Origin of the sequence: Enterococcus sp. FZMF, assembly GCF_030263915.1 — a bacterium.
In the GTDB taxonomy this organism is placed as follows: Bacteria; Bacillota; Bacilli; order Lactobacillales; family Enterococcaceae; genus Enterococcus_D; species Enterococcus_D casseliflavus.
This window is the reverse complement of the sequence record NZ_CP127160.1, coordinates 3298014-3355684: the sequence shown is the minus strand read 5'-3', so window position 1 is coordinate 3355684 and position 57671 is coordinate 3298014. Positions and strand designations below refer to the sequence as shown.

The window sequence follows — 57671 nt, the reverse complement described above, 5'->3', positions numbered from 1 at the left end:
TGATCGAATTGGTCAGTGAGCAAACGGAAGTGGCGTTTTATGAAGACACGAACTTGTATAAAATGCTGCTGACCCATATCTCAGGAGTGATGACGCGGGCGATTTTAGAAGAAGATCATTTGAACAACCCTATCCTAGAAAAAATCATGAACCAGTATGTCGAGATCGCCAGCGGGATTCGCAATCATCTGCCGCAGGTCTTTTCGCAGCAGCAGTTCTCGGAAGAAGAAATCGCCTATATGGTCCTGCATTTTGCCAATTCGTTGGAAAAAAATCCGAAAGTGTTAGAAGTCAATATTGCAGGGATCTCTCCTAGCGGATTAGCCTCCATCAGTTTATTAGAGATGCAGCTGCGGAAACATTTTCCCTTTATCAATCAAATCACCTTCTTTCGAGTGGGAGATGTCAAACGGGAAAATATCGAGGAGACCTATGACTTGGTGATCTCGACTTCCTTGCTGCCAGGGTATCAAGGAGAGTACAAACTCGTTTCACCGATCCTGCTAGAAGAAGATATTCAAGAGTTGAAGAAGGCCTTCCAAGCCATTAGTCAGAAAAAACGTTCCGCAAAAAAAGCACCCTCTGCTTTGGTCAAAGAGGAATCCTATGAAGCGGTCTTGGCTTTTATCGAAGCCATTAACCAGCTATTGGCGCTGTTTCAAGTGCAAGCCATTGATAACCCAGCAGACTTGGAAGAAACGTTGCAGCTGGTGCTGACGTCTTTTGATGAACATGTTGTTTTGGATCGTGAGAAAGTCGTTGATCGTCTCTTACGGCGCTACTTCCAAGCGCCAGTGGGCATTCCTGACACTCACTTTGCCTTGTTTCACGCGGCGAGCTCGGCGATCCTGCAACCAGTTTTTCGTATTTTCGACTTGAAACAACCTTTGCCTCTTTTAGCGATGGATAAAAAAGAAATCGCTGTTACCCGTTTATTAGTCATGCTTGCGCCGTATCCTATCAATGAAACAAGCTCTCAGATGTTAGGAAAAATCAGTGGTTCGATCATTATGAATGATCTAAATACGGAGATTTTTAATTCGGGCAATGATTCGATTATTTATCAGTTGCTCTCTTCGCTCTTGATTGAAGAAGTAAAACAATAGGAGGGATCAGCGATGTATATTCCACAGGAGCGGATTTTGTTGGATCAACACTTTACCGATGCCACAGAGGCTCTGACAAAAATTGGCGAGTACTTAGTCAACCAGGAGATCGTTTCCTTGCCCTATGTCAAAAGCCTTTTGCGTCGCCATCAAAAAACAGGTGTTTACATCGGTAACTTTGTGGCATTGCCCCATGCGGAAGAAGAAGCCCAGCAATGGATCAAGGAAGAAGGACTCTTTTTGATCCAAGTGCCTGATGGCGTCGACTTCGGCACGAAGGAGCAGCCTAAAATCGCTACGATCCTTTTCGTAGTCGTCCTAAAAGAGCAGCAATTAGCTGTTTTGCAAGAAATCGCCTTTTTTTGTTCTGATATGCAAAATGTTCGGGTGCTTAGTGATGCCGAATCGGTTGAAGAGATCCAACAGATTTTGCTGGCAGAAGAATAAACGATCAGCAGCAGACTGGCTTGCAACAAGAGCAGCGAACGAAATAAATGAATGAGCTGCCTCCGTGTACTTGCTCTTTCTACCTTGTGTAGAAGGAGTGAGTACACGTTTTTTTTTGCGTTTTGGCAAAATCCAAAAAAATGCTCCACGTGAAACATAATAAAAATAAGCGAGTGCAGGGGCTGCTCGCCTTTTTTTTGTTCTATCCGTTTGGCTACAAGTTTTGGCACAGTTTTTTGTGCCAAAGTACGACTTTCGAGCTTTTTGGGAAGCGCCTACAATAAGGTTGTAAGCAGACGAGAGGAGAGAAAAAAATGGAACAGACACAAAAAGCAGCCAAATCATCAGTCAAAGCAAAAGTTCAAAAATTAGGCAGTACGTTGTCGAGTATGGTGATGCCGAATATCGGCGCATTGATTGCATGGGGTGTATTAACGGCATTATTTATTCCAGATGGGTATTTACCAAATGAAGCCTTTGCAACGATGGTCGGTCCAATGCTAACGTATTTGATCCCAATCTTGATCGGGTATACTGGCGGGAAAGTGATTGCTGGTGACCGCGGAGCCGTGGTTGGGGCGATCGCAACGATGGGGGTCATCGTCGGAACGGATATCCCAATGCTATTGGGTGCGATGATCATGGGTCCTTTAGGCGGTTGGGTCATCAAGAAATTTGACGAGATCTTCCAAGACAAAGTTCGCGCTGGCTTTGAAATGTTGGTCAACAACTTTTCATCAGGTTTGATCGGTTTTGCCTTAGCATTACTGGGCTTTGTAGCAATCGGGCCAGTTGTGAACACCTTGACAGAAGCAATGGCAGCAGGGGTCGAAGTGATCGTCAATGCCCACTTGATTCCATTAGCCAATATCTTTATTGAACCAGCAAAAATCTTATTCTTAAACAATGCTATCAACCATGGAATTTTGACGCCACTTGGTACTGAGCAAGTCAGCGAATTTGGGAAATCGATCCTTTACTTATTAGAAGCCAATCCTGGACCTGGTTTAGGAGTCTTGCTAGCCTTCACTTTCTTCGGAAAAGGAGCAGCGAAATCTTCGGCACCTGGAGCGATCATCATTCACTTTATCGGTGGGATCCATGAGATCTACTTCCCATACGTCATGATGAAACCATTGATGTTCTTAGCCGTGATTGCCGGCGGTGTATCAGGAAGCTTTACCTTCCAATTGCTAGGTGCAGGCTTACGGGCACCTGCTTCACCAGGTTCGATCATTGCGATCTTAGCAATGACGCCATTCAACTCGGTGATGAGTGTCGTTTCTGTCTTAGCGGGAATTGCCGTAGGAGCAGGCGTATCCTTTATCGTCGCTGCCGCGATCTTGAAAGCGGATGCGAAGGATACGGTGGATAATTTTGAAGAAAAAGTACAACAAACGCAAGCAGCAAAACTCAGCTCAAAAGGCTTGGCGGCTCAACCAATGACTGGCATCAATCGTATCATCTTCGCATGTGATGCAGGCATGGGCTCCAGTGCTATGGGGGCATCGATCTTACGGAAAAAAGTCAAAGAAGCGGGTCTTCCACAAAATGTTTCTAATTCCGCCATCAACAATTTGACGGACGATGCCAATACGCTGATCGTCACTCAAGAAGAATTGCAAGAACGTGCCAAACAAAAAGCGCCAAATGCGACCTTTGTCGCGGTTGAAAATTTCCTGAACTCTCCACGGTACGATGAAATCGTAGCCACATTGTCAGGGACTAAGACAGCGGGGGAGACAGCAAAAAAGTCTGAAGCAGGCAACCAGATAGATGTTCCTTCCGCCAATGACCTTAAGCAAGTCAGTGAAATCATTTTGGCCCACGATGATCGCAAAGGTTCGGCAACGATGGCTCAGAAAGTTTTCCAAGATCTTTTAGCCAAAGAAGCTCTGACGATGCCAATCAGAAAAAGCCATATCAATGATCTCCATGCCAACGCCTCTTCACTGGTGATCACAAAAGAAGCCCTAACACCGCAAGCGCAAACGTCAGCGCCAGAAGCGATCCACCTATCTGTCAATAATTTGATGGGAACGACGAACTATCAACGGATCGTGGCATCGATCAAAGCAGCGAATTAAGAAAGGATGAGCCGAATGCAAGTATTAGAAAAAGACATGATTGAATTGAACAAACAATTTGCGACCAAAGAAGAAGCCATTCGTTACTGCGGCGAAAAATTGCTGGCGGCAGGTTGTGTGGAAAAAGAATACGTCGATGCCATGCTTGAGCGTGACGAGATGCTCTCAGTCTATATGGGGAACTTTATTGCGATTCCTCACGGCACGGATGAAGCCAAAAAATACGTCAAAAAATCAGGTATCTGTATCGTGCAAGTACCGGATGGCGTGAATTTCGGTACCGCGGACGAAGAAAAAATCGTCACCGTCCTTTTCGGCATTGCGGGCAAAGGGGAGGATCACCTGCAATTGGTCCAACAAATCGCCCTCTTTTGCAGCGATATCGATAACGTTGTCGAATTGGCGGATGCCTTAGATAAAGAAGAAATCGCCCAAAGTTTGACCGTAGCATAAGGATTTAAGGAGGAGACAAGACATGAAGGCAGTTCACTTTGGTGCAGGTAATATTGGTCGTGGCTTTATCGGCGAGATATTGGCTGCCAACAACTTTGAAATCACATTTATTGATGTCAATGAAACGATCATTGACGCCTTAAAAGCAAGACAAGGGTATACCATCGAATTAGCCGATGAGACCCAAGAACAGATCCACATCGAGCATGTGACGGGATTGAACAATGCCAAAGAACCAGAAGCGGTGATCCAAGCGATTGCCGAGGCAGACATCCTTACGACCGCCATTGGTCCCAACATTTTGCCGCATATCGCTGAGCTGATCGCCAAAGGCTTAGAAGCACGTCAGCAATACCCAGACAAGCCAGCCATTGATGTGATCGCCTGTGAGAACATGATCGGCGGATCGACCTTTTTAAAAAGCGAAGTGCAAAAATACGTTGCTGATTGGTCCGCGTTAGAAGCGACGGTTGGTTTTCCAGATGCAGCGGTGGACCGCATCGTACCGCTGCAACACCATGAAGATCCCTTATTCGTTCAAGTAGAACCTTTTTGCGAATGGGTGATCCAAGAGTCAGGGATGAAATCCTCGATCCATCTGCAAGGGGTCCATTATGTGGCGGACCTGGAACCGTACATTGAACGGAAATTATTCAGTGTCAATACGGGTCATGCTACGGTAGCGTACACAGGCGCCCTCCAAGGCTATCAGACGATCGATGAAGCGATGCAGGACCATTTAGTGGTGATCCAATTAAAATCCGTTCTCGAAGAAACTGGGCGGCTTTTAATTGAGAAGTGGGCTTTTGATCCTGAAGAACATGAACGGTATATCGAAAAAATCATCCAACGCTTTAAAAACAAACACATTTCCGATGCTATCACACGGGTGGCACGGACACCTGTCCGCAAATTAGGAACTGAAGAACGCTTTATCCGACCAGTCCTTGAGTTAGAAAAACGCAACATGCAGCCAGATCATCTCTATGAAACGATCGGCATGATCTTCAACTACAAAGACCCTGAAGATGAGCAAAGCCAACAATTGCAAGCACTTTTGGATGAAAAATCACTACCGGAAGTCATTGCAGAAATCACTGGCTTACAAGATGAAGACATGATTGAAACGATCCGACAAAACATTGAAAAATATGCGTATGTTGCCGCATAAAAACGAGTAACACACAGAACAAGCAGATAAATTGCCGCATCCGTAAAAGCTAGCCCAACAAGCGAGCTTTTGCGGATGTGGCAATTTCTTTCAACGCTTGTTCTGTGTTTTTTTGCTCACCGATTGACCTTTGCTGCTAACTTGACGATAATAAGAAAAGAAATGAGGGAGAGCGATGGAACGATGGTTTGAAGAAGCCCAGCTTCAAGTAATTGAGTTGCCGATCGAATGGCAGGAAAACCGCCCCGTCTATCGGGCCTTTATCCGTGAATTGCCGACGATCCAAGCAGAAGGAACTTCGCGGCAAGCTGTTTATCGGCAGTTGGCAGAAGCCTACGCGGCTTACCTTGCCCAACTTCGAGAGGCCAATGAGGCACAGGAAGAAATGACGTCTTCCTTATTATCGACGGAAGAGTTATTGCGCTATTACGATGGCGAGACTTTCGATGGTTTTGAGTTGCCCTCTGACGAGTAACGGGAAACGAGCTATTCACTGAAAACTGAAAAGCTACGCAAGAAAAAACCGCTCAGCTGCAGCTCGATCGATACGAAGGATCGAACGCTGCAATTGGCGGCTTTTTTTCTCTAAGAAACCAAGTCTTATTCGTGGTTAGTTCAATGCCTCGGTAATGGCTTGATTGAAGGCATCTAAGTCATCTGGGTTTCGGCTGGTGATCAACCGATAGGTTTCGTCGATCACGACAGGCTCATCTTTGACGGTGGCACCTGCGTAGGCTAAATCTGGTCGCACAGAATCATAAGCCGTCAAGGTCAAATCTTTTGTCAGTCCTGTTTGGATAAACAGTTGTGGGCCGTGGCAAATGGCAAAGACGGGACGATCAGATGTCAAAAAGTCTTTCGTCAATGACACATAGCGCTCATCGGTCCGTAATTGGTCAGGGGAGAAACCGCCTGGGATCAACAAAGCATCAAAACTTGCAGGATCGATCGTATCAATGGCCGCATCGACGGTAAATGTTCCACCTTGTTTGCCTTCGACGGTCTCGGCGCCTTCATTACTAATAACGACTACTTCATGTCCAGCCGCTTCCAGTGCTTCTTTTGGTGACGTCAACTCAACATCTTCAACTAGATCAGTGACAATAACAGCAACTTTACTCATTCGATCTCCTCCTTATTACTTGATGAACAATTTGTTCACCTGCTATTATTTATGCTAACGAAGATTTTCGCTGTTGACAAATCATCTGTTTGTCCGCAGCTTGAAAAAGAAAGAAGGCAACGCCATGGCAACGATCCAACTATTTATCTCTGATACCCCCCTTTGCTTTGAAAAAGCGGAATTCATTTTTATGGAAGAAAGATTTGTCATCGAGAAACAGCAATTATTTGAAAAAGTTGATGCGGTGATGCATCAGGAGGTATCCTCGGCCTTGGTTTCATTGGTAGAAAAAGCCCTTTTGACGCTAGAAGCGATCGGGGAAGAAGAGGATTATTTCGACCTGCTTTATTTGACCTATGAGAATACCTGCCATTCCCTCAGCGGACAGCAATTACTCGCGCAGCCGTTTCCAGCTGTAGAAGCAGCCTTGCAGCCAGTCTTTGATGAGTTGGCAGAACCGATCGTAGAAAAGTTTTATGAGGAGCTGACCAATCAGCTAGAAGAAGTTGCTGATGATGAACTGTTTAGTTCTTATTATCTGGATGAGGAAGAAGCGGTGATCCAAATCGATGCCCCGATCCAACATGAAGAAGTGATCGCCTTGCCCGCCCTTTTACGGGATTACCATGGCACGTTGCGATTGACCTTTGAAAAGTTTTATGAATACCTTGTGTAGCGGCGGCAACTACCGTCGTTGTTTTTTTTGTGAAAACAGTTACATGTTTAGATTTTTTTAAATCCTGCGGCAGAAGCCTCTGGAATCTTGACCCTTTTGTTAGAAACGATTATAAAGGTAAGAAGAGGCTGAAGGAACCGAGGCTGCCAATGGGCAACATCGGGTAAGAAAAGGATGAGAATCATGCGAAAAGTCCCGCCTATTTTAAAACCAATTGCACTTTTAACGATATCAACGATCATTGCCACTGCCACCGGCGTGGTGAATTCAGGCAGCTACCGCCAACCAAGTCGTGTGACGGAAACGACAGAGACGACAGAAACGACCGAACAAGTACCAAGTGAAAGCACACCCTCTTCGATGACTGAAGACAGTCAAAATCAGACACCTGCTAGCACGGACTCACAACCGACGAACGATGACCAGCAGACAACACCGTCATCCAGCAGTGAACCAGCAACACCAGCAACGACTCCGTCTTCTTCGGTGCCTGCAGAAACGACGCCATCAAGCGATGCCAATGTTTCACCAGCACCATCGGAAAACAATCAGGAAACACCTTCTTCAAGTGAAGAGACCACGCCAGATCCACAAGGGATCATGGATGAGAATCAAGGAAATGAGTAGGTGAGAAAATGACGCTTATTTTAGATTTAATCAACGGCATCCATAAATTTTTGGGCTATCTCGATATCAGTCCTAAATACTTGAACCGTGCCTATACCATCCTCAGTATCATTCCAACGGCGTATATTTTGCGGATCGTCTACGGGATGTTTGCGAACCAAAACTATTTTCAAGCGATCCTTTATACGGTCGGCTTTTTGGTCTTAGTCTACTTCTGGGTACTGAATATCTTCTATTATTTCTTAAACAAAAATATGAAGTTCGATGTCACTCAGGCCTTTGTCAAAGTTTTACCAGACGAAGTCTTCAATATTGAAGGAGAAACCATCAGCACCACCGACATTGATCGTTTGACGACTGAAAAAGCGGTGATCCATTTTGAAGAAGACTATCAGCTGGTATTGGCGAATCATTTGCAGACCTTGATCGCTCAAGAAGAATTGGCGATCAAACCGTCATCCAACGGCTTTACGATCCCGAAAAACACCTTGTATCCTTACTATTTTGTCAAACAGCAAGGGGAAAATGAGTACGCATTGCAGATCGGTACTAGCTACACGGAGATGACGAAAGTCGGCACGATCCAATGGACAGGCAAACAGCCCTTAGAGCCAGTGGGCTTATTTATCACTGGCGGTGATTTTGTCAAAAATGATGTAAAATACCATGAACCATACAGTTTGAAATTGTACGTCAAAAAAGAGATTTCTGAAGAAGAACCACAGACCTCAAGACAGGCGTATCGACGACAAGCACGCAAATAGGAAAAGGCAGTCCCCAAGAGCGTTCTCTGAAGGGACTGCCTTTTTGGTATCTCGGTTATTCGATCGGGATATTTTTTGCGGGTGCGTCTTTGTAGCTGGCTTTTGGTAACGTCAGGGTCAAAACGCCGTCTTCAAACACTGCTTTAATGGACTCGTCATCAATGTCTGTGATGGTGAAGGTCCGTTGATAGGCACTGCTAGAGCGTTCTTTGCGCAAATAATGTCCGAAATCCTCCTCGGTTTCCGTGGTCTCTGTTTGAGCCGCTGAAATCGTCAGCGTGTTGTTGACGTAACTGACGCGGATGTTTTCTTTCTTGATGCCGGGTAAATCTGCTTGAACGAGATACTTGTCTTCGTACTCTTTAATGTCCGTATTCATTTGCCGTTCTTGCCAAAAACTGTTCATTAATTTGCCTAATAGTTCTTCGCCGCCTGCGAAATCTCTTGGAATCAAATTTGCCATGTGGTTCCCCCGCTTTCTTTTATCTATTGAGTTGGTACTTCTATTTTACGAGGAACCAAGCTAAAGGGCAACCAAAATGGCAACAATCATAAAAACAAGAGAAATCACTCAACTATCTTATAAGAATCTGCTATGATAGAACTAAATAACTATCAGATGATTGGATGAATGAAGATGGAGATTATTGAAAAAGCGCCAGCTAAGATCAACCTCGGTCTCGATGTGTTAGAGAAAAGAACAGACGGCTACCATGAGTTGGAAATGGTGATGTCTAGTGTTGATCTAGCCGACCGTCTGATAATGGAAGAGATAGCAGAAGATAAGATCATTATAGAAACCAACAAAGCCTTTTTGCCGATCGACAAACGCAATAATGTCTATCAAGCCGCCAGTATCTTAAAAAAACGCTACGGCATAAAAAAAGGCATCCGTATCCGCATCACCAAGAATATCCCGGTGGCAGCTGGGTTAGGTGGGGGCAGTACGGATTGTGCGGCAGCGCTGCGGGGGATGGTTCGCCTGTGGCATTTAGACCTTTCCATGGCAGAGCTGATCGATATTGGTATGGAAGTCGGCACCGATGTTCCCTATTGTCTTTATGGGACCACTTCCCATATTGCAGGAAAAGGGGAGCTGGTGACGCCGCTGCGGCCGATGCCGCAATGTTGGGTCATCTTGGTTAAACCTCGTTTGAGTGTTTCAACGGGGAAAATCTTTCAAGAAGTCGAGCTAGACCAACTGCACCATCCAGATATCGCAGCATTGTCGGCCGCCGTCTTAGCCGAAGATTATCCAGCAATGATCGCTGCCATGGGCAATAGCCTAGAAGCCATCACGATCCCGAAGTATCCGATCGTCCAACAGATCAAAGATCGCATGATGAAATACGGCGCAGACGTTGCCTTGATGACCGGCAGCGGACCGACTGTCTTTGCTCTTTGTCAAAAATATTCGCGGGCACAGCGGGTCTATAATGCCTTAAAAGGATTCTGCGATGAGGTTTATCTTGTACGTACATTGAAATGAATGAGTCAAGGACACAGGCTGAATTCGCCTGTGTTTTTTTGTATGCCTTCTATTTCAATGGTAAAGAAAAAGGCAGCTGAAGTGGGGAAGGAAGCATCTAGAAGCTGCCCTACACAAAAGTCCCCGACGAAAATAAGGCGTCGGGGTCTGATTCTTTACGTAAAGCAAAGGCTATTCTTTTTGGTGCTGCTTCTTTGCGGATTTTTTCTTTTTGTCTTCTTCATACAATGGTTTGTCGATCGTTTTGCGGATTTCTTCGGTTTGCTGCGATGCAGGATCTTCTGGTAAGACGATTCGAGTCAACAAGTCGCTGTTGTTTACAGTTGGCGGCACAGTTACAAATTCGTTCATCTTCGTTTCCTCCAAGTGCTTTTAGGTTATTATCCTACATACTCTCTAATTTTTCAAGCTGGTACAGCAGGGGCGCATGGCGAATGGCGTAAAATATGGCTAAGTTCCTGAGAGAAGAATCCGCTTCAAATGAACGTTTTCTCCTATGTTTTCCGATTTATCTCGAAATAAAAGTTTTAAATCGTAAAACGTACGATTTGTCTTGACGAACCGGAAATCATTTGATAGAGTAACTTTTGCTAACAAAACGGAGTTGTTCCGTTTTAAAATAAAAAGAAGAGCCAGCAAATGGAAGGGGAAATCCCGATGAAAAAAATCTTACTTACTACAGCACTCCTTTTAGGGGGCGTGCTTCTTGGCGCTTGTGGGCAGCAAGAAGCGACAAGCCAATCGAGTGACACAGAGAAGCTGTCGATCGTCACGACGTTTTATCCAATGTACGAATTTACGAAAGAAGTCGTAGGCGACGCAGCAGAGGTCTCCTTGTTGATCCCTGCAGGAACCGAACCCCATGACTATGAGCCAAGTGCCAAAGATATGACCAAAATCATGGATGCAGATGCCTTTGTCTACAATAGTCCTGAGCTAGAAACTTGGGTCGCTAGTTTGACGGATTCCGTCGATCCTGAGCAAACAGCCGTGATCGAAGCGGCCAAAAACATTCAGTTGGTGGAAGGCACAGAGGAGGAAGATCATGACGCGCATGATCACGAAAGCGGAGACAGCCATGAAGGCCATGATCATACGTACGATCCTCATGTTTGGACCGACCCAGTCTTAGCGATCCAAGAAGTAGAAACGATCCGCGATGACTTGATTGCGAAGTTTCCTGAGCAAAAGGCAACTTTCACGGAAAATGCAGCTGCCTATATCGAAAAGCTTTCTGCTTTAGATGAAGCCTACCAAGCGGCGTTAAAGGATGCGACCCAACGAACCTTCGTTACGCAGCACGCAGCCTTTGGCTATTTGGCACGGCAGTATGATTTAGTCGAAGAATCGATTTCGGGCATTTCACTCGATCAAGAACCAACGCCAAGTCGGTTGGCTGAGCTGAAAGAATATGTAGAAGAAAAACAAGTCAAAGTTATCTATTTTGAAGAAAACGCGTCATCGAAGGTGGCTGAGACCTTAGCGTCTGAAACAGGAGTGGAGCTGGCGGTCTTGAATCCATTAGAAAGCTTGACGCAAGAGCAGATGGATAACGGCGAAACATACCTGTCTGTAATGGAAGACAATTTGGCAGCATTACAAAAAAGTATTCACTAAGGAGGCGCCTGCGTGCGTTATATCGATGTAAAAGATTTGACCTTTTATTATGATGATGAGCCCGTCTTGGAAGACATTTCCTACTTTGTCGAAGACGGCGAATTCGTGATTTTGACTGGCGAAAATGGGGCGGCAAAATCTACTTTGATCAAAGCAACCCTTGGTTTGTTGAAACCTTCTAAAGGAGCAGTCACCTTGGCGACCAAAAATGCTGCTGGTGAAAAATTAAGCATCGGCTACATTCCTCAGCAGATTGCTTCCTTTAACGTCGGGTTCCCCAGCACCGTTTTGGAATTGGTCCAATCGGGCCGCTACCCAAGAGATCGCTGGTTCAAGCGCTTGACGAAACGAGACCATGAACATGTCCGCCGTGCATTAGATGCCGTCGGGATGTGGGACGTGCGTCATAAACGGATCGGCGAGTTGTCCGGTGGCCAAAAGCAGCGGATTAGCTTGGCACGGGTCTTTGCCACGGACCCTGATTTATTTATTTTAGATGAACCGACTACGGGGATGGATGAACAATCCCGCAATCTGTTTTATGAACTGCTACGGCACAATGCTCATGACCACGGCAAGTCGATTTTGATGATCACCCATGATCACGAAGATATCAAAGAATACGCGGACCGTCAGATCCGTTTAGTGCGGAAGGAGGATTCACCATGGCGTTGCTTTCATATGAATTCATGAGAAGAGCTTTTCTTGCGGCGATTTTTATTGCTGGTATCGCACCGATGCTGGGGGTCTTTCTAGTGATTCGGCGACAGTCATTGATGGCTGATACGCTGTCCCATGTCTCTTTAGCAGGGGTGGCACTGGGCTTCTTTCTAAATCTAAATCCGAGTTTGACGACGCTATTGATCGTAGTCATTGCCGCAATCATTTTGGAATACTTGCGAACACTGTACCGCAGTTATTCAGAGATCTCGATCGCCATTTTGATGTCTGGCGGCTTAGCGTTAGCCCTCGTCTTGATGAACCTTAGCGGGGGGAACTCCGCAACGAGTATCCAATCGTATTTGTTTGGGTCGATCGTTACGATCACACAAGAACAAGTCTGGATCTTAGGCTTTTTGTTTTTAGTCGTTTTTGCTTTATTCTTCTTATTCAAACGGCCCATGTACATTTTGACCTTTGATGAAGATACCGCTCATGTTGATGGCTTGCCTGTGCGAGTGATGTCGATGCTCTTTAATGTCTTGACGGGGGTGGCAATCGCCATGATGATCCCGATTGCGGGTGCATTGTTGATCTCTGCGATCATGGTTTTACCAGCTGCCATCAGTATGCGTTTAGGCAAGAGCTTCAATGCCGTGATTTTGATCAGTGTCGTGATCGGCATGATTGGGATGATGTCTGGTTTGACCAGTTCCTTTTATTTGGACACACCACCGGGAGCGACGATCACGCTGGTTTTTATCGCTCTTTTCTTAGTGATCAATTTGATCAAACGCATCGTGATCCTCGTCCAACGAAAACAACGCCTAAAATAAAGGGCTTTATGAAAAAGAAACGAAGAATTTTCGTTTCTTTTTTTTAAACTCTAATCAAAACCGAACAATATAAGCAATATTTTAGATAATGCTCGCATTTATCCCGAAAAAGCCTTATAATAAGGCGAATAAACTAAAGGAGTTGTCCGGTGTGAAAATACGTCGAAGTGAACGACTGATCGATATGACACATTACTTGTTGAATCATCCCCATGAATTGATTTCATTGTCCTTCTTTTCTAAACGATATGCCTCTGCAAAATCATCGATTAGCGAAGATTTATCTATTATCAAAAAGACCTTTAAAGAACGAGGAACAGGCATTCTTGATACCGTGCCAGGCGCTGCTGGCGGTGTTTTTTTTGTGCCTGAAATTTCTGAAGAAGAAGCGTATGCGTACGTCGAAGGGCTGGCAGAACGCTTGTCTGAGCAAGACCGTTTGTTGCCTGGCGGCTATGTTTATCTATCTGACTTATTAGGCGAACCGGAATTGCTGCGCCAAGTCGGCCGCATCATCGCTTCCAAATATTTAGGCGAACAAATCGATGCGGTGATGACCGTTGCTACTAAAGGAGTGCCGATCGCTCAAGCAGTCTCTTACTACTTGAATGTTCCCTTCGTGATCGTGCGTCGTGATTCCAAGATCACTGAAGGCTCGACCGTGAGTGTCAATTATGTCTCTGGTTCTTCAGAGCGCATCGAAAAAATGGAATTATCCAAGCGCAGCTTAAAGCGCGGCTCTAGAGTATTGGTGGTCGATGACTTTATGAAAGGCGGCGGCACGGTCAATGGGATGAAGAGCTTGATTGAAGAATTTGAAGCCGAATTAGTCGGTATTACGGTTTTTGCCGAAACGAAATTCAAAGGCAAGCGGGCCATCAGCGATTACAGTTCTCTGCTGTATGTTGAAGATGTCGATACCCAGACCAAAACGATCTCGGTAGTACCGGGAAATTACTTTGAGAAAAAAGCCTGATTTTTGTGGCTCTTAGACTGGCGCAAGCAGCTGTTTTTTAAACGGCGGCCGCCAGTCTTTTTTTGATTGGTCTAGGTGGGGATTCCTTAAATCGTTGAAATTTACAAGTACTTGGGCTAAACTGTTTATAGGAAATTCAATGAACAAAAATCGTTCAGATTGATAGGAGTGGAATACGTGGACGCACGTTTTGCAATAATTTTAGCGGCTGGAAAAGGCACGCGCATGAAATCGAAGTTATATAAAGTGTTACATCCTGTTTGTGGCAAACCAATGGTGGAGCACATCATGAATCGAGTGGTGGAAACCAATCCTGAAGAGATCGTGACGATCGTCGGTCACGGGGCAGAAATGGTCAAAGAGCAACTGGGGGATCGCACCAACTATGCCTTACAAGCCGAACAATTGGGTACGGGCCATGCCGTCGTTCAAGCCGAATCGTTTTTAAAAGGCAAAAAAGGGACGACCTTAGTGATCAGTGGGGATACACCGTTATTGACGACGGAAACCTTGAATAACTTGTTCGATTACCACCAAGGGAAAAATGCGTCGGCGACGATCTTAACGGCGCAAGCGGCAGACCCAACAGGCTATGGCCGAATCGTGCGGGATCGTGTCGGTATCGTGGAGAAAATCGTTGAGCAAAAAGATGCGTCGATCGAAGAAGCGCTGATCCAAGAAATCAATACAGGGACGTATTGCTTCGACAATGAATTGTTATTTGACGCCTTGGCAAAATTAGATACGGACAATGCCCAAGGGGAGTACTACTTGACTGATATCATCGAGATCTTAAAGGAAGACGGCAAAATCATCGCTGCTTATCAAACCGAAGATTTTCATGAATCATTAGGAGTCAATGACCGCATCGCCTTAGCCGAAGCCAATCGCTTGATGCGTCAGCGGATCAATCGTCAGCACATGCAAAATGGCGTGACCTTGATCGATCCGGCGACGACTTATATCGACGAAGGTGTTGTGATCGGCTCAGATACCCTGATCGAAGCCGGTGTCACCATCAAAGGGAAGACGACGATCGGAGAAGACTGTGTCATTACGGCAGCTTCTGAAATAGAAGACAGCAAGATCGGCAACCAAGTGACGATCAAGGCATCGACGATCGAGGAGAGCATCATTCATGATGGCGCCGATGTCGGTCCCAATGCCCATCTTCGTCCCCATGCGGAAATTTTGGCCCATGCCCATATCGGGAACTTTGTGGAGGTCAAAAATGCGACGATTGGTGAAGGCACCAAAGTCGGACACTTGTCTTATGTTGGCGATGCGACCTTAGGCAAAAACATCAATGTCGGTTGCGGCGTAGTCTTTGTTAATTATGACGGCAAGAGCAAATTCAAAACGACTGTCGGCGACAATTGCTTTATCGGCTCTGGCTCCAATCTAGTTGCGCCATTGACCATCGAAGAGGAAACGATGATCGCTGCTGGCTCAACGATCACCAAAGATATTCCTAAACACAGTATGGCGATTGCCCGCGCCCGTCAGGAAAATAAAGCGGATTACGCGAAAAAGTTGCCTTATCTAAATTAGAAATAGCGAAATGACTTGATTTCTTAAGGAAAAATGACTACTATTTATTAGGAAGAAGATTCTAGTAAAAGGAGTCATTTTTTTCTAGATGAACGCAAAGAAAGTGGAGGTTCTCATGTCAAATCATTATTTTGATCCAAGATTGAAGATTTTTTCTCTGAACTCAAATCGTCCTTTGGCGGAAAAAATCGCAGCTGCAGTAGGTGTTGAATTAGGTAAGTGTTCAGTCAAACAATTTAGCGATGGTGAAATCCAAGTGAATATTGAAGAAAGTATTCGTGGTGCCCACGTCTACGTGATTCAATCAACCAGCAGCCCTGTAAACGATAACTTAATGGAATTGCTGATCATGATCGATGCTTTGAAGCGCGCCAGTGCGAAGACGATCAATGTAGTAATGCCTTATTATGGTTATGCAAGACAAGACCGCAAAGCGCGATCAAGAGAACCAATCACCGCAAAACTTGTAGCAAACATGATCGAAAAAGCCGGTGCGAACCGCATGGTTACACTGGATTTGCATGCCTCACAGATTCAAGGGTTCTTTGATATCCCAGTTGACCACTTGATGGGTGCACCATTGATCGCCAACTACTTCTTGGAAAGAGGCATTCAAGGCGATGACGTCGTCGTCGTTTCACCAGACCACGGGGGCGTGACTCGTGCCCGTAAATTAGCTGAGTTTCTTAAGTCACCAATCGCGATCATCGACAAACGTCGTCCGAAAGCCAACGTAGCAGAAGTCATGAATATCATTGGTCATGTTGAAGGCAAAACTTGTGTCTTGATCGACGATATGATCGATACTGCTGGTACCATCACATTGGCTGCGAATGCGTTGAAACAAGCAGGTGCTAAAAGTGTGTACGCCTCATGTACCCACCCTGTCTTGTCAGGACCTGCCTTGGAACGGATCGAAGATTCTGCCATTGAGCATCTAGTTGTGACAGATTCGATTCACTTGCCAGAAGACCGCAAGTCGAAAAAAATCGATGAGATCAGTGTCGGTGCCTTGATGGGCGAAGCGATCAAACGAATCCATGAGAACAAACCAGTCAGTCCACTGTTTGAATCAAAATTATCAATTTAATCGTGTCTCATATGCATGAGAACAACAGCCAATGGTCGGTCTTTAGCCGCTCATTGGCTGTTTTTTTCTGAGGAGTTTCAGGATGTTTTTAGAAAAAACGATCGCAGTCATGTTTCTTTTCACCAATTTATGGTATTCTTGAAAGTGACTTGCGAAATGCAAGCAAAAAATAAAATAGAATCTAATCACAAAGGGGAGTCTGCAAAGGCTGAGAATGAGAGTACTCTAAACCCTTCGTACCTGTTTCGATCATGCGAACGTAGGAATTGTGACGAGTTGAAGTGTCCAACACTTCTCCTTTGTGAATTGTGATGATTCTAAAGGAGGAGTTTTTTTTGAAACGAAAAATGTCGCTGCAGGTGTGGACGGAAGGAACGATGATCGCTGCAATTGGGGTCGTCTTGTCGTATATCCCGATCCAGACAGCCAATTCCAGTATCGACTTGTCTCTAGGTCTCGTGCCCTTGGTCTTGTATTCGTATCGTCGCGGAGTGCTGCCGGGAATGACAGCTGGATTTATGTGGGGCTTGCTGAATATTTTGATTGGTAGCGCCATGCGTAACTTTATCACCGTTCCACAGATCATCTTTGAATACCCCTTTGCCTTTGCTTTTGGCGGGATGGGCGGCTTGTTTGCTAATAAAATCCAGCAAGCGATCCGTCAAAACAGCAAAACCGTTACGTGGTATGTCGTCTTAGGGGGCATCGTGGCGGTGATCAGCCGTTGGTTTTGGCATTATTGGGCTGGGGTCTTTGTCTGGGGAATGTACGCACCGCCAGGACAAAGTCCGTATCTGTATTCCTTGATCTTTAATGGATCATCGGTCATTATCAATATCGTTTATGTAGGGGTCGTCCTAGGTCTCTTAGTCAAGGCAGCCCCGAAATTATTTGTCCCGAAAGCTTAGTTTTAGAAATGGAACCATCAAAAAATGTCTTGATGCTCTTTGAGAAAGAGAAGCATCAAGACATTTTTTTGTCGATAAAGCCAAACGCTAGATCTTCTTGGTCGATTTCCAACGACCAGCTTTTTTTGCTGGCTGAATAGCGTAAAACAGCGATTTGATCCAGCTCTTTTTGATTGACCAGCGTGTTTTTTAAGCCAGCATCTTCTGACAGATAGATCGGGATCGTATAGGTTCTGTCGATCAATTGTTCTTGTGTCAGACAAAAGACGATGCCTTCTTGCATGATTCCCCGCAATTCTTTCAGCAAATTAAAATCGAGCTTTTCCACCGGCGTTGCTTTTTTAAAAAAAGAGAGGCGATCATTGATTTTTTCTAAGACGATGCGGGTGATCCGATCCGCCAAAATCCGATAATATTCATCTAAATAGCGATAATAAACGCGGGAACGTGCATCTTTTAAGTCAAAGAAAACAAAGTTATTTTGCAGTTTGTAAAAGAAAGGGGAGTGGAGGTGTGTCTTCATGTGGCCAAAATATAACAACTCGGAGATCTCTAAAGGCGTCAATTCTTTGACCATCTCGTAATCATTAAAATCGATCCACTTCATTTCTTCGGCAACACGACCTTTGTTGATCTGCTGAAAAAACAGTTGGACGTCTTCCATTCCGCGTATCACTTTTAAGCCTGTATGACCGTCGAATTCGCCGAAATCACTGGAAGGATCAAGCAAGAGCAAATTCTTGGGCTGATGGACGATGCTCTTGTTAAAATCTTGGGGGGCAAGCCCGCGGGTCAAGACGGCATTGCTGGTTGTATCAATATGTACGTAAATCGTGTTAGACATGCCGATCGATCCCTCCTATATACTAAGTTCATTCTACAACAAAGCGCTGAAAATTGCTTGTATCTTTTCGTTTAAAGTTATATTACAAAATAACAGAAAAAACAATTTTTAAGTTCCCTTTTTCGACAAAAAAAGGCAAATCTTGTCTTTTCGTAAAAAAACTGGCCAAAATTGGCGTCTTTATGAGGATTTTGGTATGATAAAAGAAGAAACTAATGGAGACGAAAACCTATGAGAAAAAAGAAACGCAGACTTTCGAATTGGCTGAGCAATCTCTTTTTGCTTTTGCTGTTATTGATTGGTTTAGCATTGATTTTTAATAATCAAATCAAAAATTATTTTATTAAACAAACAGGTGAAGCATACGCAGTCGGCACCATTGATCGCAGTGATGTGGAAAAAAATATGGAAGCGGAAGCGACCTTTGATTTTGATGCCGTGGAGCCGGCGAGTTCAGAAGCAGTCTTACGGGCGCAGCTGAGCAACAAAGCCTTGCCAGTGATCGGCGGCGTGGTGGTTCCTAGTGTGGGGATCAATCTGCCGATTTTTAAAGGCTTGGCCAACGAGGCCTTGCTGTATGGTGCTGGTACGTTAAGTCCCACCCAAAAAATGGGGGAAGGCAATTACGCACTAGCCAGCCATCGCGCTCAATCGCCAGAGCTTTTGTTTACGCCATTGGATGATGTCGCCATCGGAGCGGCTATCTATGTGACCGATCTGGAAAATATTTACACGTATACCGCGACTTCTTCTGTGCGGGTCGACCCGACCGATGTCTATTTGCTTGACGAAGTGGAAGGCCGTAAAATGATCACGCTGATCACCTGTGGCGAAATGGGCGGTGTCACCCGTCGTGTGATCCAAGGTGATCTGGAATCTGTAACGCCTGTCGACGAAGCAACGGATGAGATGCTGGCGGCATTCAACATGGCACAACGAACATTTTAATCAAAAGAATAGCTCGAGTGGTACGGCAGCTGGCGTGTCATTCGTCTATTCTTTTTTGCTTGAGGAGGCGTCTTGATGAAAGTGAAAAAACTGACTTCGATCGATTTTCTTGCACAAAGGGCAGGATTTCAAGAAAGCCGACTCGTCTTTTCCTTTTTTGAGTCGCATTCAAAAGCGCGACGAGCCTTTCTAGCCGATATAGCGCAGCAGGGCTGGCAGATCGAGAGCCGTTACGGACGTTTTTACCTTGCTGGGCAGTTTGATTTTGACCAAAAGACACTGACTATCACCAATCTGCTGGTGGAAGCAGCCGCCGATTTTACTTGGAAACAACTGCTAGCCGTGACAGAAAGCTTTGCCCGCAGTCGTTTTGTAGCAGCTGTCTCGTGGCAACTTCCTCATCGAACCCCCTTGGCTGAGTGGTTTATCCAGCAAGGGTATCAGGTGATCCCTCAAGGGTATCAAAGAGCGCTAGCTTATCAGACGGCGCTGGTTTTAGGCGGTGGCGGTGCTCACGGGGCGTATCAAATCGGTGTTTGGCAAGCGCTGCAAGAACGGGGCATCACCTTTGAATGGATCACGGGAACTTCCGTCGGTGCCTTGAATGGCGCCTTGATTTTAATGAACGATGTGGAAGCGGCCGTCGATTTATGGGCAAATATCTCTAACGAGCAAGTATTGCACTATCCGCTTGCTTCGGTACGTGCCCAAACACTGCGAGATTTGATGAATCAAGCCAATTCGCTGGTCCGCGAAGCGGTCAAAAGCAACGGTGCCAGTACCGAACCCTTGGCAAAGCTTTTGCAAAAGACCTTTGATCAAGAAAAATTCAGCCAAACTGCTTGTCGTTTGCTGATCTGTACGACTCGTCTGCCCGATTTCAAGGAGACGGTTTATGCCTTTGATCCATCCGCAGTAGAGGAAAATCTGCATTGGTTGTTGGCATCCGCTTCATTTTATCCAGCGATGCAGGCGCAAAAAATTAATGACGCTTATTACATCGATGGCGGCTATCGCAACAACCTGCCCATCGATGTCGCTGTCCAGCAAGGGGCAACGGAATGTATCACCGTGGATGTCCAAGGACCTGGCATCAATAAAAGGACGGTTGTGACGGAAGAAACTGCGCAGCTTTCGTTGGGGTCTCCTTGGTCCTTAGGCAGCTTTTTGGTTTTTGATGCCCAGCGTTCGCTGGATAATATGACCTTAGGCTATTTGGAAACCTTGAAAGTGTTCGGCAAATACCAAGGCCATTGGTATACCTTTGAAAAGACGGTTGATTTTCAGCCGTTATGGCGGGGCTTTTTGAAAGAGCTGCGCCAGACAGACCCGCTGCTTTATCAGGAACTAAAGAAAAAAGAATTTTGGAAAAAAATGCGTAAATTCTATCAACAGGATGTGCCATTTGAGCAGTGGGGGCGTATACTGATAGAGTGTACCGCGAAAGTATTGTATCTAGCGCCTACAGTGATTTATGAGCAGGAAACGATGCTAACGGCTTTAGCTGAAAAAATTGCGCTAAAGGCAGTGGAAGAAGCCGATGCCTGGTCGATCACCGAGTGGCTGAGCTATTATCGCGACCGTTTTTTTGTCTTGTCCGAGCAAAACCGCTTTTTCTTTTTTTATCGGACGCAGCAATTGAATCTGCCCGTCCTTCAGCAGATTCGTCGGCGTTACCCGCTGACTGCTTTAATGGCAGCGTATAGTCACTATCTTTTGAAAGGAGCAGAAAATGGATAAATTTTCGTATGAAATCGTTGAAGAGATCGCCGTGCTTTCGGAAAATCAAAGAGGCTGGCGCAAAGAATTGAATTTGGTGAGCTGGAATGGGCGTCCGCCAAAATTTGATCTGAGAGATTGGGGCCCAGAGCACGAGAAGATGGGCAAAGGCGTGACCTTATCCAATGAAGAATTCGCAGAACTTAAAAAAGCCCTGCTTTCCATGTAAGAAAGCAAAACGGTGAGGAGTGATCAAATGAAAAGTATGACTGGTTTTGGCAAAGGCAGTGCAGAAACGCCAGATGTGCAGATCGAAATTGAGATCAAAAGTGTCAATCAGCGCTTTTTGGACCTGCAGCTGCGAATGCCCAAACAATTGAATCCTCTTGAAGGTGCTTTACGGCAGTCGATCAAGCAGACCCTCCAGCGAGGACGAATCGAATTGTATGTGACGTTAAAAGAAAAAACCACAAATACGAAACAGATCGAGATCCAATGGGACTTGCTGGAACGTTTCATGCAGGAGATCGATACCGAAGCCAAAGACCGTTTTGACCTAGCAGAGCTGCCCAAAGCAGCATTGCTGGAACAATTCCTGCTCCATGAGGCCTTTCTAACGATCTCTGATCAAGAGCCAGAAGAAAGCACCTTGGCCGATGGCGTGATGGAAGCATTAGATCAAGCGCTGGCAGCGATCGATCAAAGCCGCTGGGTGGAAGGGCAAGGTATTTTGCAGATCTTGCAAGAAAACCAGCGACAGCTGCAGGAAAAGCTGACAGAACTCAAACAATTCGTGGGCCTCTATGAGGCGGACTACCAAGAGCGCTTTGAAAAGAAACTGACTGCTTATTTAGGGGAAGAAGTCGATCGCGATCGTTTACTGACAGAGTTGGCGATTTTATTAGAACGCGGCGATATCCACGAAGAACTGGATCGTTTAAGTATCCATTTAACGACGATGACGGAGCTGCTGGCAGCTGAGACACCGATAGGTCGAGAGCTGGATTTCTTGATCCAAGAGATGAACCGAGAAGTCAATACGATTGGCTCAAAATCAAGTCCGATCCAAATCAAAAACAGTGTCGTCCAAATGAAGACGATCATTGAAAAAATCAGAGAACAAGTTCAAAACATCGAGTAGGAGGAATGAACCAATGAAATATTACGATATCACCTTTCACGAACTAAGCGGAAAAAATGTCATCAAGCGCAGTATTCCTTCTGACAAAGAGAATTTCTCTGCGTGGGAAGATGCTTGCGTAGCCATCGAGCCAGATTTTCTCCATCTATTAGTTGATGGCGTAGCTGTTTCTTTAAATCGTCGGTACATCGTACGTATCGATTGCCAAGAAGTGACGGATCCTACTGAAAAAGCGATCACCGCTAAAGACGAATTGGCAGGGGTCATCAATACCTTAAGCAACATGGGCTTTTAAGAAAGCGGCCGAAGTGTAGACTAGCAATTTCATGAAATTCCCATTATAATAAAGTAGTTCTTGAAAGTTGCTGAAAAAAAGTGCAAAATAGACGTTAAGCAAATGTCAGTGAAAGGACGTCATTATGTCAGAGCGAGGATTACTTATAGTTTTATCAGGACCTTCCGGAGTAGGGAAAGGGACCGTGCGCAAAGCAATTTTTGAGAGTGACGACAACGATTTTCAATATTCCGTTTCAATGACCACTCGTCAAAAACGCGAGGGGGAAGTGGAAGGGGTCGATTACTATTTCCGCACGCGTGAAGAATTTGAAGCCTTGATCGAAGCCGGTGAAATGCTGGAATACGCCGAATATGTCGGCAATTATTATGGAACCCCATTATCTTATGTCCAACAGACACTGGATCAAGGAAAAGATGTGTTTTTAGAGATCGAAGTGCAAGGGGCAAAACAAGTAAAAGACAAAGTTCCCGATGGTGTGTTTATTTTTCTGACGCCACCTGATCTGGCAGAATTACGCTCTCGTATTACAGGAAGAGGAACCGACTCTGCCGAAGTGATCGATGAACGGATGCGTGTCGCCCGTGAAGAAATCGAAATGATGGCTTTGTATGATTATGCCGTTGTCAATGATGAAGTACCTAAGGCAGTCCAACGAATTCGCGAAATTATTTCGAGTGAACATTTTCGCGTTGACCGAGTGATCGGAACCTATATCAAAATGTTAGAGGAGCTGTAAGAAATATGATGTTAAAACCTTCAATCGATTCTTTGTTGGATCGTGTCAATTCAAAATATTCATTAGTGATCTTAGCAAGCAAACGGGCGCATGAACTTGATGCCGGTGCGCAAGCAACACTAGAAAACTTTGATTCAGTGAAAAGCGTGGGTCAAGCACTTGAAGAAATCGAAGCGGAATTAGTCGTTAATGATCCGCATCCAGAAATCAAGCGTGCCCGCTTGAAAATGGAACAAGAAGAGCGCAAAGCGCAAAAAGACCAAGAACAAAAAGAATTAGAAGCGCGTATCCGCGACGAACAAAAGCTATAGACAAAAGCAAGCTAGAGCACGCCTGTGTTCTGGCTTTTTCTTTTGAATGATGATGGTTAAATTTTTGTAAGGGGTACAGACAAACCCCCACCCATTTAGTAAAATAGAACCTAAAAGGAGGAGAAGAAATGGCGTACATAGCAGAAGTGATCGTGGATGTTCCCACGATGCAGACCGATCAGCCTTTTACCTATCTGATCCCATCAGAATTACAAGCCGCCATTGAGACAGGGATGCGGGTCGAAGTGCCATTTGGCAAGGGCGACCGCCATATCCAAGGGTTCGTCGTCGGCCTTTCAGAAGTTGCCGAACCGCAGCAGACCTTAAAACCAATCGTTCGTTTGTTGGATTTGTCGCCTGTCGTCAATGAAGAACTTCTCCAATTAGCCGACTACATGAAGGAAACGACCTTTGCCTTTAAGATCACTTGCTTGCAGACGATGCTGCCTAGTGTGATGAAAGCCGAGTACCAAAAGCAGATCGTTTTGCTGGAAGGAAATCATCCCATCAAAGAATATTTTCCCGAAAACGGCATCCTCAGCTGGCAAGACGCCGAAAGTGCAGGGCTGTTGCCGCAGTTGAAGCCTTTGCGGGAAGCCGCAGTAGTTGAATTGCAGTATCTCGTGAAAAATAAAAACAAAGCGAAAATGACCCGTTACATTGAACGCAAGATCGATCCAGCAGAAATCCCCGCCGTCCAGCAACAGCTGCGCAAAGGAGCCAAACGCAAGCTGGAAATCTTACAGATTTTGACAGAGGAAGCCCGCTTGCCGGTTTCCTTTTTTACCGAACAAGGGATTTCCACCGCGGCTTTGAACCAAGCGCAAGAAGCTGGTTGGCTGACCTTTACGGAAGTTGAAGCCTACCGTGATCCTTACAAAGACCGTCAATTTCAAAAAACGGTCCCGCTTGAATTAAATGAAGAACAGGCAGCTGCAGTAGCGCAAATCACTGCTTGTGCGGATAACCAAGAGGCACAGACTTTTTTACTGGAAGGGATCACCGGCAGTGGAAAAACAGAAGTCTACCTGCAAGCGATCGCCCAATTGCTGAAACAAGGCAAAACCGCGATCATGCTCGTGCCAGAGATCGCGTTGACTCCGCAAATGGTCGAACGCTTTAAAAGCCGTCTCGGCGACGCAGTGGCTGTTTTACACAGCGGCTTGTCCCAAGGTGAAAAATACGATGAATGGCGTAAGATCGAACGTGGGGAGGCGCAGGTGGTGGTTGGCGCCCGCTCGGCGATTTTTGCTCCGTTGAAAAACATCGGGGTCATCATCGTCGATGAGGAGCACGAAGCCTCCTACAAGCAAGATGAAGCCCCTCGTTACCATGCGAGAGATTTAGCGATTTGGCGCAGCCAGTACCATCACTGTCCAGTGGTGTTAGGCAGTGCGACGCCGTCATTGGAATCTCGTGCTCGGGCGCAAAAAGAAGTCTACCGCTTATTGAAATTGAATCAGCGGGCAAAAACCAGTGCGCAATTACCGCAGATCGAAGTCGTGGATATGCGTACCGAATTTGCCAACAAAAAGTATCAAACCTTTTCTCGTCCGTTACAGGAAAAAATCACAGACCGCTTGGCCCGCAAAGAACAGATCGTCTTGCTGCTGAATCGGCGCGGCTACTCTTCCTTCGTGATGTGCCGCGATTGTGGGTATGTTTTGCCTTGCCCAAATTGCGACATCTCCTTGACGCTGCATATGGATACCAAAACGATGCGCTGTCATTATTGCGGACATGAAGAACACATCCCCCATCGTTGCCCCAACTGCAATGCAGACAAGATTCGGTATTACGGAACGGGCACGCAAAAAGTGGAAGAAGAGTTGAAAGAACTGTTTCCTGAAGCGCGGGTCTTACGGATGGATGTCGATACCACCCGCAAAAAAGGCGCCCATGAAAAAATCTTGACCTTGTTTGGGGAGAAAAAAGCGGATATTTTGTTAGGGACTCAAATGATCGCCAAAGGCTTGGATTTCCCTGATATCACACTGGTAGGGGTCTTGAATGCCGATACCGCTTTGAATTTGCCAGATTTTCGTTCAAGTGAACGGACGTTCCAGCTGTTGACTCAGGTCAGTGGTCGAGCAGGTCGGGCGGAAAAAACCGGCGAAGTGGTGATCCAAACATTCAACCCTGAGCACTACGCCATCCAATTGGCGCAGTCGCAAGATTACGAAGATTTCTATCAAAAAGAGATGTGGATGCGGCACCAAAGCGGCTATCCACCGTATTATTTCACCGTCAAAATCACCTGCAGTCATCCCGAAGAGCAAGTCGCAGCTCAGAAGATGTTTGCGATCGCGCGGGATCTGCAGCAGGAGCTGTCACCGCAGAGTATTTTGTTGGGGCCGGCACCCAGTGCGATTTTGCGGGTGAAAAACCGTTATTACTACCAATTGATCATTAAATACAAAAATGAACCGCAGCTACCTGCTTTGTTGACCCGTCTGTTGGATCAAAGTCAAATCGATCAGCGCAAAGGATTGTACGTGTCGATTGACCAAGAGCCGTTGAATTTTATTTAGAGGAGAAAATATGCGTTATCCTATTATTATCACCCCCGATGAACGTCTTCGTCGGCAAGCAAAACCCGTCAAAGTAATTACCGATGAGCTCGTTCAGCTACTAGACGACCTTTATGAAACGATGGTCGCTCACGACGGGATCGGTATTGCCGCACCACAAGTCGGCAAAAACCTGCAAGTGGCGATCGTGGAAGTCGAAGAAGACGACCGCTTTGAAATGATCAACCCTGAGATCATCGCTTCTTCTGGTGAATCCCTTGATGTGGAAGGCTGCTTGAGTATTCCCCACACCTTTGGGACCGTCAAACGAGCAGACGAGATCACTGTCCGCTATTTCGACCGAGAAGGAGAGGAAATGGAAGTGGAAGCATTCGGCTACTTGGCGCGTGCGATGCAGCATGAGATCGATCATTTAAATGGCGTGCTGTTTGTCGACAAGCTCGTCGAACGCATTCCTGAAGAAGACTTAGAAAAGTATATGGAGGAACATGAAAATGACTAAAATCGTCTTTATGGGTACCCCGGCGTTTTCCGTCCCAATTTTAGAAGGCTTGCTTGAAGCTGGCTATGAAGTGGCAGCAGTCGTGACCCAGCCGGATCGTCCCGTCGGTCGCAAAAAAACCATCACTCCGACCCCCGTTAAAGAAGCGGCGATGAAGCATGGCTTGTTGGTTTTACAACCAGAAAAAATCAGTGGGTCACCAGAAATGGAGCAGATTCAAGCTTTAGCACCTGACCTGCTGATCACGGCAGCTTTCGGCCAATTTTTACCTAGTGCGTTACTAGAAGTACCAAAGCATGGCGCTATCAACGTTCATGCGTCCCTACTGCCGAAATACCGTGGCGGAGCACCTGTGCATTATGCCATTATGGAAGGGGAGCAAGAAACGGGTGTAACCATCATGGAAATGATCAAAAAAATGGATGCTGGCGGTATTTTTGCTCAAGCTCGTTTGCCGATCACGGCCCAAGATGATGTGGGGACGATGTTTGATAAGTTGAGCCTATTAGGCAAAGACTTGCTGCTGGAAACTGTGCCGAAAATCTTGTCGGGAGAGCTGCAGCCTGTCCCGCAAGAAGAAGCAAAAGTCACCTTTTCACCAAATATCAGCCGTGAACAAGAAGCCATCGACTGGCAGAAAACGGCGGTGCAAATCGATGCCCAAGTCCGAGGCATGCGACCATGGCCGATCGCCTTTACGACACAAAATGGCAACCGCTGGAAACTTTGGCAAGTAACACCGCTGGAGCAAACGACGACAGCCCAGCCAGGAACGATCATTGAACGGACGAAAAAGACGTTGCTGATCGCTTGTGGGGAAGGCACGGTATTGGCTATCGATGAATTGCAGCCAGCTGGAAAAGGCAGACAAGACATTGCTGCATTCTTAAACGGCAGTGGACAACAGATTCAAAAAGGGGATCAGGTAGGTACCTATGAAGCGTAATCTTGGAGACATACAATATACAGTGCGTTTTGTGGCACTAGAAGCGTTGTTGCGAATCGAAAAAGGCGGCGCTTATTCCAATCTACTGCTGCGGGAATTGATGAATCAAGCGCGTTTAAATGACAAAGACGGTCGCTTATTGACTGAATTGGTGTACGGCACCATCAGTCGTCAGCTTTTATTGGATTATTATTTGGATCGGTTTATTAAAAATGCCCGCAAAGTTGACCCGTGGGTCAAAACGCTGCTGCGGCTTTCCTTGTATCAGATGCTGTATCTCGATAAAGTACCCGCCCATGCCATCATTCATGAAGCCGTGGATATTGCGAAAGCCAAAGGCAATCCGGGAACTGGAAAATTCGTCAATGGCGTCCTGCGCACGATCCAACGACAAGGAGTGCCAGACTTGGCATTGATCAAAGACCCAATGGAACGTTTAGCAACGGAAATCAGTTTGCCCCTGTGGCTAACGAAGAAACTAGTCAAACAAATTGGGATCGAAGAAACCAGTGAGCTGGGCTATGCCCTATTTGAACCCAATCATGCCAGTGGTCGTATCGATCTGCAGCGCATCTCGCAAGCAGCAGCGATCGAACGGCTGCAAGAAGAAGGCATCGACGCACGACCAAGTGAGCTTTCCCCCTATGGGGTTGTGGCTGACAAAGGCTTTATGGCGGGCTCGTCCCTTTACAAAGAAGGTTTACTGACGATCCAAGATGAAAGTTCGATGCTGGTTGCCCCCGTTTTACAAGTAGCCCGAGACCATCAAGTACTGGATGCCTGCGCAGCACCAGGAGGCAAAACGACCCATATCGCTGCCTTCTTGTCTGCCGCAGAGGGCGGCAAAGTGACAGCACTGGATATCCATGCCCATAAGGTTAAGCTGATTCAGCAAAATGCCCAACGTTTAGGCGTCGAAGCAGTTGTGGAGACCCGCGTGATGGATGCGCGGGAGACGGCTCAAACCTTTGCACCCGAACAATTTGATCGCATCTTAGTGGATGCCCCTTGTTCTGGATTAGGGTTGATGCGCCGTAAGCCGGACATCAAATACAGCAAGACGGAAGCCGATTTCCAACGCTTGCCGCAGATTCAGCGAGAGATTTTGGAAAGTGCCGCCCCAACCTTGAAAAAATCGGGTATAATGGTCTACAGCACATGCACGATTCTAGAGGAAGAAAATCAACAAGTCGTGGCAGCGTTTCTCGCTGACCATCCTGAATTTGAGCAAATGCCTCTTGCGGTAGGACCGCTGGCAGCCGAAGCGGTTCAAGAGGATATGTTGACGATCTATCCGCAAGATTTTATGACAGATGGCTTTTTTATCAGTTGTCTACGCAAAAAGTAACGAGGTGAAAGAAATTGGAGATTCGTTTTCAAACAGATGTCGGCAAACGTCGCAACACAAACCAAGATTTTGCAGCAACCTATGTAAATAAAGCCAATGTGACATTGGCCTTGCTTGCCGATGGCATGGGGGGCCACCGGGCCGGAGATGTCGCTAGCCGTCAAGCAGTCAGTGAGATCGGCACCGCTTGGGAACAGACAGAGCTGACAGACAGTGAAAAAACTGCCCAATGGCTGATCCAAAAAATCCAAGCGGAAAGCCAAGTGATTTTCCAAAAAGGACAAGAACAAGAAGAACTTAGCGGCATGGGCACCACGATCATTGCTGTGGCCTTATTAGGCGACCAGTTTACGATCGCCAATGTCGGGGACAGCCGTGCCTATCTTTTACGCAATCAAGTGCTGACTCAAATCACAGAGGACCATTCACTGGTCAATGAATTGGTGAAGTCGGGACAAATCACGGCAGAAATGGCCTTGAATCATCCTCGCAAAAACGTTTTGACCCGCTCGATCGGTATGCCAAGCGAAGTCGAAGTCGATGTGGCGATCCACTTTATTGCAGACGGGGATTATTTGCTGCTGTGTTCAGATGGATTGACCAACATGGTCTCAGATGAAGAGATCACAGCAACGATCCAAGAAAACCCTGTGCTGGAAGAAGCAGTGCAATCATTGATCGATCAAGCCAACGAACGCGGTGGTGTCGACAATATCACGGTATTATTGATTAAAGTTGGAGGAGAGCGCCCATGATCGAAATTGGGAAGAAGATAAACGGCCGATACAAAATCATCGGCAATATCGGCAGCGGCGGAATGGCAAATGTGTTTTTGGCGCATGACTTGATCTTAGACCGTGAAGTGGCAATCAAAGTGCTTCGTTTTGACTTCCAAAACGACCAAAGTGCGATTCGGCGCTTTCAACGAGAAGCCTTGGCGGCGACTGAGCTGGTTCATCCAAACATCGTAACCGTTTATGATGTCGGCGAAGAAGACGGCATGCAGTTTTTGGTGATGGAATATGTCAAAGGGATGGATCTCAAGCGCTATATCCAAACGCACTATCCCGTACCTTATTTGCAGATCGTTGATATCATCCAACAAATTTTATCAGCGGTGGCATTGGCCCATCAGCACCGCATCATTCACCGGGACCTAAAGCCCCAGAATGTGCTGATCAATGAAGACGGCGTGGTGAAAATCACCGATTTTGGGATCGCGATCGCCTTATCAGAAACATCGATCACCCAAACCAACTCGATGCTAGGCTCGGTGCATTATCTTTCACCAGAACAAGCACGAGGCAGTATGGCGACCAATCAATCAGATATTTATGCGATTGGGATTATCCTCTATGAAATTTTAACGGGCAAAGTACCCTTTGATGGCGAATCAGCCGTAACGATCGCCTTGAAACATTTCCAAGATGAGATCCCTTCGATTCGGATCTATGACAAAAATGTTCCGCAATCGCTGGAAAACGTCGTATTGAAGGCGACCGCCAAAGAACCGGCGGATCGGTACAAAACTGCCGATGAAATGCGAGCGGACCTTGATACCGTGTTGTCTCCTGACCGACTCAATGAACCGAGATGGGAACCTCATGCCCTGATGGATGAAACGAGAGTGCTGACTCCTGTGGAAGCAGCCCAAGTCGAAACGCCGCCAGTAGAAGAACCCGTAGAAGATAAGGTTGCGGATCAAGCTGAAGAACCAGCGCAGCCGAAAAAGAAAAAACGCAAACGGTGGCTGCTGCTGCCCATCATTATGGTGATCGCACTGCTAGGCATAGGCAGTTACTTCCTATTCGGCGGTGGTCGGGGAGATGTGGCAATTCCTGAAGTCAGTGGCCAGACAGAAGCAGCTGCCCGTGCCGAGCTGGAAGCTGCTGGTTTGCAAGTGGCAGACGAGGTAGAAGAAATTGAAGACGATGAAGTCGAAGCAGGCAATGTCGTCAAGACCGATCCGCCAGAAGGCAATGAAGTCAAAAAGAATTCCGTCGTGACTCTTTATATCAGCAGCGGAACCAAGAAAATCACTCTTGATGACTATGAAGGTCGCTCCTTTGATGATGTCAAAAAAGAGTTGATCGATTTGGGCTTTGATGAAGACAGAATCAAAGAAGAGCTAGAGTCGTCAGATGATGTCGATGAAGGGGATATTATCAGTCAATCACCAGCAGCAGGGCGGGAAGTTTCCCCAGCAGAAGACGAAATCACCTTTAAGGTCAGCTCCGGACCAGATAGCTTCGCAATGGACAACTATTATGGCATGACAGAGGCAGATGCACGAGCAGCATTAACTTCTCGCGGTGTCGACCGATCACAGATCGAAGTAAACTATCAATCCAGCAGTCAACCATCAGGCACGATCATCGCTCAAGCACCAGCAACAGGTGAAACAGTGGTGACTTCACAAACGACCATCACTTTGACGGTCAGCAGTGGGCAGGAAATGGTCAATGTACCGAGAATCGTTGGCAAAAGCCAAGCCGATGCAGAAGCAGACTTGAATGAAGCAGGATTAGACTCAACTTTTGAGGAAGAGGACGGCTATAATGATTCGGTGCCAGCTGGACATGTTGTCCGTGTCTCTCCAGGTGCTGGAACCTCCGTCGAAGTTGGCTCTACTGTAACGGTCACAATCTCTAGAGGACCTGAACCAGATGATTCGTCCTCATCGACGCCAAGCAGTAGTTCAGATGACTCCTCTGATTCAACGGCTACGAGCGAAAGCAGTTCCGAAAGTGATTAGAAACTAGCTAAAACCCAATATTTTAACCAAGCAGCCTTCGGGGACCAAAGAATTTTCTTTTTGTTCCCCGATGAGTTGCTTGTTTCTTTTTGTAGCTAAAAAAGCTGAAGTGAGGGATAAGTGTCTTTAAAATTTCCTTTAGACCTTCCTTTTGTGCAAGCGTACATCTTTCCAAGGATTCAAAAATTGGGTATAATGAAGGTCAGAATTAGTCAAGGGAGGGAATGAATTGAGTCATCACAACACTTCCGATTTGATTGAAGCATATTTGAAGAAAATTCTTGAAGACAGTGAAACCATTGAGATTCGTCGCGCAGAAATGGCAAATTTGTTCAACTGCGTGCCCTCACAAATAAATTACGTGATCAATACCCGCTTTACCGTTCAAAGAGGCTATGCGGTTGAAAGTAAACGCGGCGGGGGCGGCTATATTCGGATCGAGAAAGTCAAAATTACTGACAGCCACCACTATTTAAAAGAAATGAATCAACTATTCGATGAAACCATCTCGGAAAAAGATGCGTATGCAATAATCCAGAAACTTTATGAGGAAGGAATCCTGTCCAAGCGAGAAGGCAATTTATTGTTGACCGTCATCGCGAAATCAGTTCTAGGACGTTCTCCTTATGAAAATAGAACACGAGCTGATTTGCTCCATGCAATTCTAGAACGATTAAGTTACGAAGACAGGAAGTGAAAGAGATGGATGAATTATTCACCCAACGCGCGAAAGCCGTTTTGGCTATCGCCCAAGAAGAAGCAAAATACTTTAAGCACCAAGCGGTAGGTTCTGAACATATTCTATTGGCACTGGTCATTGAACAAAACGGGATCGCTGGCAAAACGTTACGGGAAATGAATATCACAGAAAACGATATTCGTGAAGAAATCGAACATTTAACAGGGTACGGCACCGTTCGTCAATACCCAGAAAACGCCTATCTCGCGTATTCACCACGAGCAAAACATACATTTGCTTATGCAGGGGATGAAGCCAAGCGTTTAGGGGCACCACAGATCGGTACCGAACATCTATTATTAGGCTTATTAAGAGACGAAGACATTTTGGCTTCACGAATCATGCTGAATCTCGGCTTGAGTCTCGCGAAAATGCGTCAGCTTTTGAAGAAAAAAATGGGCTTCAATGAAAGCAAAACCAACGGAAGTGCTGGTCGTCGTCGTCCAGCCCAAGCCAAAGCGCAGCAAGGAACACCGACCTTGGATTCCTTAGCCCGTGATTTGACCAAATTAGCCCGTGAAAAACGGCTAGATCCTGTTGTCGGTCGTGCCAAAGAAGTCAAACGGCTGATCCAGATCCTTAGCCGTCGGACCAAAAACAACCCTGTTCTCGTTGGGGAACCTGGTGTTGGGAAAACCGCGATCGCCGAAGGCTTAGCCCAAAAAATCATCAATGGGGAAGTCCCAGAAGACATGCAAAACAAACGTTTGATGATGCTGGACATGGGGGCTTTAGTTGCTGGAACGAAATACCGTGGAGAATTTGAGGACCGAATGAAAAAAATCATCGATGAGATCTATCAAGACGGTCAAATCATCTTATTCATTGATGAATTGCATACACTGATTGGGGCCGGCGGAGCCGAAGGGGCGATTGATGCCTCGAATATTCTGAAACCAGCCTTAGCCCGTGGAGAATTGCAAACCATCGGTGCCACGACATTAGATGAGTATCAAAAATACATTGAAAAAGATTCTGCGTTAGAACGCCGTTTTGCCCGAGTGCAAGTCGACGAACCAACACCAGAAGAAGCGGAAGAAATTTTGCGGGGCTTGCGTCCTCGTTATGAAGAACATCATGGGGTGGAAATTTCTGATGATGCGTTACACGCCGCTGTGCAATTGTCCGTACGTTACATCAATTCGCGCCAATTACCAGATAAAGCCATCGATTTGATGGATGAATCAGCAGCCAAAGTGCGTCTAGACAAAACCGATGAAAGTTCGGAATTGGCAGATCTACAAAACGAGATCGCTAACTTGATCGAAGAAAAAGAAGCAGCCATTCGCCAGCAAGATTTTGAAGCAGCAGCTCGTCTGCGAATCAAGGAAAAGAAATTGACCCAACAATTGACGGAAGTGGCGTTTATGGAAGTCAAAGAAGCGTCAGGCTATGCAGATAGTGTTACTGCAGAAGATGTTGCTACGGTCGTTTCCCAATGGACTGGTGTACCTTTGCAACAGATGGAGAAAAAAGAAAGCGAACGCTTGTTGGATCTTGAAAAGATCTTGCATCAACGGGTAGTTGGCCAAGAAGAAGCGGTCAAAGCAGTCGCTCGTTCGATCCGCCGCGCCCGCAGTGGGTTGAAAGACCCCAACCGCCCAATTGGTTCCTTCATGTTCTTAGGCCCGACCGGTGTCGGGAAAACCGAGCTTGCTAAAGCCTTAGCAGAAGCGATGTTTGGCAGTGAAGATGCCTTGGTTCGTGTCGATATGTCCGAATTTATGGAAAAATACAGCACGAGCCGTTTGATCGGTTCACCGCCAGGCTATGTCGGCTATGACGAAGGTGGGCAATTGACGGAAAAAATCCGTTCAAAACCTTACTCCGTCATCTTATTGGACGAGGTGGAAAAAGCCCATCCCGATGTCTTCAATATCCTCTTGCAAGTGCTGGATGATGGACATTTGACGGATGCCAAAGGTCGGAAGGTCGATTTCCGCAACACGATTTTGATCATGACTTCTAATATCGGTGCCCAACAAATCCGCGAAGAAAAAAGCGTTGGATTCAATGTCACTGATTTAACGAAAGATCACCAAGCGATGCAAAAACGGATCTTAGAAGAGCTGAAAAAAGCCTTCCGTCCAGAGTTCTTGAACCGTGTGGATGAAACAGTGGTCTTCCAATCCTTAGGTGAAGGGGAGATCCACGAAATCGTGAAGATTATGAGCAAAGCGATCATCAAACGGTTAAGCAACCAAGACATCCAATTGAAGATCACACCATCTGCCATCGATGTGATCGGTAAAGCTGGTTTTGATCCAGAATATGGGGCACGGCCGATTCGTCGAGCATTGCAAAAAGAAGTCGAAGACCGTTTAAGTGAAGCACTCCTATCAGGACAAATTCATTTAGGTGACAAAGTGACGATTGGTGCTTCCAAAGGATCGATCACCCTCAATGTCAAAGAGGGACAAGCACGTGTCTTGCAACAAGTTTAAGTCGAGCCAATAACGGCAGCGGCGTTTCTATGGTCGAGCAATCGGCATCCATAGAAACGTCGCTTTTTTGTCTTGCTATGTCTAGTAGTGATCAAGTGATCTCTGTTAATTATGATTGATGATTCACAAAAAAATATCCTTATAAATAGCTTTATGACAACGGTTGATTAACGGAAAAAGTGATATTCGTGAAAAAAAGAGTAACGATACCTCTTGGAAAGAATCCTGCTGTGTGATACTATGAATGAGTTGAAAAAAGGAGGAGTATTATGGTTGAGATTATCGCCACGGTGGAATCGATCGAGCAAGCACAGCAGCTCATCCCTTATGTTGATACATTGTTTTTTGGAGAAGAGACATTCGGGCTGCGCCTACCGGCCTCTTTTTCTCGTGAAGAGCAAATCAGACTGATCGACATGGCCCACGAAGCTGGAAAGAAAGTGACGATCGCAGTCAATGGCATCATGCATCCAGAAAAAATGAAGCTGATTCCAGAATACCTAGCATTTCTGAAGACCAATCAAGCCGATCAAATCGCTCTCGGAGATCCTGGGATCATTTATCGCATGAAGCAAAATCCAGAATGTGCCTTGCCATTTATCTATGCAGGGGAAACCTTAGTAACGAGCGCTCGTCAAATCAATTTTTGGGGACAAAAAGGAGCAAAGGCAGCCGTTTTAGCGCGAGAAGTTCCTTTCAAAGAAATGAAAATCATGGCACCACAACTAAATATTCCTGTGGAAGTATTGGTTTATGGTGCGACCTGCATTCACCAATCGAAGCGTCCGCTTTTACAAAATTATTATAACTATACCCAACAATCGGAAGAAAAGAACCACGACCGTGGGTTGTTTTTATCTGAACCGAAAAAAGAAGAAACCCACTATTCCATTTATGAAGATAGCCACGGCACGCACATTTTTGCCAATAACGACATCAATCTGCTGCTGCAACTGGCGGAATTAGCCGCAACAGGCTTTCAAACTTGGAAGCTGGACGGAATCTATACACGAGGGGCTGCCTTTGTGGCAATTGCTAAGCTGTTTGCCCAAGCCAAGACCCTTGTAGAAAGTGGGAAGTGGCAAGCAGAGCAAGCAGCTGTGCTCAGTGAACAAGTTGCCCAACTTCATCCAGCAGAACGTGGGTTAGACACTGGATTTTATGCCATCGATCCTGACGATATCAAGTAAGGAGCAAGAACAAATGACCGTTAAACAAGCATTGAAACGACCAGAAGTGTTAGCACCAGCTGGTACGTTAGAAAAATTGAAAACAGCGATCCACTATGGCGCTGACGCTGTCTATATCGGCGGCAATGCCTATGGTCTACGGAGTCGCGCGGGAAACTTTACCTATGAAGAAATGGCGGAAGGGGTGGCTTTTGCCAAAGCCCACAACGCAAAAGTCTATGTAGCAGCCAACATGGTGACCCACGAGGGCAATCAAGAAGGTGCAGGGGAATTCTTTCGGGAATTGCGAGATGTCGGTATTTCGGCAGTGATCGTTTCTGATCCCGCTTTGATCCAGATCTGCGCAACAGAAGCGCCAGGTCTACCGATCCATTTGTCCACCCAAGCCAGTGCCACGAACTATGAAACTTTGGAATTTTGGCGGGAAGAAGGCCTAGAACGGGTCGTTCTCGCCCGAGAAGTGTCCATGGAGGAAGTCGCTGAGATCCGCAAAAATACTAGCGTGGAGATCGAAGCCTTTATTCATGGCGCCATGTGTATTTCTTATTCTGGCCGTTGTACTTTGTCCAATCATATGTCGATGCGAGACGCCAATCGCGGCGGCTGTTCGCAATCTTGCCGCTGGAAATATGATCTGTTTGACATGCCCTTTGCAACGGAACGAAACAGTTTGACTAAAAACGGGACAGTGGAAGAAGAGTTTTCCATGAGTGCTGTGGATATGTCGATGATCGAACATATCCCTGATTTGATTGAAAACGGCGTGGATAGTTTCAAAATCGAAGGCCGCATGAAATCGATCCACTATGTTTCAACCGTGGCGAACGTTTATAAAGCAGCCGTGGATAGTTACATGGCCGATCCAGAGAACTATGTCTGCAAACAAGAATGGATCGATGAACTGTGGAAAGTTGCGCAGCGAGAGCTTGCCTCAGGCTTTTACTACGATACCCCAAGTGAAAATGAGCAGTTGTTTGGTCCGCGTCGGAAAATTCCGCAATACAAATTTATTGGGGAAGTCATGGCGTATGATCCGGCAACGAAAACAGCTACGATTCGGCAACGGAACCACTTTTCCGTTGGCGATGAAATCGAATTTTACGGTCCCGGATTCCATCACTTTCACCAAACCGTCGAAGTCATGTATAATGAAGACGGTGAATCCATCGATCGTGCACCAAATCCTATGATGCTGTTGACGATGCCGGTCAAAGAACCGGTGGAAGTCGGAGACATGATTCGGAAGAAAAAATAAGGTCGAGAGTTTCTCTCGGCTTTTTTTGTTGAATCAATCCAGCCAAAAAGGATCGATGAGAACATAGACAATTTTAAGGAGGAAACAACAAATATGGAAACATACGACTACATAGTAATTGGTGGCGGCAGTGGCGGAATCGCCTCAGCCAATCGGGCAGGGATGCACGGCGCCAAAGTATTATTGATCGAAGGCAATGAATTAGGCGGCACCTGTGTCAATGTCGGTTGTGTACCGAAAAAAGTCATGTGGCAAGCTAGTGAGATGTTAGAAATGATCAAGCGGGACGCAACTAGCTACGGCATTTATCCACATGTGGATAAATTTAATTTTACTGAGCTTGTGGATAACCGTGAAAAATACATTGATTTTTTACACACAGCCTATCAAAAAGGCTTAGACAGTAACAATGTAGAAGTTATCCACGGTTATGCACAGTTTGTGGATAACCACACGGTTACCGTCAATGGGGAAAACTACCATGCAGCAAACATTTTGATTGCCACCGGTGGAAAACCTAGCGCGATGAATATTCCCGGCGGTGAGTACGCCATTGACTCGAATGGTTTTTTTGCGTTGCGAGAAGCACCAAAGCGTATGGTCGTCTTAGGGGCAGGCTACATCGCAGCCGAAATCAGCGGTGTCAGCCAACAGCTGGGCAGCCAAGTGGCTTGGGCGTACCGCAAAGAGCGGCCATTACGAACCTTTGACAGGATGCTTGCGGATAATCTCGTGGAGATGTACCAAGAATCAGGAATCGAAACTTATGCAGGCTACGTGGCCTCTCGTATCATTAAAGAAGGTGACGAGTATATCGTTCACTTTGAAAATGGCGAAACCTTGACCGGCGATTGCGTCCTTTTTGCTGGTGGTCGTGTGCCGAATACGGACAAGTTAGGTCTGGAAAACACCGATGTCCAATTGGATGAAAAAGGGTTTATTATTGTGGACAAACATCAAAATACCACAGCTGACTCGATTTTTGCGGTGGGCGATGTCATCGGAAAATTGGATTTAACCCCGGTTGCGATCGCCGCCGGTCGTCGCTTGTCTGAACGCTTGTTCAACGGTCAAAGCGATGCGTACTTGGATTATCACTTAGTACCGACGGTCATCTTTACTCATCCACCGATTGCCACGATTGGTTTATCCGAAGAAGCAGCCTTGGCAAAATACGGCCAAGAGCAGATAAAGGTGTATCGCTCGCGCTTTACACCGATGTACTTTGCTTTAAATGAGTATCGCCAAAAATGTGAGATGAAATTGGTGTGCTTAGGAAAAGAAGAAAAAATCATCGGTCTGCACGGCATCGGGATCGGTGTCGATGAAATGCTGCAAGGCTTCGCTGTAGCCATCAAAATGGGTGCTACAAAAGCAGACTTTGATCAAACCGTTGCCATTCATCCGACGGGGTCAGAAGAATTTGTGACGATGCGTTAACTAGTAAATAGAAGAAAAAACGAGCAGGGAAAAACGAATGGATCGTTCTTCCCTGCTCGTTTTTATGAAAGGAAGGGGCTGTATTGTTCAGCCGCTTATCTTGAAGCACCTAGGTTCTTTATTTTTCGACATCGTAAGCGATGTAGTGCGTGTTTAAAAGCTGTGCGACATGGATATTTTCTGAAGTACTGCCGCCTCCATGGGACCCGCAACCTAGAGTCAAGGAAGGATTTAAGTTCGTGGTGCCTCCAATGGCTCCTAAAGCTGCTTGGGTATTGACTAAGATTCGGGTAGAAGGGATCGCCAGCCCAAATTCACGAACAAAGGTATCGTCTTTGGTATGAACGACAGCGGTGTGTCCAGCACCTTGGATCTTTAGCAACTCTTGGCAAAAACGAATGCCTTCCTCGGCATCAGCCACGGTATAAAACGCGAGGATCGGCGAAAGTTTCTCCCGCGCATAGGGATTGTCTTTAGCGATGACCGTCTGTTCCGAAACGAGGATTTTCGTATCACTTGGGACTGATAGACCGCTCATTTCGGCAATTTTAACTGCTGGCTGACCGATGATCCGGGGATTCAGACCGCCCTCAGCCGTGGTGATAAAATCAGCCAGCCTTTCAGACTCTTCTTGATTCAAAAAGTAGCCGTGATTTGCTTTCAATTCAGAGATCACTGTATCTTTGATCGATTGCTCAACGACTAATGCCTGTTCAGAGGCGCAGATCGTCCCATAATCGAAGGTTTTGCTACGGATGATCTGATCAACGGCTTTCGCGATGTCTGCAGATTTTTCTAGCAGTGCAGGGGTATTACCAGGGCCGACACCGATTGCTGGATTGCCCGAAGAATATGCGATTCGAACCATCGCTTTACCACCAGTAGCCAAGATTAGATCGGTATCGGGATGTGCCATCAATTTTTGGGTATCCTCAATTGTCGGTTCTTCTAGTAATTGAACCAAATCGATCGGCAATCCGCATGCTTGCAGCACCTCTTTAAAGAGGGACACGGTCTCCTTGATTGCCTGCAGCGCTCGGGGGTGAGGGGACAAGATGATTGCATTTTTCGTTTTCAATGCCAAAAGTACTTTGAAAATCGTGGTGGATGTAGGATTGGTGGAGGGGATCAAAGCAACTAAGACCCCCAATGGCGCAACGATTTTTAGCATCTTTTTCTCAGGAATTTCTTCTACGATTCCAACCGTCGGCATATCTTTGATACTGTTATATAATATTTCACTGGCAAATAAATTTTTGATGTTTTTATCTTCTGCGTTTCCAAAGCCGGTTTCTTTCTGTGCCAATTTTGCTAAGTGCATCGAGTGGCTGGTCAGTTTCTCTGCAGCTTTTCCCACCACGTAATCAACTGTTTCTTGCGAGGCAGTACGATAAAGTTCTTGGGCGTCTGACGCTTGTTTCATTAAGGAATCAACCAGTGTTAAAGGACTGTGCATCTTTGTCTTTGTCATCATATCAATCATCCTCCTTGTTTTTTATACTTTCATTATATGCGAAAGTAAGCGTTTTCTTCAGGAGGGTTCTATGCTGTTTCAGGACAATTTTATCCAAGATTGTTATATTTTTAACATGTGTTGTTATTGTTCATAAAAAGCAATAAACTTAATAATAAATGATTAAATATGGTATAATTTGAAAAAGAGAACACGGAAAGGAGCTGCTTTCATGTGCTACATTTTAGTTTCCACCCCAGATGAAAAGGAACGAAATCAGATAAAACAAGTGGTCAGAAAAGATTTTTTTAACGCCACGCTCTTGCAAGATGCTTGGACAATGGCTGAAACGGTAGCGATCGCTGGGAAAGTACACGTTGATATCCTCATCTTGTCAATCTCTAATGAGGCCGAAGATCCTTTTTATTGGACAGCCGAAGTCATGAAAAAACAGCCGAATATCAAACTGATTTTGATTGATGAGACGAAGAACTTCGACAATCTTCATCGCTCACTGCGCTGCGGAGCTATCGATTACTTAGTGCGGCCTTTAAGCAAGCAAGAGCTTCAGCACAGTATCCACCGTAGTATTCTCTCGTTGAATCAAATTTCCCTATTGCACTATTCCACGTCAGCGATCACTGATAATATTGCTGAACAAGTCAATCAGATCATTGAATACATCCATCTCAACTATCAAGAGCCGATCACCTTAGATGTCCTTGCTGCTTTCAGCCACATGCATCGCAACTATATCAGCCGGATTTTTAAAGAAGCCACTGGGATGACTTTTACTAAATATTTGACGTTTTATCGAATAGAACAAAGCAAAAAGCTGCTGGTTACTACGGAGGATTCCATTGCTGCCATCGCTGAACAAGTGGGGTATGATGATGCGGGTTATTACGCCCGGATCTTCAAACGTGAAACCAGCTATACACCGAACCAATACCGCAAAACCTTTACCTCTTCCTATGTTGCTGCAGATTTAGTGTTTGCCCAAAGAGAAATGAGTTCATGAGGGATTCCCTTGCTCAACTAAAAAAGCATGATCGCTTTTGGCAGCGACCATGCTTTTTTGGTGTTCGTTCATTAGATCAATTGCTTCGCCCAAGGATCTGAGCAGTGATCTGGTAAAGATACGTTTTGGTTTCGTCTTTGGTTTCAGGCAATTTCTGGATCGCCTGCAAAGCTTTTTTCGTATAGTCGGCTGCGAGTTTCTTGGCTTCCTCGATCCCAGCACTTTCTTGGACGATCCGATAGACTTCGTGGGTGTCGGTGTCCGTCATAGCGTCTTGTTTTTCCAGCAATGGGAGCAGCTGTTGGCGGTCACTTTTCAGTGCCAATAACAGCGGCAGGGAATAGACGCCTTGCCGAACATCTTCCAATACTGGTTTTCCTAAAGCAGCCGCATCTTGGCTGTAATCTAAGACGTCATCCATGATTTGAAAGGCAAGGCCAATGGCTTCACCGATCTCACGGGCTTGATTGGCAAAGCGCAAGGAGGTGCCGCTTTCGTAAGCCCCGATGAAGCAGCTTAAAGCAAACAACTCAGCGGTTTTGCCGCGAATGTTTTCTAAGTAATCCTCGACAGTGACGGACAAATCGTATCGTTTGCTCATTTGTCCTAATTCGCCGGCCAGGATTTTTTCCATACTACGGGAATTCATCTGCAAGCTTTTCATGGAGCTGGCATAATCCGCCATCAATTTAAAGCAGCAGACAAAGAGGTAATCACCAGCATAGACAGCGACATCGTTGCCAAATTCGGAACGAATGGTCGGCAGCTTGCGGCGGGTGTCCGCATGATCGACGATATCGTCGTGGATCAACGAGGCAGTGTGGAGCATTTCGATCGAGGCCGCCAATGCGACGGCTTTTTCTCGATCTTTGTCGCTGCCATAAGCAGAAAAGAGCAGCTGATAAGCAGGACGCAGCAGTTTCCCACCTGAATGGATCATGGACAGGATCGCTTGTTCGACCTCTTTGTTTTTTAGTTTTAATGATTTTTCCATCAATTGCAAGGAGGCAGATAAGTCAGCTTGCAGTGCTGGATACTCTTGCCACATGGAATGAAGTTTCATAATTAACTCCTTTATTCTGAATCCGAGCGCCATTTGACTTTGGTCTGGCGTTCATAATCAATTTGAAAACGGCGCAGTGTTTCGACACGGCGCAGCAAGTAGTTGGCGGCGATCCCGATAGCGATCCCGGACAAGATCCCAAAGAAAGACAGGACCGGCAAGTAGAGCATCACGCTCCAGGATTGAGCGATCCATGAGGCAGTGATCAACTGTCCGACGTTGTGTAAGAACCCGCCGGCCGCACTAATGCCGATGATACTGACACGCTTAGGCCCCAACTGTTTCACCAAAGACATCCCAAAGTAGCTCAGTAAGGAACCGCTCATACTATATAAGAAGGTCGAAACCGTTCCTCCTAGTAACGTCGTTAAGATCAGTCTTAGCCAAATCAAGAGAAAGCTGTCTTTTTTTGGCATGGTGAACAAAGCAATAATGGTAATTAAATTTGCCAAACCTAGTTTCGCACCAGGCGCAAAGGCAAATGGATAAGGGATCATATTTTCAACTAAACCAATCACGACCCCTTGGGCGACCAGCAGTGAGATGAAAATTATTCGTTGTAATCGACTCATAAGCAAACGATCAATAGATTAGATCGTCGGTCTCACTCCCATCTGCGTCTTGGATTTCGATCACCAATTTATGAGGCAGACAGACGATGGTTTCCCCATTTTTACTGGCCCAGCCACGGCGGACACAAATCTGGTCGCCGCAATCGGCTTCCTTGATTCGGATCCGATCCCCTTCGATCTCCAGTAAATTGGTATCGCCATCTTCATCTTCATAAAGATAGGTGTACGTTTTTTGACCTTCAACTAAGTCAAAACGCTTGATTTCTGTCCCATCGACCCGCAAGACGGCTTCTTTGTCCGCTGTTTGCGTCTGGCCAAAAATAAAAATCGGTAAAAAAGAGCTGAGGATCAAAACAAGTATGATGACGCCATCCCATGGTTTTAAATGGGCATCGCGGATAAATTCTTTTAATTTCATCAAAAAAGACTCCTGTTCTTTCATGTGATGTGTCTCATTCTAGCATAAGAAGACAAGATTCTACTAGCTGAATCCTCAATAATCCACCGATTTCTGTGCAAGGACGATCAAGAAAAAGTTCTGTACTTGGAAAGAGACCAAGACACTGATTGAAAATCAGAATGTCTTAGTCTCATGAAGTCGTACAGGTATTCTATTTTGCTGGCTTATTTATTGCCATATAAGGAGCGAGGGGTACCGTACCACCATTTTCCAAGGGTACGTTGCAACCATGGGATTACCCAACGGTCTAAACCGACTGCGCGTCCTGAACCGTTCATCAAGGCAAATGCAACTGGAATGAACCAGATGTTTACCCAGTAGAACATACCAGACATACAGAAAGTCAACACTAAAACGATAGTCGTTGCGTTCACTAACCAAGTGAAAAGACCAGCCATCAATGCAAGAGCTAAAGCAATTTCAAAGAAGACCATGAATTTTTGGAAGAACATGGCAACGTCGTTGTTTGGCATGATAAATTGCATAACTTTTGTGAACCAGTCAGGTGATTTTTCAATCACGATCATTGGTTGCTCACCGTAGGCATAGCTCAAACCGAAGTGTGCGGCTTGTGTCGCTGCATCGGCTGCTTCACCGGCACCACTAGCGGCACTTGCTGCATCGGCTGCTTCACTAGCACCACTTGCTGCATCAGCGACTGTTTGGTATTCCCAAGTCCAAGGGAAAACGCTGTTGCCTTGGAACCAAGAACCTTCACCGAACCATGTACCAGGTTTGAAGACTTCCCCGTTCGTGCCCAAAATTTTCTTGAAGGCTTCAACGAACCAGACAAGACCATAGAAAATACGAAGCGGAACACTCCACAAGACGTTTCCGTAACGAGACGTGTGACCACGGGCGACTGTCCGGTCATCTTTGATGTGGAAGATTTCATGCATCAAGTATTGGAACATGTAGTAACCAGAACGAATATCAAAGAAGTATTTCAAGTTAACGATATGTTTCATAATGATCGCTAAGAAACCGCTCAGGTGAATCTTATTGAATAAGTTCGCCACGCCCCATTTGGCACCGATGGAAACCATAAATCCTTGGTAGTTTCCTTTGAATTTATGTTTTTCGCCGCCTTTGATGGCTGAAACGATATTCGTTGCTGCAGTGTGCCCAGTTTGTTCAGCTGCTTGCACGATTTGTGGTGTTGGTGTGTTCGGGAATTCTTCGAAGTAAACCAAGTCACCAATAATATAGATGTTTTTGTCTTCGTAGCCTTTTGCTTCCATGTACTCATTGGCAACGAGACGGAAACCACGCGCGGTTTCTAAACCGAAATCTGCAGCATCACTAGTTCCTTTGACGCCGGCAGTCCAGATCAATGTGTGGGTTGGGATCGTTGAACCATCTTTTAGTTTGATGTGGTCAGGTGCCACTTCAACGATTGGTGCATTCAAGACAAGATCAACATTGTTTTTCTTCAAGTAACGTTCTGCTTTGGCTGCATCGTTACGATCAAGCATGTTTAAGATCGTTGGCATTGCTTCAACGACTTTCAAGCTGATTTCACTTGGGTCCAATTTATAATCGGAAGCTAAACGATCTTTCCAATCGATCAGTTCACCGATCATTTCGATCCCAGTAAATCCAGAACCACAAACGACAAACGTCAACATTGCTTTACGTAATGCTGCATCTGGTTCGATCGCTGCTTTTGCGACAGTTTTTTCAATGTGTTCGCGAATGCGGACAGCATCGTCAAATGACCATAAAGTAAAGCCATTTTCTTTGACACCAGGTGTACCGAAGTCATTCGGTTCGCCACCCATCCCTAAAATCAAGTAGTCAAATGAATAGCTGCCTAATTTTGTTTGGACGGTTTTATTTTCTTTATCGATCCCAGTTACTGTATCGGTTACTAAACGAACATTTTTCTTGCGTGAGAACAGGCGTTGCAAATCATATTGAATTGCGGTAGGTTCTACACGTCCTCCAGCGACTTCATGCAGTTCAGTCATCATCGTATGATAAGAGTGACGGTCGATCAATGTTATCTCAACATCATTGTCTTTTTTCAATTTCTTTGCCATGTACTTCGTAGCAGAAACGCCTGCATAACCGGCACCGACAACGACAATGTTTTTCTTTGCCATTGCAAATCTCTCCTTAATAAAAATAATCTATGATAATAATTACACAATCGTTCCTATTATATAGACAAATGGTTCATTTGTCTAACGATCCTGATGAAAAAAACGCATATTTCCTGAAATTCGTGAAAACTTGCGAAAATCAAAAAATAAGTCATTTTTTATTGAAAAAGCGGAAAGGAAGCGGTTGACATCTCGTAAATTTACTTTACAATGTTAGATGTATCACAAACTTTTTTGTGGGGAAAATAAACAAGTAAAAGGTGGATAATTATGAAAGCAAAGAAATTGATTGTAGGTATGGCGGTATTTTCATTCGCAGCAATATTGTTAGGGGGATGCGGAGCAGACGACAATAATACAGGTTCTTCGTCAACTAGAGAAAGTACATCACAAACTTCTGCAAGCGATTCTGCAACTACAGAAAGCTCAGAAGCAACCGTCGTTGCAGGCGAGCCAATGCAAGATGGTACGTATCGTTTAGAAGAAAAGAACTATAAAAACGACTACCGTGTCACATTTGAGATCACAGTCAAAGACGGCAAAATCGTTGAATCAAAATATGACAACGTCAATGCGGATGGCGAATCAAAAACAGAAAACACTGAATACAATGAAACAATGAAAGAAAAAGCAGGCATCAGCCCAGAAGAATTTATTCCTAAATTCAATGAAGAGTTAGTTGCCGCACAAAGCCCTTCTTCAATCGAAGTAGTTTCTGGCGCGACTCATTCCTTTGATTCCTTCCAAAACTATGCACAACAATTGATTCAAGCGGCGCAAGCAGGCAACACGGAAACCATTGAAATCGACAATGGTGCAGACTTGAAAGACGGAACCTATACATTAGAAGAAAAGAACTACTCAAACGGTTACCGTGTAGTCTTCTCAATGACTGTAGCTGACGGCAAAATCTCTGAATCAAACTATGACTACCTAAACGAAGCAGGCGAGTCGAAAAAAGATGATGCATCATACAACGAAAACATGGAAGCAAAATCTGGTACAAGTCCAGAAGAGTTCATTCCAAACTTCAATGAAGCCTTTGTTTCTGCAGTCAATGCCGAAGACGGCTCTGTGGCAGACATGGATGTTGTTTCAGGGGCAACCCACAGCTTCCACAGCTTTGTTATCTATGCACAACAATTGTTGAATGCCGCTGAAAAAGGCGACCAAACAACAATCGAAGTGGATAACTTCGTTACTGAATAATCACAACTTCTTTCCATTAAGAGGACAGCATTCGTTTTGAGTGCTGTCTTTTTTTCGTGGGCAACAAGGTCACAAAAGCAAGTTCGTGCAAAAGGAAGCAATCTGGTGGGAAGGTTTTTTTAAAAAAGAACTGTTTTTTACAAAGAAGAAAAGGTTCGATTAAGGATTCCTAAAATACGTTGAGGAATCACGGAATGCCCCTTTTCATTCTGCCAAAAAAAGGCTATTATATGAAGGTTGAAGACAATAGAAAAGAGGAAAATCATGAAAAAGAAAGTAACGTTTTTTCTGATGTTTGTTTTTTTAGGCACAATGTTGGCAGCCTGTGGCAGTGATCAGGAAGCAATGACGCTGCGAGAAGAACCATATTTTCAAGAAGAATTTTTATTAGGCACGTATACTCGGATTCGCATTTATGATGAAGGCAAAGAGGACGCTATGAAGCCTGCCTTTGACCGCATCAGAGAGTTAGGCGATAAAATCACCATCAACCAAGCAGGGTCAGAGATCGATGAAATCAATGCGCAAGCTGGCATCAAGCCAGTGAAGGTCTCAGATGATATCTATTATTTGTTGAAAGAAGCCTATGATTATAGTGTGAAATCAGAAGGCGGCTTTAATATGGCCATCGGTGCGATCACCCAATTGTGGCGAATCGGCTTTGATGATGCCCGCAAGCCAGAACAATCTGAGATCGATGAAGCGTTGAAACATATCAATTATGAACAAGTCGAGTTTAACGACGAAGACCACACGGTGTATTTAAAAGACAAGGACATGATCCTTGACCTTGGGGCGATCGCCAAAGGCTACATCACGGATGAAGTCGTCAAAGTGCTGAAGGACAATGGCGTGACTTCCGCGATCGTCGATTTGGGCGGGAATGTCTATGTGTTAGGTCATAGCAACCGCGGTGCAGATGAGCCATGGAATGTCGGAATCCAAGATCCAAACAAATCTCGCGGCTCGATTATCGGCAGTATCAAAGAAACCAATAAAACAGTAGTTACTTCAGGGATCTACGAACGCTACTTAGAAGTAGACGGCAAAACGTATCACCATATTTTTGATTCTGAGACTGGCTATCCTTACGATAGCGATGTAGCAAGTGTGACTGTGATCACTGACAAATCCATCGATGGTGACGGGTTGACTACGGTGGCGTTTGATAAAGGAGTCAAAGAAGGCTTGGCTTATATCGAACAGCATACCGAAAAGGGAACCGATGCGATCTTTATCACAAAAGAAGATAAAGTGTACGTAACAGACGGCATCAAAGATACCTTTGAGCTTTCAGAGGAATCAGGCTACACGATGGGTGATCGTGCTGATTTAGAATAGGAGGAGTGAAAGATGTCTCTTTCAGTGTTTTTAGAAGTGGTGGAGATCCGCACCAAGGTGGCGAGTGTCTTCCCCTTCATTATGGGTGTGTTGTTCTCGTTGGTGTATTTTCATGAATTTCATCCGTTGAATACTGTGATTTTTTTTCTGGGGATGCTGCTGTTTGATTTGACGACGACGTCCATCAACAATTATATGGATTTCAAAAAAGCCAAATCAGAGACCTACAAATACCAGCACAATGTGATCGGGCGCGAAAACATCTCAGAAGCTACTGTCCGCAATCTGATTTTTGCGATGCTGGCAGGAACCTTACTGATCGGTCTTTACTTGACCTTTGTTACCGGCTGGCTGCTGCTAGTGATGGGGCTGGTGGTTTGTTTTATCGGGGTCTTTTATACCTTTGGCCCCATTCCGTTATCGCGGATGCCTTTAGGCGAGGTATTCAGCGGTGTAACGATGGGATTAGGGATTTTTGCCATCACGATCTATATCAATACCATTGATCAAAAAGTGTTTTATCTGGCACTGGATTTTGCGAACGGAACCTTTGGCTTAGTGGGGAATCTCTGGGCTGTGTGTGCCATCGTGTTGGCATCCTTGCCATTGATTTTCACGATTGCTGACATCATGTTAGCCAATAACTTACGGGATCTGGAAGCTGATATCGAAAACCATCGCTACACGCTGGTGTACTACATCGGTCGCGAAGCAGGTATCCGTCTGTTTCAAGGCATGATGTTGGCGTCTTATGCCGCTATTTTATTGGGCCTCTTGTTTGGACTCTTTCAATGGCCGATTTTGCTCGTGTTTCTGACACTACCGAAAATCCGCCAAAACTTGAAGGAGCATCAAGCCAGCCTGCCGCACCCACGTAGCTTCGGCTATTCGATTAAGAACATGATTTTATTCAACAGCAGCTATGCCTTGGGCTTGCTTTTGTGCCTGCTGTGGCAATTGCTGTAAAAGAAAAGATCAACCCGCTCTTGAAAGAGCAGGTCGATCTTTTTTATGTGGGGAATGAAAGAACGCATGAAAACTGTAGAAAAGACATGATAAAAGAACGAGCATCCTACTTAGTATGAAAAGATGAGGCTCGCTTTCTTTGCGATCCTGATTGCAACAGTAAAGTTTTGGTGACAGTAGCTAAACCCGATAGAAAGGGGAGCTGCCTAGGTTGTTCTTTTGTATGACCCCTCGGAATAAGCAGATCTGTTTATGGAGCATTTATGCTTGACTAATTCCTTGCGAAAGCAGCGAATCAGCAAGCGGATTTGCGACTTTTCTCAGCATCAATACCGTTCCAAACTGATTTCTCCAGAAGAAAGCACCTTGCGATCCGTTGCTGTTTCCACCACTAATTCACCGGTGTTAGTAATGTCTTTGGCGATTCCTTCATAGGTCACACCTTGTTGTGTAAACTGAACGGTGCGGCCCAAAACGAAGGATTTCTGCCGATAGCGGGCCATGTAATCCATGTCAGGCAGCTTTGCCAATAATTGGAAGAACCGACGCCAAATTTCTTGGATCAAGGTTGCCCGAGAAAAGGTTGGATACTCTTCACCAGGAAAGAGTGAGGTCGCTTTTTCCCGAATCTCTGCTGGAAACTGCTGTTGCGGAATAGAAAAACTGATGCCGATACCGATCACAACCGAGGTAATGCGGCCTGTTTCAAAGTCACTGGTTGCTTCAGACAAAATACCGCAGAGTTTTTTTCCATCTAAGTACAGATCGTTGACCCACTTAATGGCCGTTTCCTTCATTAGAAGGGCATCGATGGCTTCTGCGACTGCCACCGCAGCCAAAACGGTATATTGCGGCAATTCTTGAAACGCTTGGTTGGGTTTTAAGAGCAAGCTCATGTAGATCCCTTGTTTTTTCGGTGAGAAAAACGGTCGTTCGAAGCGGCCATGGCCGCCTGTTTGCGTTTCGGTCAAAAAAAGGGCGGGGGTTGCCAGTCTACTGTCCAAAGCGGCGATTTTGGCTTCTTTCATAGTAGACTCAACAGCATCCTTGATTTGAATCGTGGGAATCATCGGCAAGGCGGCTGCAAGTGCTGCTTGATCGTAGCGGTCAGCGGAGACAAAGCGATAGCCGTTGGCCAAGTGTTCGAAATGATAGCCTTCTTTTTCAAGTTCTTTAATGGCTTTCCAGACTGCTGTACGAGAGATCGACAAGGCTTGGGCTAGTTTTTCTCCGGACAGTACAGTATCTTCTTTTTGTAATAAGGTCAGTATTTTTTCTTTTGTCGTCATAAGGATATCCTTCCTAATGTTTCACGTGTAACGTTTTCGTTAGCATAGCAAGAAATCGGCAAAAAGCAAAGTAGTTTCTTACGAAAAACAGTCCGCACTCGGTTCGTTTTTTCTTTAGAAAATCTTAGGAAATGGGTGCGTCAGAAAAGCATTGTAACTTCCAATGAAAGCTTGACAGAAAAGTGCTTCGTCTGTATAATAAGGAGTTGCAAAAACTATCTGAACGAAAAAAGCAGAAACGAAATATTGTCCGTTTCGGCTTAGGAATAAGGAAACAAAAGTAGAAAATGCCCAATGCATCCGTTCTATTTTTGGTTTTTTTTTGCCTAAAAGCCGCAAAAAATGCTTTCTGTAACCTATATTTAATATTTGTTACAGTTTTGTAAATAATCGGATAGCCTTTTTGAAAGACTTTATGAAGAGGTGAAGAGCTTGGCTGGACACGTAGTAAAATACGGAAAGCATCGCGAACGTAGAAGTTTCGCACGGATCAGTGAAGTATTAGAATTACCGAATTTGATTGAAATTCAAACCGACTCTTACCAATGGTTCCTAGATGAGGGCCTAAGAGAAATGTTTGAAGATATTTTGCCAATCGAAGGATTCAACGGTAACTTGTCCCTAGAATTTGTGGATTATGAATTGAAAGAACCAAAGTATACAGTAGAAGAAGCCCGTGCCCATGATGCAAACTATTCGGCACCATTACATGTTACTTTGCGTTTGACGAACCGTGAAACTGGGGAAATCAAATCCCAAGAAGTATTCTTTGGTGATTTCCCATTAATGACTGAACAAGGAACCTTTATCATCAACGGGGCAGAACGGGTTATCGTTTCTCAGTTGGTCCGCTCTCCAGGTGTATATTTCCATGGCAAAGTCGATAAAAACGGCAAAGAAGGCTTTGGTTCAACTGTTATCCCTAACCGCGGTGCGTGGTTAGAAATGGAAACTGATGCCAAAGATATCTCTTACGTACGGATTGACCGTACCCGTAAAATTCCTTTGACGGTCTTAGTCCGTGCCCTAGGGTTTGGTTCTGATGACACGATCTTTGAAATTTTCGGCGACAGTGAATCATTGCGCAACACGATCGAAAAAGACTTGCATAAAAACGCAAGCGATTCTCGTACCGAAGAAGGATTGAAAGATGTTTACGAACGTCTTCGTCCAGGCGAGCCAAAAACAGCAGACAGCTCACGCAGCTTGCTGAACGCACGTTTCTTCGATCCAAAACGTTACGACTTAGCAAATGTTGGTCGTTACAAAGTAAACAAAAAATTAGACTTGAAAACACGTCTATTGAACTTGACCTTAGCAGAAACCTTGGTTGACCCTGAAACAGGCGAAATCATTGTTGAAAAAGGCACTGTTTTGACTCACCAAGTCATGGAAACACTAGGCGCATTTATCGATAATGGCCTAAACAGTGTAACGTACTACCCATCAGAAGATGGGGTCGTGACCGAACCAATGACAGTCCAAGTCATCAAAGTCTTTTCACCAAAAGATCCAGAACAAGAAGTCAACGTGATCGGTAATGGCTATCCAGATACTGCTACACGTACGGTTCGTCCAGCAGACATCATTGCTTCAATGAGCTACTTCTTCAACTTGATGGAAGGCATCGGCAATGTCGATGACATCGACCACTTAGGAAACCGTCGGATTCGTTCTGTTGGTGAATTATTGCAAAACCAATTCCGGATCGGGCTTGCTCGGATGGAACGTGTCGTGCGTGAACGGATGTCGATCCAAGACACCGAAACCTTGACACCGCAACAATTGATCAATATTCGTCCGGTTGTCGCAAGTATCAAAGAATTCTTTGGTTCTTCTCAGTTGTCACAGTTCATGGACCAAACAAACCCACTGGGTGAGTTGACCCATAAACGTCGTCTATCTGCCTTAGGACCTGGTGGTTTGACCCGTGACCGTGCCGGCTATGAAGTCCGAGACGTTCACTATTCCCACTATGGCCGTATGTGTCCGATCGAAACGCCTGAGGGACCAAACATCGGGTTGATCAACAGCTTGGCCTCTTATGCCAAAGTCAACAAGTATGGCTTCATTGAAACACCATACCGTCGAGTTGACCGCGAAACAGGCCGTGTTACTGACAAGATCGATTACTTGACTGCCGATACCGAAGACCACTACGTTGTGGCCCAAGCAAACAGCTTGTTAAATGAAGACGGCTCTTTCGTAAACGACGTTGTTATGGCGCGTGCTACTTCTGAAAACTTGGAAGTTTCGATCGATAAAGTCGACTACATGGACGTATCACCAAAACAAGTAGTCGCAGTCGCAACCGCATGTATTCCTTTCTTGGAAAACGATGACTCCAACCGTGCCTTGATGGGTGCCAACATGCAGCGGCAAGCTGTACCATTGATCAATCCGAAAGCACCTTGGGTTGGTACTGGTATGGAATACAAATCAGCACATGACTCAGGAGCTGCTTTGTTATGTAAACATGATGGGATCGTAGAATACGTGGATGCAGCCGAAGTGCGCGTTCGTCGTGACAATGGCGCATTGGACGTTTATTCTGTTACCAAATTCCGTCGTTCAAACTCAGGAACCAGCTACAACCAACGTCCATTAGTAGCACTTGGTGAAAAAGTCGAAAAAGGCGACATCTTAGCAGATGGCCCATCTATGGAACAAGGCGAAATGGCACTAGGACAAAACGTCTTAGTCGCATTCATGACTTGGGAAGGGTACAACTATGAAGATGCCATCATCATGAGCCGTCGTTTGGTGAAAGATGATGTTTACACTTCTGTCCATATTGAAGAATATGAATCAGAAGCCCGCGACACAAAATTAGGACCTGAAGAAATCACTCGCGAAATCCCGAACGTAGGGGAAGACGCATTGAAAGACCTAGACGAAATGGGGATTATCCGCATTGGTGCGGAAGTCAAAGATGGCGATTTGCTTGTTGGGAAAGTCACGCCAAAAGGGGTAACGGAACTTTCAGCAGAAGAGCGTTTATTGCACGCAATCTTTGGTGAAAAAGCCCGCGAAGTGCGTGACACTTCTCTACGTGTGCCTCACGGCGGCGGAGGAATCGTCCACGATGTCAAAATCTTTACCCGCGAAGCTGGCGATGAATTGTCACCAGGTGTGAACATGCTGGTTCGCGTTTATATCGTTCAAAAACGGAAAATCCATGAAGGGGATAAAATGGCCGGACGTCACGGAAACAAAGGGGTCGTTTCTCGCATTATGCCAGAAGAAGACATGCCTTTCTTACCAGATGGCACACCAGTCGATATCATGCTGAACCCATTAGGGGTACCTTCTCGGATGAACATTGGACAAGTATTAGAGTTACACTTAGGAATGGCTGCGCGTCAACTAGGCATTCACGTGGCAACACCAGTCTTTGATGGTGCCAGCGATGAAGATGTTTGGGCAACCGTTGCTGAAGCAGGAATGGCCAGCGATGCCAAAACAGTGCTTTACGACGGACGTACCGGCGAACCATTTGATGGCCGCATCTCCGTTGGTGTCATGTACATGATCAAATTGGCCCACATGGTCGATGATAAATTGCATGCCCGTTCCATTGGACCTTACTCATTGGTTACTCAACAACCATTGGGAGGAAAAGCCCAATTTGGTGGACAACGTTTCGGAGAGATGGAAGTTTGGGCACTGGAAGCATACGGTGCTGCTTACACCTTGCAAGAAATCTTGACCTACAAATCAGATGACGTGGTTGGTCGTGTGAAAACATACGAAGCGATCGTCAAAGGGGAACCAATTCCAAAACCAGGTGTACCAGAATCATTCCGCGTATTAGTAAAAGAATTGCAATCACTGGGTCTAGACATGCGTGTCCTAGATATCGATGATGCAGAGATCGAACTACGTGATATGGATGATGACGATGATGATTTGATCACCGTTGATGCCTTAACAAAATTTGCGGAGCAACAAACAGCCCGCGAATTAGAACAAAAAGCACAAACAGAAGCTAAAAATGCCGCCGACGCGTTGAACCAACAAATCGAGACAGCAGAAGATCGCTTGCAATAATAGACGGCCCTCGCTATTTCCGCCACTAGCGGAAATAGCCCCCGTTCTATCGGATATGTCCATGAAATGAAATGGAGGGAACCTTTTTTGATCGATGTAAATAAATTCGAAAGTATGCAAATCGGTTTGGCTTCTCCTGAAAAAATCAGAAGCTGGTCTTATGGTGAAGTAAAAAAGCCAGAAACCATTAACTACCGTACGTTAAAACCTGAACGCGAAGGGTTGTTTGACGAGCGTATTTTCGGTCCAACCAAAGACTGGGAATGTGCTTGCGGCAAATACAAACGGATCCGCTATAAAGGCATCGTTTGTGACCGTTGCGGCGTGGAAGTAACACGTTCAAAAGTGCGTCGTGAACGCATGGGACACATTGAATTAGCAGCACCAGTATCACACATTTGGTACTTCAAAGGCATTCCTTCACGGATGGGTCTTGTTTTAGACATGAGCCCACGTGCATTGGAAGAAATCATCTACTTTGCTTCTTACGTAGTGATTGAACCAGGAAACACCAGCCTTGAGAAAAAACAACTATTGACTGAACGGGAATACCGTGAAAAACGTGACCAATACGGTCAAGAATTTTCAGCAGCGATGGGTGCCGAAGCCATCAAACAATTATTAGATGGCGTTGATCTTGAAGGCGAAGTTGCTGAATTGAAAGAAGAATTGAAAAACGCAACTGGTCAAAAACGGACGCGTGCGATCCGCCGTTTGGATATCTTAGAAGCATTCCGTGCTTCAGGAAACAAACCAAGCTGGATGGTCATGGACGTTATCCCAGTTATCCCGCCTGATTTGCGCCCAATGGTGCAATTAGAAGGTGGACGTTTTGCCACAAGTGACTTGAACGACTTGTATCGTCGTGTAATCAACCGTAACAACCGTTTGAAACGCTTGTTAGACTTGAATGCACCAAACATCATCGTTCAAAATGAAAAACGGATGCTGCAAGAAGCAGTCGATGCCTTGATCGATAACGGTCGTCGCGGCCGTCCAGTCGCAGGGCCAGGGAACCGCCCATTGAAATCTCTTTCTCACATGTTGAAAGGGAAACAAGGTCGTTTCCGTCAAAACTTGCTAGGAAAACGGGTCGACTACTCAGGTCGTTCAGTTATCGTCGTTGGTCCATTCCTTAAAATGTATCAATGTGGTCTGCCAAAAGAAATGGCGATCGAATTGTTCAAACCATTCGTGATGCGGGAGCTTGTTTCTCGTGAAATCGCGTCAAACATCAAAAATGCCAAACGCAAAATCGAACGTCAAGAAGACGAAGTTTGGGATGTTTTAGAAGATGTCATCAAAGAACATCCAGTGCTATTGAACCGGGCACCTACGCTTCACAGATTAGGTATCCAAGCATTTGAACCAGTCTTAGTTGAAGGCCGTGCCATTCGTTTGCACCCACTTGTTTGTGAAGCCTACAATGCCGATTTCGATGGAGACCAAATGGCCGTTCACGTACCATTGAACGAAGAAGCGCAAGCAGAAGCACGTATGCTGATGTTAGCAGCCCAAAACATTTTGAATCCAAAAGACGGAAAACCAGTTGTAACACCATCTCAGGATATGGTCCTAGGGAACTACTACTTGACGATGGAAGAAGAAGGCCGTGAAGGGGAAGGCATGATCTTCCGTGACATGGACGAAGCAGTTACGGCATGGCGCAATGGCTACGTGCATTTACACACACGGATCGCCATCAATCCAAACACTTTAGGGGACAAACCATTCACGTCTGAACAAAAACAACGTTTGATGGTAACAACGGTAGGTAAAGTGATCTTCAACTCGATCATGCCGCCAGAATTCCCATTCTTGAACGAACCGACTGACTACAACTTGACGGTTCAAACACCAGACAAGTACTTTATTGAAGCTGGTACAGATGTGCCTGCTTTCATCAAAGAACAAGAGCTTGTTGGCCCATTCAAGAAGAAAAACTTAGGAAACATCATTTCAGAAGTCTTCAAACGTTTCCGCATCACTGAAACGTCACGCATGCTTGACCGCATGAAAGACTTAGGATACAGCCATTCAACAATGGCAGGTATCACCGTTGGTATCGCTGATATCATGAACTTGCACGAAAAACATGACATCATCGACAATGCCCACAAACAAGTAGAAACGATCACGAAACAATTCCGTCGTGGTTTGATTACCGATGACGAGCGTTATGAACGAGTTATTGGTGTTTGGAATGCAGCCAAAGATGAAATTCAGTTAAAACTGATGGAATCATTGGAAGCGAAAAACCCAATCTTCATGATGTCTGATTCCGGTGCCCGTGGTAACATCTCCAACTTTACTCAGCTTGCTGGGATGCGTGGATTGATGGCCGCGCCTAACGGACGAATCATGGAATTGCCGATCATCTCAAACTTCCGTGAAGGTCTATCTGTCTTGGAAATGTTTATCTCGACCCATGGTGCCCGTAAAGGGATGACCGATACCGCCTTGAAAACAGCCGATTCCGGTTACTTGACACGTCGTTTAGTTGACGTTGCCCAAGATGTCATCATCCGTGAAGACGATTGTGGTACTGACCGTGGTTTAGACATTCAAGCAATTCGCGAAGGAAACGAAATCATCGAATCCTTAGAAGAACGTTTGATTGGACGTTACACACGTAAATCAGTGATCCATCCTGAAACTGGCGAAGTCCTTCTAGGGGTCAATGAATTGATCACTGAAGATTTAGCTAAAGCCATCGTGGACGCTGGCATCGAAACAGTATCCATTCGCTCTGTCTTTACATGTAACACCAAACATGGTGTATGTAAACATTGTTATGGCCGCAACTTAGCCACTGGTTCTGAAGTTGAAGTTGGGGAAGCAGTCGGTACCATCGCTGCCCAATCAATCGGTGAACCTGGTACTCAGTTGACCATGCGTACCTTCCATACCGGCGGGGTTGCCGGAGACGATATCACGCAAGGTCTCCCTCGTGTCCAAGAAATCTTTGAAGCTCGTAATCCGAAAGGACAAGCGGTCATTACCGAAGTTACCGGAGAAGTCATCGATATCTCAGAAGACCCTTCAACTCGGACCAAAGAAGTGACCATCAAAGGGGAAACCGATACGCGTACGTATACCGTTCCTTATACTGCCCGGATGAAAGTAGCAGAAGGCGACTTTATCCATCGTGGTGCGCCATTGACGGAAGGATCGATCGATCCAAAACAACTGTTACAAGTTCGCGATGTCTTGTCTGTTGAAAACTACCTATTACGGGAAGTTCAACGCGTTTACCGTATGCAAGGGGTAGAAATCGGCGACAAACATATCGAAGTAATGGTTCGTCAAATGCTGCGTAAAGTCCGCGTCATGGATCCAGGTGATTCAGGCATCTTGCCAGGAACATTGTTGGATATCGCCGACTTTAAAGACCGCAACTACGACACATTGGTA

At 45.6% G+C, this 57671-nt stretch carries 51 protein-coding genes and 1 riboswitch (2 of these 52 cut by a window edge); of the genes, 41 read left to right on the top strand and 10 right to left on the bottom strand.

Annotation, left to right across the window (positions count from 1 at the left end):
- The 6 genes from QN079_RS16350 to QN079_RS16325 all read left to right on the top strand — a co-directional run.
- On the top strand, window positions 1–1106 hold the 3' portion of the coding sequence (locus QN079_RS16350) for a BglG family transcription antiterminator (protein WP_289230161.1). It extends 925 nt beyond the left edge of the window; 1106 of the gene's 2031 nt are visible here — the last part of the coding sequence; the start codon falls outside the window, past its left edge; its stop codon occupies window positions 1104–1106.
- 12 nt (window positions 1107–1118) lie between these two features.
- Window positions 1119–1553: a PTS mannitol transporter subunit IIA gene (locus tag QN079_RS16345; RefSeq protein WP_005230245.1), complete on the top strand. Its 435-nt coding sequence runs from the start codon at window positions 1119–1121 to the stop codon at window positions 1551–1553.
- Window positions 1554–1867: 314 nt separating this feature from the next.
- On the top strand, window positions 1868–3640 hold the full coding sequence (locus QN079_RS16340; protein ID WP_074536328.1) for a PTS mannitol transporter subunit IIBC: 1773 nt from the start codon (window positions 1868–1870) through the stop codon (window positions 3638–3640).
- Between the two features lie 15 nt (window positions 3641–3655).
- Complete coding sequence (locus tag QN079_RS16335) at window positions 3656–4093, top strand: PTS mannitol transporter subunit IIA (RefSeq protein WP_015510630.1); 438 nt, start codon at window positions 3656–3658, stop codon at window positions 4091–4093.
- A 22-nt stretch (window positions 4094–4115) separates the two neighbouring features.
- Entirely contained in the window at window positions 4116–5264 is a 1149-nt protein-coding gene (locus tag QN079_RS16330) for a mannitol-1-phosphate 5-dehydrogenase (protein ID WP_086291447.1), read from the top strand.
- Between the two features lie 175 nt (window positions 5265–5439).
- Window positions 5440–5739, top strand: a complete 300-nt coding sequence (locus QN079_RS16325) for a hypothetical protein (protein ID WP_005230258.1) — start codon at window positions 5440–5442, stop codon at window positions 5737–5739.
- A 135-nt stretch (window positions 5740–5874) separates the two neighbouring features.
- Here the strand turns inward: QN079_RS16325 and QN079_RS16320 are convergent, their stop codons facing one another.
- A complete protein-coding gene (locus QN079_RS16320) occupies window positions 5875–6387 on the bottom strand; it encodes a type 1 glutamine amidotransferase domain-containing protein (RefSeq protein WP_005230261.1) in 513 nt (170 codons plus the stop codon).
- Window positions 6388–6511: 124 nt separating this feature from the next.
- Here QN079_RS16320 and QN079_RS16315 point away from each other — a divergent pair, with 124 nt between their 5' ends.
- The 3 genes from QN079_RS16315 to QN079_RS16305 all read left to right on the top strand — a co-directional run bounded on the left by QN079_RS16315 (window position 6512) and on the right by QN079_RS16305 (window position 8454).
- Window positions 6512–7063, top strand: a complete 552-nt coding sequence (locus QN079_RS16315) for a hypothetical protein (RefSeq protein ID WP_159161249.1) — start codon at window positions 6512–6514, stop codon at window positions 7061–7063.
- 183 nt (window positions 7064–7246) lie between these two features.
- The gene (locus QN079_RS16310; RefSeq protein ID WP_252704736.1) at window positions 7247–7690 is read left to right on the top strand and encodes a hypothetical protein; all 444 of its coding nucleotides are present in this window, start codon (window positions 7247–7249) and stop codon (window positions 7688–7690) included.
- 8 nt (window positions 7691–7698) lie between these two features.
- Window positions 7699–8454, top strand: a complete 756-nt coding sequence (locus tag QN079_RS16305; RefSeq protein WP_060791862.1) for a DUF6681 family protein — start codon at window positions 7699–7701, stop codon at window positions 8452–8454.
- 55 nt (window positions 8455–8509) lie between these two features.
- Here the strand turns inward: QN079_RS16305 and QN079_RS16300 are convergent, their stop codons facing one another.
- Entirely contained in the window at window positions 8510–8917 is a 408-nt protein-coding gene (locus QN079_RS16300) for an Hsp20/alpha crystallin family protein (RefSeq protein ID WP_005230267.1), read from the bottom strand.
- Between the two features lie 174 nt (window positions 8918–9091).
- Here QN079_RS16300 and ispE point away from each other — a divergent pair, with 174 nt between their 5' ends.
- Window positions 9092–9943, top strand: coding sequence for a 4-(cytidine 5'-diphospho)-2-C-methyl-D-erythritol kinase (ispE, locus tag QN079_RS16295; RefSeq protein WP_034858541.1), 852 nt, complete (start codon window positions 9092–9094; stop codon window positions 9941–9943).
- Window positions 9944–10114: 171 nt separating this feature from the next.
- On the opposite strand, the gene QN079_RS16290 is transcribed toward ispE, so the two are convergent.
- Window positions 10115–10294 carry a hypothetical protein gene (locus QN079_RS16290; protein ID WP_005230269.1) on the bottom strand — a complete coding sequence of 60 codons (180 nt, stop codon included), beginning with the start codon at window positions 10292–10294 and terminating at the stop codon, window positions 10115–10117.
- Between the two features lie 306 nt (window positions 10295–10600).
- On the opposite strand from QN079_RS16290, the gene QN079_RS16285 reads away from it, so the two are divergent.
- The 7 genes from QN079_RS16285 (at window position 10601) to thiT (ending at window position 17581) form a co-directional block, all read left to right on the top strand.
- Window positions 10601–11560 (top strand): metal ABC transporter substrate-binding protein, encoded by a 960-nt coding sequence (locus QN079_RS16285; protein WP_289230160.1) that lies wholly within the window; start codon window positions 10601–10603, stop codon window positions 11558–11560.
- Between the two features lie 12 nt (window positions 11561–11572).
- A complete protein-coding gene (locus QN079_RS16280; RefSeq protein ID WP_005232967.1) occupies window positions 11573–12253 on the top strand; it encodes a metal ABC transporter ATP-binding protein in 681 nt (226 codons plus the stop codon).
- Window positions 12226–13056, top strand: coding sequence for a metal ABC transporter permease (locus QN079_RS16275; RefSeq protein WP_005230272.1), 831 nt, complete (start codon window positions 12226–12228; stop codon window positions 13054–13056). Before QN079_RS16280 ends, QN079_RS16275 begins: the two co-directional genes overlap by 28 nt.
- A gap of 151 nt (window positions 13057–13207) precedes the next feature.
- Window positions 13208–14032 (top strand): pur operon repressor, encoded by an 825-nt coding sequence (gene purR, locus QN079_RS16270; RefSeq protein WP_005230273.1) that lies wholly within the window; start codon window positions 13208–13210, stop codon window positions 14030–14032.
- A gap of 177 nt (window positions 14033–14209) precedes the next feature.
- Window positions 14210–15583, top strand: a complete 1374-nt coding sequence (glmU, locus tag QN079_RS16265) for a bifunctional UDP-N-acetylglucosamine diphosphorylase/glucosamine-1-phosphate N-acetyltransferase GlmU (RefSeq protein ID WP_005230274.1) — start codon at window positions 14210–14212, stop codon at window positions 15581–15583.
- Between the two features lie 115 nt (window positions 15584–15698).
- Window positions 15699–16673 carry a ribose-phosphate diphosphokinase gene (locus QN079_RS16260; protein ID WP_005230276.1) on the top strand — a complete coding sequence of 325 codons (975 nt, stop codon included), beginning with the start codon at window positions 15699–15701 and terminating at the stop codon, window positions 16671–16673.
- Window positions 16674–16854: 181 nt separating this feature from the next.
- Window positions 16855–16956, top strand: a riboswitch (TPP riboswitch).
- Between the two features lie 52 nt (window positions 16957–17008).
- On the top strand, window positions 17009–17581 hold the full coding sequence (gene thiT, locus QN079_RS16255) for an energy-coupled thiamine transporter ThiT (protein ID WP_015510621.1): 573 nt from the start codon (window positions 17009–17011) through the stop codon (window positions 17579–17581).
- Window positions 17582–17636: 55 nt separating this feature from the next.
- Here thiT and QN079_RS16250 read toward each other — a convergent pair whose 3' ends face one another.
- Window positions 17637–18425, bottom strand: a complete 789-nt coding sequence (locus QN079_RS16250) for a hypothetical protein (RefSeq protein WP_005230281.1) — start codon at window positions 18423–18425, stop codon at window positions 17637–17639.
- 231 nt (window positions 18426–18656) lie between these two features.
- On the opposite strand from QN079_RS16250, the gene QN079_RS16245 reads away from it, so the two are divergent.
- From QN079_RS16245 to gor, 18 genes are all read left to right on the top strand, one after another.
- Window positions 18657–19373 (top strand): class A sortase, encoded by a 717-nt coding sequence (locus tag QN079_RS16245; RefSeq protein ID WP_289230159.1) that lies wholly within the window; start codon window positions 18657–18659, stop codon window positions 19371–19373.
- Window positions 19374–19448: 75 nt separating this feature from the next.
- Window positions 19449–21113: a patatin-like phospholipase family protein gene (locus tag QN079_RS16240; protein ID WP_289230158.1), complete on the top strand. Its 1665-nt coding sequence runs from the start codon at window positions 19449–19451 to the stop codon at window positions 21111–21113.
- Entirely contained in the window at window positions 21106–21321 is a 216-nt protein-coding gene (locus tag QN079_RS16235) for a YdbC family protein (RefSeq protein WP_005230288.1), read from the top strand. Before QN079_RS16240 ends, QN079_RS16235 begins: the two co-directional genes overlap by 8 nt.
- A gap of 27 nt (window positions 21322–21348) precedes the next feature.
- On the top strand, window positions 21349–22233 hold the full coding sequence (locus QN079_RS16230) for a YicC/YloC family endoribonuclease (protein WP_159161238.1): 885 nt from the start codon (window positions 21349–21351) through the stop codon (window positions 22231–22233).
- A gap of 13 nt (window positions 22234–22246) precedes the next feature.
- Window positions 22247–22528 (top strand): hypothetical protein, encoded by a 282-nt coding sequence (locus QN079_RS16225; protein WP_005230307.1) that lies wholly within the window; start codon window positions 22247–22249, stop codon window positions 22526–22528.
- 124 nt (window positions 22529–22652) lie between these two features.
- Window positions 22653–23267 (top strand): guanylate kinase, encoded by a 615-nt coding sequence (gene gmk / locus QN079_RS16220; protein WP_005230308.1) that lies wholly within the window; start codon window positions 22653–22655, stop codon window positions 23265–23267.
- 5 nt (window positions 23268–23272) lie between these two features.
- A complete protein-coding gene (gene rpoZ / locus QN079_RS16215; RefSeq protein WP_005232977.1) occupies window positions 23273–23578 on the top strand; it encodes a DNA-directed RNA polymerase subunit omega in 306 nt (101 codons plus the stop codon).
- Window positions 23579–23706: 128 nt separating this feature from the next.
- Window positions 23707–26109 carry a primosomal protein N' gene (gene priA, locus QN079_RS16210; protein ID WP_087626668.1) on the top strand — a complete coding sequence of 801 codons (2403 nt, stop codon included), beginning with the start codon at window positions 23707–23709 and terminating at the stop codon, window positions 26107–26109.
- Between the two features lie 10 nt (window positions 26110–26119).
- Window positions 26120–26611 carry a peptide deformylase gene (gene def / locus QN079_RS16205; RefSeq protein ID WP_005230314.1) on the top strand — a complete coding sequence of 164 codons (492 nt, stop codon included), beginning with the start codon at window positions 26120–26122 and terminating at the stop codon, window positions 26609–26611.
- Window positions 26604–27557 (top strand): methionyl-tRNA formyltransferase, encoded by a 954-nt coding sequence (fmt, locus tag QN079_RS16200; RefSeq protein ID WP_010748863.1) that lies wholly within the window; start codon window positions 26604–26606, stop codon window positions 27555–27557. Before def ends, fmt begins: the two co-directional genes overlap by 8 nt.
- Window positions 27547–28905: a 16S rRNA (cytosine(967)-C(5))-methyltransferase RsmB gene (gene rsmB / locus QN079_RS16195; protein WP_289230157.1), complete on the top strand. Its 1359-nt coding sequence runs from the start codon at window positions 27547–27549 to the stop codon at window positions 28903–28905. The genes fmt and rsmB overlap by 11 nt, the downstream gene beginning before the upstream one ends.
- A 14-nt stretch (window positions 28906–28919) precedes the next feature.
- Window positions 28920–29660 carry a Stp1/IreP family PP2C-type Ser/Thr phosphatase gene (locus QN079_RS16190; protein ID WP_074536310.1) on the top strand — a complete coding sequence of 247 codons (741 nt, stop codon included), beginning with the start codon at window positions 28920–28922 and terminating at the stop codon, window positions 29658–29660.
- Window positions 29657–31660, top strand: coding sequence for a Stk1 family PASTA domain-containing Ser/Thr kinase (pknB, locus tag QN079_RS16185; RefSeq protein ID WP_289230156.1), 2004 nt, complete (start codon window positions 29657–29659; stop codon window positions 31658–31660). The genes QN079_RS16190 and pknB overlap by 4 nt, the downstream gene beginning before the upstream one ends.
- Before the next feature lie 229 nt (window positions 31661–31889).
- Window positions 31890–32357 carry a CtsR family transcriptional regulator gene (locus tag QN079_RS16180; RefSeq protein WP_289230155.1) on the top strand — a complete coding sequence of 156 codons (468 nt, stop codon included), beginning with the start codon at window positions 31890–31892 and terminating at the stop codon, window positions 32355–32357.
- A gap of 5 nt (window positions 32358–32362) precedes the next feature.
- Window positions 32363–34843, top strand: a complete 2481-nt coding sequence (locus QN079_RS16175) for an ATP-dependent Clp protease ATP-binding subunit (RefSeq protein WP_010748867.1) — start codon at window positions 32363–32365, stop codon at window positions 34841–34843.
- 269 nt (window positions 34844–35112) lie between these two features.
- Entirely contained in the window at window positions 35113–36033 is a 921-nt protein-coding gene (locus tag QN079_RS16170; protein WP_289230154.1) for a peptidase U32 family protein, read from the top strand.
- 13 nt (window positions 36034–36046) lie between these two features.
- Complete coding sequence (locus QN079_RS16165) at window positions 36047–37288, top strand: peptidase U32 family protein (protein ID WP_008381725.1); 1242 nt, start codon at window positions 36047–36049, stop codon at window positions 37286–37288.
- A gap of 93 nt (window positions 37289–37381) precedes the next feature.
- Window positions 37382–38728, top strand: coding sequence for a glutathione-disulfide reductase (gene gor, locus QN079_RS16160; protein WP_289230153.1), 1347 nt, complete (start codon window positions 37382–37384; stop codon window positions 38726–38728).
- A gap of 118 nt (window positions 38729–38846) precedes the next feature.
- On the opposite strand, the gene QN079_RS16155 is transcribed toward gor, so the two are convergent.
- Window positions 38847–40202 carry an aldehyde dehydrogenase family protein gene (locus QN079_RS16155; protein WP_289230152.1) on the bottom strand — a complete coding sequence of 452 codons (1356 nt, stop codon included), beginning with the start codon at window positions 40200–40202 and terminating at the stop codon, window positions 38847–38849.
- Between the two features lie 211 nt (window positions 40203–40413).
- Between QN079_RS16155 and QN079_RS16150 the strand changes: the two genes are divergently transcribed.
- Window positions 40414–41202, top strand: a complete 789-nt coding sequence (locus QN079_RS16150; protein ID WP_074934233.1) for a response regulator transcription factor — start codon at window positions 40414–40416, stop codon at window positions 41200–41202.
- A gap of 76 nt (window positions 41203–41278) precedes the next feature.
- Here the strand turns inward: QN079_RS16150 and QN079_RS16145 are convergent, their stop codons facing one another.
- The 4 genes from QN079_RS16145 to QN079_RS16130 form a co-directional block, all read right to left on the bottom strand.
- Window positions 41279–42265, bottom strand: coding sequence for a polyprenyl synthetase family protein (locus tag QN079_RS16145; RefSeq protein WP_289230151.1), 987 nt, complete (start codon window positions 42263–42265; stop codon window positions 41279–41281).
- A gap of 11 nt (window positions 42266–42276) precedes the next feature.
- On the bottom strand, window positions 42277–42837 hold the full coding sequence (locus QN079_RS16140) for a Gx transporter family protein (RefSeq protein ID WP_005232987.1): 561 nt from the start codon (window positions 42835–42837) through the stop codon (window positions 42277–42279).
- A gap of 10 nt (window positions 42838–42847) precedes the next feature.
- Window positions 42848–43255, bottom strand: a complete 408-nt coding sequence (locus QN079_RS16135) for a NusG domain II-containing protein (RefSeq protein ID WP_289230150.1) — start codon at window positions 43253–43255, stop codon at window positions 42848–42850.
- A 206-nt stretch (window positions 43256–43461) separates the two neighbouring features.
- A complete protein-coding gene (locus tag QN079_RS16130; protein ID WP_005230327.1) occupies window positions 43462–45402 on the bottom strand; it encodes an NAD(P)/FAD-dependent oxidoreductase in 1941 nt (646 codons plus the stop codon).
- A gap of 270 nt (window positions 45403–45672) precedes the next feature.
- Here QN079_RS16130 and pplA point away from each other — a divergent pair, with 270 nt between their 5' ends.
- From pplA to menA, 3 genes are all read left to right on the top strand, one after another.
- Window positions 45673–46611 (top strand): extracellular electron transfer flavoprotein PplA, encoded by a 939-nt coding sequence (gene pplA / locus QN079_RS16125; RefSeq protein ID WP_289230149.1) that lies wholly within the window; start codon window positions 45673–45675, stop codon window positions 46609–46611.
- Window positions 46612–46875: 264 nt separating this feature from the next.
- The gene (locus tag QN079_RS16120; RefSeq protein ID WP_289230148.1) at window positions 46876–47952 is read left to right on the top strand and encodes an FAD:protein FMN transferase; all 1077 of its coding nucleotides are present in this window, start codon (window positions 46876–46878) and stop codon (window positions 47950–47952) included.
- A 12-nt stretch (window positions 47953–47964) separates the two neighbouring features.
- The gene (gene menA, locus QN079_RS16115; protein WP_015510612.1) at window positions 47965–48918 is read left to right on the top strand and encodes a 1,4-dihydroxy-2-naphthoate polyprenyltransferase; all 954 of its coding nucleotides are present in this window, start codon (window positions 47965–47967) and stop codon (window positions 48916–48918) included.
- 326 nt (window positions 48919–49244) lie between these two features.
- Here the strand turns inward: menA and QN079_RS16110 are convergent, their stop codons facing one another.
- A complete protein-coding gene (locus tag QN079_RS16110; protein ID WP_289230147.1) occupies window positions 49245–50207 on the bottom strand; it encodes a biotin--[acetyl-CoA-carboxylase] ligase in 963 nt (320 codons plus the stop codon).
- Window positions 50208–50639: 432 nt separating this feature from the next.
- On the opposite strand from QN079_RS16110, the gene rpoB reads away from it, so the two are divergent.
- Window positions 50640–54257 carry a DNA-directed RNA polymerase subunit beta gene (gene rpoB, locus QN079_RS16105; protein WP_008381746.1) on the top strand — a complete coding sequence of 1206 codons (3618 nt, stop codon included), beginning with the start codon at window positions 50640–50642 and terminating at the stop codon, window positions 54255–54257.
- A gap of 87 nt (window positions 54258–54344) precedes the next feature.
- Window positions 54345–57671, top strand: partial view of a DNA-directed RNA polymerase subunit beta' gene (gene rpoC / locus QN079_RS16100; protein ID WP_015510610.1) — the 5' portion only. It continues 324 nt past the right edge of the window; the window shows 3327 of its 3651 coding nt (coding positions 1–3327); the start codon lies at window positions 54345–54347; its stop codon lies beyond the right edge, outside the window.

What these genes read in the sequence shown, in the direction of transcription:
- QN079_RS16110 (WP_289230147.1), bottom strand. Translation starts at nt 50,207, where the DNA reads ATGACGACAAAAGAAAAAATACTGACCTTATTACAAAAAGAAGATACT.
- QN079_RS16330 (WP_086291447.1), top strand. Translation starts at nt 4,116, where the DNA reads ATGAAGGCAGTTCACTTTGGTGCAGGTAATATTGGTCGTGGCTTTATC.
- QN079_RS16290 (WP_005230269.1), bottom strand. Translation starts at nt 10,294, where the DNA reads ATGAACGAATTTGTAACTGTGCCGCCAACTGTAAACAACAGCGACTTG.
- QN079_RS16225 (WP_005230307.1), top strand. Translation starts at nt 22,247, where the DNA reads ATGAAATATTACGATATCACCTTTCACGAACTAAGCGGAAAAAATGTC.
- menA (WP_015510612.1), top strand. Translation starts at nt 47,965, where the DNA reads ATGTCTCTTTCAGTGTTTTTAGAAGTGGTGGAGATCCGCACCAAGGTG.
- QN079_RS16325 (WP_005230258.1), top strand. Translation starts at nt 5,440, where the DNA reads ATGGAACGATGGTTTGAAGAAGCCCAGCTTCAAGTAATTGAGTTGCCG.
- QN079_RS16145 (WP_289230151.1), bottom strand. Translation starts at nt 42,265, where the DNA reads ATGAAACTTCATTCCATGTGGCAAGAGTATCCAGCACTGCAAGCTGAC.
- gmk (WP_005230308.1), top strand. Translation starts at nt 22,653, where the DNA reads ATGTCAGAGCGAGGATTACTTATAGTTTTATCAGGACCTTCCGGAGTA.
- QN079_RS16305 (WP_060791862.1), top strand. Translation starts at nt 7,699, where the DNA reads ATGACGCTTATTTTAGATTTAATCAACGGCATCCATAAATTTTTGGGC.
- QN079_RS16240 (WP_289230158.1), top strand. Translation starts at nt 19,449, where the DNA reads ATGAAAGTGAAAAAACTGACTTCGATCGATTTTCTTGCACAAAGGGCA.
- def (WP_005230314.1), top strand. Translation starts at nt 26,120, where the DNA reads ATGCGTTATCCTATTATTATCACCCCCGATGAACGTCTTCGTCGGCAA.
- QN079_RS16235 (WP_005230288.1), top strand. Translation starts at nt 21,106, where the DNA reads ATGGATAAATTTTCGTATGAAATCGTTGAAGAGATCGCCGTGCTTTCG.
- QN079_RS16345 (WP_005230245.1), top strand. Translation starts at nt 1,119, where the DNA reads ATGTATATTCCACAGGAGCGGATTTTGTTGGATCAACACTTTACCGAT.
- QN079_RS16250 (WP_005230281.1), bottom strand. Translation starts at nt 18,425, where the DNA reads ATGTCTAACACGATTTACGTACATATTGATACAACCAGCAATGCCGTC.
- pknB (WP_289230156.1), top strand. Translation starts at nt 29,657, where the DNA reads ATGATCGAAATTGGGAAGAAGATAAACGGCCGATACAAAATCATCGGC.
- QN079_RS16230 (WP_159161238.1), top strand. Translation starts at nt 21,349, where the DNA reads ATGAAAAGTATGACTGGTTTTGGCAAAGGCAGTGCAGAAACGCCAGAT.
- pplA (WP_289230149.1), top strand. Translation starts at nt 45,673, where the DNA reads ATGAAAGCAAAGAAATTGATTGTAGGTATGGCGGTATTTTCATTCGCA.
- QN079_RS16285 (WP_289230160.1), top strand. Translation starts at nt 10,601, where the DNA reads ATGAAAAAAATCTTACTTACTACAGCACTCCTTTTAGGGGGCGTGCTT.
- QN079_RS16165 (WP_008381725.1), top strand. Translation starts at nt 36,047, where the DNA reads ATGACCGTTAAACAAGCATTGAAACGACCAGAAGTGTTAGCACCAGCT.
- QN079_RS16245 (WP_289230159.1), top strand. Translation starts at nt 18,657, where the DNA reads ATGAGAAAAAAGAAACGCAGACTTTCGAATTGGCTGAGCAATCTCTTT.
- QN079_RS16320 (WP_005230261.1), bottom strand. Translation starts at nt 6,387, where the DNA reads ATGAGTAAAGTTGCTGTTATTGTCACTGATCTAGTTGAAGATGTTGAG.
- priA (WP_087626668.1), top strand. Translation starts at nt 23,707, where the DNA reads ATGGCGTACATAGCAGAAGTGATCGTGGATGTTCCCACGATGCAGACC.
- rsmB (WP_289230157.1), top strand. Translation starts at nt 27,547, where the DNA reads ATGAAGCGTAATCTTGGAGACATACAATATACAGTGCGTTTTGTGGCA.
- QN079_RS16300 (WP_005230267.1), bottom strand. Translation starts at nt 8,917, where the DNA reads ATGGCAAATTTGATTCCAAGAGATTTCGCAGGCGGCGAAGAACTATTA.
- QN079_RS16155 (WP_289230152.1), bottom strand. Translation starts at nt 40,202, where the DNA reads ATGATGACAAAGACAAAGATGCACAGTCCTTTAACACTGGTTGATTCC.
- QN079_RS16275 (WP_005230272.1), top strand. Translation starts at nt 12,226, where the DNA reads ATGGCGTTGCTTTCATATGAATTCATGAGAAGAGCTTTTCTTGCGGCG.
- QN079_RS16150 (WP_074934233.1), top strand. Translation starts at nt 40,414, where the DNA reads ATGTGCTACATTTTAGTTTCCACCCCAGATGAAAAGGAACGAAATCAG.
- QN079_RS16315 (WP_159161249.1), top strand. Translation starts at nt 6,512, where the DNA reads ATGGCAACGATCCAACTATTTATCTCTGATACCCCCCTTTGCTTTGAA.
- ispE (WP_034858541.1), top strand. Translation starts at nt 9,092, where the DNA reads ATGGAGATTATTGAAAAAGCGCCAGCTAAGATCAACCTCGGTCTCGAT.
- QN079_RS16130 (WP_005230327.1), bottom strand. Translation starts at nt 45,402, where the DNA reads ATGGCAAAGAAAAACATTGTCGTTGTCGGTGCCGGTTATGCAGGCGTT.
- QN079_RS16135 (WP_289230150.1), bottom strand. Translation starts at nt 43,255, where the DNA reads ATGAAATTAAAAGAATTTATCCGCGATGCCCATTTAAAACCATGGGAT.
- QN079_RS16335 (WP_015510630.1), top strand. Translation starts at nt 3,656, where the DNA reads ATGCAAGTATTAGAAAAAGACATGATTGAATTGAACAAACAATTTGCG.
- QN079_RS16175 (WP_010748867.1), top strand. Translation starts at nt 32,363, where the DNA reads ATGGATGAATTATTCACCCAACGCGCGAAAGCCGTTTTGGCTATCGCC.
- QN079_RS16340 (WP_074536328.1), top strand. Translation starts at nt 1,868, where the DNA reads ATGGAACAGACACAAAAAGCAGCCAAATCATCAGTCAAAGCAAAAGTT.
- QN079_RS16310 (WP_252704736.1), top strand. Translation starts at nt 7,247, where the DNA reads ATGCGAAAAGTCCCGCCTATTTTAAAACCAATTGCACTTTTAACGATA.
- QN079_RS16140 (WP_005232987.1), bottom strand. Translation starts at nt 42,837, where the DNA reads ATGAGTCGATTACAACGAATAATTTTCATCTCACTGCTGGTCGCCCAA.
- fmt (WP_010748863.1), top strand. Translation starts at nt 26,604, where the DNA reads ATGACTAAAATCGTCTTTATGGGTACCCCGGCGTTTTCCGTCCCAATT.
- QN079_RS16120 (WP_289230148.1), top strand. Translation starts at nt 46,876, where the DNA reads ATGAAAAAGAAAGTAACGTTTTTTCTGATGTTTGTTTTTTTAGGCACA.
- rpoZ (WP_005232977.1), top strand. Translation starts at nt 23,273, where the DNA reads ATGATGTTAAAACCTTCAATCGATTCTTTGTTGGATCGTGTCAATTCA.
- QN079_RS16260 (WP_005230276.1), top strand. Translation starts at nt 15,699, where the DNA reads ATGTCAAATCATTATTTTGATCCAAGATTGAAGATTTTTTCTCTGAAC.
- QN079_RS16170 (WP_289230154.1), top strand. Translation starts at nt 35,113, where the DNA reads ATGGTTGAGATTATCGCCACGGTGGAATCGATCGAGCAAGCACAGCAG.
- gor (WP_289230153.1), top strand. Translation starts at nt 37,382, where the DNA reads ATGGAAACATACGACTACATAGTAATTGGTGGCGGCAGTGGCGGAATC.